Origin of the sequence: Actinacidiphila sp. bgisy160, from assembly GCF_965342435.1 — a bacterium.
Taxonomy (GTDB): domain Bacteria; phylum Actinomycetota; class Actinomycetes; order Streptomycetales; family Streptomycetaceae; genus Actinacidiphila.
Genome location: NZ_CBDRCM010000041.1, coordinates 1 through 57,671, shown reverse-complemented (window position 1 = coordinate 57,671; position 57,671 = coordinate 1). Strand labels below are relative to the sequence as shown.

52 protein-coding genes, 1 tRNA gene and 2 pseudogenes (1 of these 55 running past the window's edge) are annotated in these 57,671 nt (G+C 69.1%); 49 read left to right on the top strand and 6 right to left on the bottom strand.

What is annotated here, in order from left to right; translation table 11 throughout:
- From ACRWNP_RS26920 to ACRWNP_RS26900, 5 genes are all read left to right on the top strand, one after another.
- Positions 1-1,715, top strand: the 3' portion of a protein-coding gene (locus ACRWNP_RS26920) for a DUF4132 domain-containing protein (protein WP_431965706.1). The gene continues 790 nt to the left of window position 1, outside the view; the window shows 1,715 of its 2,505 coding nt (coding positions 791-2,505); its start codon lies off the left edge, out of view; the stop codon is at positions 1,713-1,715.
- Positions 1,712-2,032 carry a hypothetical protein gene (locus tag ACRWNP_RS26915; protein ID WP_431965704.1) on the top strand — a complete coding sequence of 107 codons (321 nt, stop codon included), beginning with the start codon at positions 1,712-1,714 and terminating at the stop codon, positions 2,030-2,032. Before ACRWNP_RS26920 ends, ACRWNP_RS26915 begins: the two co-directional genes overlap by 4 nt.
- Positions 2,033-2,714: 682 nt before the next feature.
- On the top strand, positions 2,715-4,811 hold the full coding sequence (locus ACRWNP_RS26910) for a site-specific DNA-methyltransferase (RefSeq protein ID WP_431965702.1): 2,097 nt from the start codon (positions 2,715-2,717) through the stop codon (positions 4,809-4,811).
- Complete coding sequence (locus ACRWNP_RS26905) at positions 4,811-7,351, top strand: DEAD/DEAH box helicase family protein (protein ID WP_431965700.1); 2,541 nt, start codon at positions 4,811-4,813, stop codon at positions 7,349-7,351. Before ACRWNP_RS26910 ends, ACRWNP_RS26905 begins: the two co-directional genes overlap by 1 nt.
- Before the next feature lie 313 nt (positions 7,352-7,664).
- Positions 7,665-9,929, top strand: coding sequence for a hypothetical protein (locus tag ACRWNP_RS26900; protein ID WP_431965698.1), 2,265 nt, complete (start codon positions 7,665-7,667; stop codon positions 9,927-9,929).
- 307 nt (positions 9,930-10,236) lie between these two features.
- Here ACRWNP_RS26900 and ACRWNP_RS26895 read toward each other — a convergent pair whose 3' ends face one another.
- A complete protein-coding gene (locus ACRWNP_RS26895; protein WP_431965696.1) occupies positions 10,237-11,259 on the bottom strand; it encodes an IS110 family transposase in 1,023 nt (340 codons plus the stop codon).
- A gap of 509 nt (positions 11,260-11,768) precedes the next feature.
- Complete coding sequence (locus tag ACRWNP_RS26890) at positions 11,769-12,854, bottom strand: DUF1152 domain-containing protein (RefSeq protein ID WP_431965730.1); 1,086 nt, start codon at positions 12,852-12,854, stop codon at positions 11,769-11,771.
- A 94-nt stretch (positions 12,855-12,948) separates the two neighbouring features.
- On the opposite strand from ACRWNP_RS26890, the gene ACRWNP_RS26885 reads away from it, so the two are divergent.
- From ACRWNP_RS26885 to ACRWNP_RS26815, 15 genes and pseudogenes are all read left to right on the top strand, one after another.
- On the top strand, positions 12,949-13,689 hold the full coding sequence (locus tag ACRWNP_RS26885; RefSeq protein WP_431965694.1) for a GntR family transcriptional regulator: 741 nt from the start codon (positions 12,949-12,951) through the stop codon (positions 13,687-13,689).
- 279 nt (positions 13,690-13,968) lie between these two features.
- Entirely contained in the window at positions 13,969-14,415 is a 447-nt protein-coding gene (locus tag ACRWNP_RS26880) for an ATP-binding protein (RefSeq protein ID WP_431965692.1), read from the top strand.
- A 101-nt stretch (positions 14,416-14,516) separates the two neighbouring features.
- Positions 14,517-15,245, top strand: coding sequence for a GntR family transcriptional regulator (locus ACRWNP_RS26875; protein WP_431965691.1), 729 nt, complete (start codon positions 14,517-14,519; stop codon positions 15,243-15,245).
- 137 nt (positions 15,246-15,382) lie between these two features.
- Complete coding sequence (locus tag ACRWNP_RS26870) at positions 15,383-15,736, top strand: hypothetical protein (protein WP_431965689.1); 354 nt, start codon at positions 15,383-15,385, stop codon at positions 15,734-15,736.
- Positions 15,737-15,741: 5 nt separating this feature from the next.
- Positions 15,742-17,115 (top strand): FtsK/SpoIIIE domain-containing protein, encoded by a 1,374-nt coding sequence (locus ACRWNP_RS26865; protein ID WP_431965687.1) that lies wholly within the window; start codon positions 15,742-15,744, stop codon positions 17,113-17,115.
- An 82-nt stretch (positions 17,116-17,197) separates the two neighbouring features.
- Entirely contained in the window at positions 17,198-17,821 is a 624-nt protein-coding gene (locus ACRWNP_RS26860) for a DUF2637 domain-containing protein (RefSeq protein ID WP_431965685.1), read from the top strand.
- A gap of 16 nt (positions 17,822-17,837) precedes the next feature.
- Positions 17,838-18,023 carry a hypothetical protein gene (locus ACRWNP_RS26855; RefSeq protein ID WP_319138528.1) on the top strand — a complete coding sequence of 62 codons (186 nt, stop codon included), beginning with the start codon at positions 17,838-17,840 and terminating at the stop codon, positions 18,021-18,023.
- The gene (locus ACRWNP_RS26850; protein WP_431965683.1) at positions 18,023-18,214 is read left to right on the top strand and encodes a mobile element transfer protein; all 192 of its coding nucleotides are present in this window, start codon (positions 18,023-18,025) and stop codon (positions 18,212-18,214) included. Before ACRWNP_RS26855 ends, ACRWNP_RS26850 begins: the two co-directional genes overlap by 1 nt.
- Before the next feature lie 9 nt (positions 18,215-18,223).
- Positions 18,224-18,418 carry a hypothetical protein gene (locus ACRWNP_RS26845; protein ID WP_431965681.1) on the top strand — a complete coding sequence of 65 codons (195 nt, stop codon included), beginning with the start codon at positions 18,224-18,226 and terminating at the stop codon, positions 18,416-18,418.
- Between the two features lie 14 nt (positions 18,419-18,432).
- A complete protein-coding gene (locus tag ACRWNP_RS26840; RefSeq protein WP_431965679.1) occupies positions 18,433-18,714 on the top strand; it encodes a SpdD protein in 282 nt (93 codons plus the stop codon).
- Positions 18,711-20,165 carry a replication initiator gene (locus ACRWNP_RS26835; protein ID WP_431965677.1) on the top strand — a complete coding sequence of 485 codons (1,455 nt, stop codon included), beginning with the start codon at positions 18,711-18,713 and terminating at the stop codon, positions 20,163-20,165. Before ACRWNP_RS26840 ends, ACRWNP_RS26835 begins: the two co-directional genes overlap by 4 nt.
- A gap of 20 nt (positions 20,166-20,185) precedes the next feature.
- Entirely contained in the window at positions 20,186-20,359 is a 174-nt protein-coding gene (locus ACRWNP_RS26830) for a helix-turn-helix transcriptional regulator (RefSeq protein WP_026251821.1), read from the top strand.
- Positions 20,356-21,728 (top strand): annotated as a pseudogene (locus ACRWNP_RS26825) (site-specific integrase). The gene ACRWNP_RS26830 and the pseudogene ACRWNP_RS26825 overlap by 4 nt, the downstream one beginning before the upstream one ends.
- 404 nt (positions 21,729-22,132) lie before the next feature.
- Positions 22,133-24,499, top strand: coding sequence for an N-6 DNA methylase (locus tag ACRWNP_RS26820; protein WP_431965675.1), 2,367 nt, complete (start codon positions 22,133-22,135; stop codon positions 24,497-24,499).
- A 96-nt stretch (positions 24,500-24,595) separates the two neighbouring features.
- Positions 24,596-24,754 carry a hypothetical protein gene (locus tag ACRWNP_RS26815; RefSeq protein WP_431965673.1) on the top strand — a complete coding sequence of 53 codons (159 nt, stop codon included), beginning with the start codon at positions 24,596-24,598 and terminating at the stop codon, positions 24,752-24,754.
- Between the two features lie 562 nt (positions 24,755-25,316).
- On the opposite strand, the gene ACRWNP_RS26810 is transcribed toward ACRWNP_RS26815, so the two are convergent.
- Positions 25,317-25,388, bottom strand: a tRNA-Arg gene (locus ACRWNP_RS26810).
- Between the two features lie 206 nt (positions 25,389-25,594).
- On the opposite strand from ACRWNP_RS26810, the gene ACRWNP_RS26805 reads away from it, so the two are divergent.
- The 25 genes from ACRWNP_RS26805 (at position 25,595) to ACRWNP_RS26685 (ending at position 51,019) form a co-directional block, all read left to right on the top strand.
- Complete coding sequence (locus ACRWNP_RS26805; protein WP_431965671.1) at positions 25,595-26,071, top strand: response regulator; 477 nt, start codon at positions 25,595-25,597, stop codon at positions 26,069-26,071.
- Between the two features lie 66 nt (positions 26,072-26,137).
- Positions 26,138-27,121: an ArgS-related anticodon-binding protein NrtL gene (gene nrtL / locus ACRWNP_RS26800; protein WP_431965669.1), complete on the top strand. Its 984-nt coding sequence runs from the start codon at positions 26,138-26,140 to the stop codon at positions 27,119-27,121.
- A gap of 19 nt (positions 27,122-27,140) precedes the next feature.
- Positions 27,141-28,532, top strand: a complete 1,392-nt coding sequence (gene lysA, locus ACRWNP_RS26795) for a diaminopimelate decarboxylase (RefSeq protein WP_431965667.1) — start codon at positions 27,141-27,143, stop codon at positions 28,530-28,532.
- Between the two features lie 126 nt (positions 28,533-28,658).
- The gene (locus tag ACRWNP_RS26790) at positions 28,659-29,951 is read left to right on the top strand and encodes a homoserine dehydrogenase (protein ID WP_431965665.1); all 1,293 of its coding nucleotides are present in this window, start codon (positions 28,659-28,661) and stop codon (positions 29,949-29,951) included.
- Between the two features lie 7 nt (positions 29,952-29,958).
- On the top strand, positions 29,959-31,047 hold the full coding sequence (thrC, locus tag ACRWNP_RS26785) for a threonine synthase (RefSeq protein WP_431965663.1): 1,089 nt from the start codon (positions 29,959-29,961) through the stop codon (positions 31,045-31,047).
- Between the two features lie 261 nt (positions 31,048-31,308).
- Positions 31,309-32,232 (top strand): homoserine kinase, encoded by a 924-nt coding sequence (gene thrB, locus ACRWNP_RS26780; RefSeq protein WP_431965661.1) that lies wholly within the window; start codon positions 31,309-31,311, stop codon positions 32,230-32,232.
- A 397-nt stretch (positions 32,233-32,629) separates the two neighbouring features.
- Entirely contained in the window at positions 32,630-34,558 is a 1,929-nt protein-coding gene (gene rho, locus ACRWNP_RS26775) for a transcription termination factor Rho (RefSeq protein WP_431965659.1), read from the top strand.
- Between the two features lie 256 nt (positions 34,559-34,814).
- Positions 34,815-35,939 (top strand): LCP family protein, encoded by a 1,125-nt coding sequence (locus ACRWNP_RS26770; protein ID WP_431965657.1) that lies wholly within the window; start codon positions 34,815-34,817, stop codon positions 35,937-35,939.
- A 123-nt stretch (positions 35,940-36,062) separates the two neighbouring features.
- On the top strand, positions 36,063-36,287 hold the full coding sequence (gene rpmE / locus ACRWNP_RS26765) for a 50S ribosomal protein L31 (RefSeq protein WP_431965655.1): 225 nt from the start codon (positions 36,063-36,065) through the stop codon (positions 36,285-36,287).
- Between the two features lie 115 nt (positions 36,288-36,402).
- Positions 36,403-37,482, top strand: coding sequence for a peptide chain release factor 1 (gene prfA / locus ACRWNP_RS26760; protein WP_431965653.1), 1,080 nt, complete (start codon positions 36,403-36,405; stop codon positions 37,480-37,482).
- Between the two features lie 16 nt (positions 37,483-37,498).
- Positions 37,499-38,344, top strand: a complete 846-nt coding sequence (prmC, locus tag ACRWNP_RS26755) for a peptide chain release factor N(5)-glutamine methyltransferase (RefSeq protein WP_431965651.1) — start codon at positions 37,499-37,501, stop codon at positions 38,342-38,344.
- A gap of 31 nt (positions 38,345-38,375) precedes the next feature.
- Positions 38,376-39,023, top strand: a complete 648-nt coding sequence (locus tag ACRWNP_RS26750; RefSeq protein WP_431965649.1) for an L-threonylcarbamoyladenylate synthase — start codon at positions 38,376-38,378, stop codon at positions 39,021-39,023.
- Entirely contained in the window at positions 39,020-39,652 is a 633-nt protein-coding gene (locus ACRWNP_RS26745; RefSeq protein WP_319136372.1) for a protein-tyrosine-phosphatase, read from the top strand. Before ACRWNP_RS26750 ends, ACRWNP_RS26745 begins: the two co-directional genes overlap by 4 nt.
- Before the next feature lie 131 nt (positions 39,653-39,783).
- Positions 39,784-41,085: a serine hydroxymethyltransferase gene (gene glyA / locus ACRWNP_RS26740; RefSeq protein ID WP_431965647.1), complete on the top strand. Its 1,302-nt coding sequence runs from the start codon at positions 39,784-39,786 to the stop codon at positions 41,083-41,085.
- Between the two features lie 118 nt (positions 41,086-41,203).
- Positions 41,204-42,511: an MraY family glycosyltransferase gene (locus ACRWNP_RS26735; protein ID WP_431965645.1), complete on the top strand. Its 1,308-nt coding sequence runs from the start codon at positions 41,204-41,206 to the stop codon at positions 42,509-42,511.
- Between the two features lie 255 nt (positions 42,512-42,766).
- Entirely contained in the window at positions 42,767-43,180 is a 414-nt protein-coding gene (locus ACRWNP_RS26730) for a hypothetical protein (protein WP_431965643.1), read from the top strand.
- 210 nt (positions 43,181-43,390) lie between these two features.
- Entirely contained in the window at positions 43,391-44,221 is an 831-nt protein-coding gene (gene atpB, locus ACRWNP_RS26725) for a F0F1 ATP synthase subunit A (RefSeq protein WP_431965728.1), read from the top strand.
- Between the two features lie 78 nt (positions 44,222-44,299).
- A complete protein-coding gene (gene atpE / locus ACRWNP_RS26720; RefSeq protein ID WP_018563527.1) occupies positions 44,300-44,542 on the top strand; it encodes an ATP synthase F0 subunit C in 243 nt (80 codons plus the stop codon).
- A gap of 43 nt (positions 44,543-44,585) precedes the next feature.
- Positions 44,586-45,131, top strand: coding sequence for a F0F1 ATP synthase subunit B (locus tag ACRWNP_RS26715; RefSeq protein WP_431965641.1), 546 nt, complete (start codon positions 44,586-44,588; stop codon positions 45,129-45,131).
- Complete coding sequence (locus ACRWNP_RS26710; RefSeq protein WP_431965639.1) at positions 45,128-45,943, top strand: F0F1 ATP synthase subunit delta; 816 nt, start codon at positions 45,128-45,130, stop codon at positions 45,941-45,943. The genes ACRWNP_RS26715 and ACRWNP_RS26710 overlap by 4 nt, the downstream gene beginning before the upstream one ends.
- An 89-nt stretch (positions 45,944-46,032) precedes the next feature.
- Positions 46,033-47,604: a F0F1 ATP synthase subunit alpha gene (gene atpA, locus ACRWNP_RS26705; protein ID WP_431965637.1), complete on the top strand. Its 1,572-nt coding sequence runs from the start codon at positions 46,033-46,035 to the stop codon at positions 47,602-47,604.
- 2 nt (positions 47,605-47,606) lie between these two features.
- A complete protein-coding gene (locus ACRWNP_RS26700; protein WP_431965635.1) occupies positions 47,607-48,524 on the top strand; it encodes a F0F1 ATP synthase subunit gamma in 918 nt (305 codons plus the stop codon).
- A 2-nt stretch (positions 48,525-48,526) separates the two neighbouring features.
- On the top strand, positions 48,527-49,969 hold the full coding sequence (gene atpD, locus ACRWNP_RS26695) for a F0F1 ATP synthase subunit beta (RefSeq protein WP_431965633.1): 1,443 nt from the start codon (positions 48,527-48,529) through the stop codon (positions 49,967-49,969).
- A 123-nt stretch (positions 49,970-50,092) separates the two neighbouring features.
- Entirely contained in the window at positions 50,093-50,473 is a 381-nt protein-coding gene (locus ACRWNP_RS26690) for a F0F1 ATP synthase subunit epsilon (RefSeq protein ID WP_431965726.1), read from the top strand.
- 99 nt (positions 50,474-50,572) lie between these two features.
- Positions 50,573-51,019: a DUF2550 domain-containing protein gene (locus ACRWNP_RS26685; protein ID WP_431965631.1), complete on the top strand. Its 447-nt coding sequence runs from the start codon at positions 50,573-50,575 to the stop codon at positions 51,017-51,019.
- An 11-nt stretch (positions 51,020-51,030) separates the two neighbouring features.
- Here the strand turns inward: ACRWNP_RS26685 and ACRWNP_RS26680 are convergent, their stop codons facing one another.
- Both ACRWNP_RS26680 and ACRWNP_RS26675 read right to left on the bottom strand, forming a co-directional pair.
- Positions 51,031-51,681: a response regulator gene (locus tag ACRWNP_RS26680; RefSeq protein WP_431965629.1), complete on the bottom strand. Its 651-nt coding sequence runs from the start codon at positions 51,679-51,681 to the stop codon at positions 51,031-51,033.
- Positions 51,678-52,880, bottom strand: coding sequence for a sensor histidine kinase (locus ACRWNP_RS26675; protein ID WP_431965627.1), 1,203 nt, complete (start codon positions 52,878-52,880; stop codon positions 51,678-51,680). Before ACRWNP_RS26675 ends, ACRWNP_RS26680 begins: the two co-directional genes overlap by 4 nt.
- A gap of 135 nt (positions 52,881-53,015) precedes the next feature.
- Between ACRWNP_RS26675 and ACRWNP_RS26670 the strand changes: the two genes are divergently transcribed.
- Entirely contained in the window at positions 53,016-53,567 is a 552-nt protein-coding gene (locus tag ACRWNP_RS26670; protein ID WP_431965625.1) for a hypothetical protein, read from the top strand.
- A 10-nt stretch (positions 53,568-53,577) separates the two neighbouring features.
- Here ACRWNP_RS26670 and ACRWNP_RS26665 read toward each other — a convergent pair whose 3' ends face one another.
- Positions 53,578-54,150, bottom strand: coding sequence for a cob(I)yrinic acid a,c-diamide adenosyltransferase (locus ACRWNP_RS26665; RefSeq protein ID WP_431965623.1), 573 nt, complete (start codon positions 54,148-54,150; stop codon positions 53,578-53,580).
- Between the two features lie 242 nt (positions 54,151-54,392).
- On the opposite strand from ACRWNP_RS26665, the gene ACRWNP_RS26660 reads away from it, so the two are divergent.
- The 3 genes and pseudogenes from ACRWNP_RS26660 to ACRWNP_RS26650 form a co-directional block, all read left to right on the top strand.
- Positions 54,393-55,241, top strand: coding sequence for a 3-hydroxyacyl-CoA dehydrogenase family protein (locus tag ACRWNP_RS26660; protein ID WP_431965621.1), 849 nt, complete (start codon positions 54,393-54,395; stop codon positions 55,239-55,241).
- 189 nt (positions 55,242-55,430) lie between these two features.
- The gene (locus tag ACRWNP_RS26655; protein WP_431965619.1) at positions 55,431-55,754 is read left to right on the top strand and encodes an STAS domain-containing protein; all 324 of its coding nucleotides are present in this window, start codon (positions 55,431-55,433) and stop codon (positions 55,752-55,754) included.
- Between the two features lie 221 nt (positions 55,755-55,975).
- A pseudogene (locus tag ACRWNP_RS26650) lies at positions 55,976-57,671 on the top strand (ATP-binding protein); the annotation flags it as partial.

The window sequence follows — 57,671 nt, the reverse complement described above, 5'->3', positions numbered from 1 at the left end:
GGGCACTCGCCGAGGACGCCCCGATGTGCAGCCGGTCGAACGGGTCGCCCACCTCCTGGCACGACGGCGACTTCCACCTCCACTACGTCGTCGGCCAGAAGGACGGCGACCTCGCGCGGGGCGCCGTCTGGGCCGCCGCGCTCACCGCCGGCCCGGACACGGTCGGCCACCTGACCGCCCTCGCCCTGCGCGCCGGCGGGCCCGGGTCCGACGTGATCGAGGACCTCAAGCTCGCGGGCGCGGCGATCAACGCGCTCGCCGAGATCGACGACCCCGCCGCCCTGGAAGCGCTGTGGCGGCTGCGGGCGAAGCTCAAGCACCGGGCCCTCCTCAAGCAGCTCGGCACCGCCCTGGCAACGGCCGCAGCCCGGCAGGGCATCACCCCGGGACAGCTGATCGAGCGCAGCGTGCCCGGGCACGGCCTGGGCCCGGACGGCTCCCTCGTACGCGAACTGGCCGGCTGCCGCGTCCGGCTGGCGATCGAGGACGCCGCGACCGTACGGCTCACCTTCACCGGGCCCGACGGGCGCACGTCCCGTACCGCTCCCGCCGCGGTCAAGGCGCAGTGCGCGGACGAACTCGCCGAGCTCAAACTCCTGGCCAGACAGGTACGGGCCACGCTGTCGGCGGAGCGGGCCCGCCTCGAAGCGCTGATGTCGGCCGGGCGCATCTGGCCGTACGACGAATGGCGCCGCCACTACCGCGACCACCCGGTCACCGGGATCCTCACCCGCGGCCTGATCTGGGAGGCGCAGGACGCCGCCGGCGACTGGCACGCCGTGGCACCCATGAGCCGGCCACCGGGCACGCCCTCGCACATCCGCCTGTGGCACCCGGTCCACGCGCCGGCGGAAGCCATCGCGACATGGCGCGCCCGGGTGGTCGCCGACGGGCTGCGGCAGCCGTTCAAGCAGGCGTTCCGGGAGATCTACCTGCCGACCCCGGCGGAGGAGGAGACCGGCGTCTACTCCAACCGCTTCGCCGCGCACATCGTGGACTACCCGCGGCTGTACGCGCTGTTCAAGGAACGCGGCTGGCAGGCCAACTTCCTCGGCAACCACGACGGCGGTTACGACGGGCTGGCCCGCGGGGAGTTCGGGGACGGCGGATGGCGCGCCTGCTTCCACCACGAACCGGCCGACGACAACACCGGCCACGCCCCCGACCACGCCGCGACCGACCAGGTCCGGTTCGAGCGCCGCGACGGCCGGCGCTGGCGCGAGGCGCCGCTGGCCGAGGTACCGCCCCTGGTCTTCAGCGAGGCGATGCGCGACGTCGACCTCTTCGTCGGCGTCACCTCGATCGCGGCCGACCCCACGTGGACCGACCGGGGCGAGGACCGCTACGCCGAGTACTGGCGGACCGCGTCGTTCGGCGAGCTGACGGCGAATGCGGAGATCCGCCGGGAGGCTCTGCAGCGCATCCTGCCGCGCCTGAAGATCGCCGACCGCTGCTCCCTCGGCGGCCGCTACCTGACCGTCCGAGGCGACCTCACGACGTACCGGATCCACCTGGGCTCGGCCAACGTCCTGATGGCACCGGACGACGCCTACCTCTGCATCGTCCCCGCCCGCCGCAAGGCCGACCGCAAGCTCTTCCTGCCCTTCGAGGACGAGCGGCTGGCGCTGATCCTGTCCAAGGCCGCCCTGCTGGCCGCGGACTCCGCGATCAGCGACCCGACGATCCTGCGCCAGATCAAGCGAGCCACGCGATGAGCGGCGTGACCTTCCGGGACGAGACGGCCGGCGACAAACCCCGCACAGTCCTACGGCTCACGGGCCTCCCGGACCGGATGACGGCCCGCGCCCTCCTCCACCTCCGCGCCCGCGAAGAGGCATCCCTCGCCCATCCGGCGAACGCCGAGCCGGCCGACTGGCGCACCCAAGCGAGCCTCGCCGAACGCGCCTTCCTCTCCAACGCGTTCTTCATCCTGACCCCCACCCACCAGATCGACGACTTGGACGAAGTCATCGACCTCACCACCACCCCGACGCTGACCTTCCTCCGCCTCATCCCCCTGGCCGGCGGCTGACCCCCACGCCCCGAACCCGCCACCCCGCCCGCCCCTGGACCGCGCACACGGCTCCGGAGGGCCCTGCGTTGTTCAGGATCCCCGCAGGTCACCTGTGTCCCCTGGCCTTGTGAACAATTCCTAGTCCACAGATGGTCCGCGCCGACCCCAGACGGTTGAGGGCGACTGCCTACGCGAGGTAGTTCGGCAGTTGTGGTTCCAGCGGCTACGGCAGTCCCACGGCCAGGTGAAGTGTTCAGTGGTATCTGCGTTGTCGTGCGGGCGCCGCTGTACAGCGCGTAGGCGTCGCGGATCAAGCCCATCCGAGCTCCGGTCGTAGGCGGACCTCTTCGTCGCCTCCCGGTAGGCGGTCCGAGTCTTGCAGCACCGTGCACCGCGCACCGCGTTCAGCGGGGAACGAGCGGTCTTACCGACGGCCGATTCGAGCCTGCCCGTCTCGACCAGCTCGCCACCGGCCGCAGGCCACTCGCCGACGTCCGGTTCGAACGGCGCCGATGAGCCTCAGGAACGTCCCGGCGGTGTTCCCATGCGGTACGTGCCTGAGCGCGGAGTCACGTTTGACGCGAGCAGGCAGGTCACTCGGATCCGACAGGAGACCTTCCAGAGGACACGATGATTCCTATATACCCATCGCGATCTTTGCGTCAGGATGAGCTCACGACTCGATCCTCAAGGACGCTGCATGGCAACAAAATTGACGGCCCGTCGCCACGGGCGACTGGAACTGACCTGGACGAACAAGGACAAGACTCTCCTGTCCACGGGCGACGGCAGGTATGACTACTCATTCGTCGACTCGTCGGACTACCGCGTCTCCGAGGTCCGGTTGCTCCACGAGGTCAGTCGGTTCGCGGCCCCCACGCCCCTGGAGCGGCCGGCAGCACTGCCGGAGCCGACCCAAGACAATCTCCTCGTCACCGGCGACGCCATGCATGTTCTCGACGCCCTGGCGAAGATCCCGGCCTACGCCGACCGGTATCTCGGCAAGGTGAAGCTGGTCTACATCGACCCGCCGTTCAACACCGGTCAGGCATTCTCGCAGTACGAGGACAGCATCGCGCACTCGATCTGGCTCACCCTTCTCAGAGACCGCATCCGTCAGATCAGGCCGCTGCTGGCCGAGGACGGCTCCGTGTGGGTCCATCTGGACCATACGGAGTCCCACCGGTGCCGCGTGGTCTTGGATGAGGAGCTGGGTGAGCACAATTTCGTCGCCGAAGTCGCCTGGCAGAAGGCTGACTCGCCCCGGAACGACACCAAGGGACTCTCGACGTCACAGGACACCATCCTTGTGTACCGCAAGAGCGAATCCTGGATGCCGAATCGCATGCCGAGGCTTGCCATCTCGAACACGTCCCGCTTCCAGTCCCGAGATGGAGACCCGATCCCCTGGAGCGACGGTGACGCAACGGCAGGTGGCGCCGCTACGCACCAGCCGATGGTCTACGCGATCGAGCACCCGATCACCGGGAAGCGGATGTATCCGCCGCCGGGCCGCTGTTGGGGCAAGGCACAGTCATGGATGCTCGAGCAAATGTCCGAGTATGCCCCGTATGAGCTTCGCGACATTGGCGACGAGGCGGAACGGGCCCGAATATGCGGAACCACCCCGGACAAGGTGAAACCGGGTGTTCCCGCGATCGCGCTGTCCGTGCCGCTCGACGAGGCCGCGGCGAAGGCCCGGGCACGGTTTGACGCCGGTCATTGGCCGGATCTGGTCATGCTCGGCCTTCGGGAGCGACTCCGACGCAAGAAGCACCTCGAGGACAACGGTCGGGTACCGGAAACCTTGTGGCTCGGCAGCGAGGTCGGCGGCAATCTCCGCGGGAAGAACGAAATTAGAAATCTCTTCCCGGAGGAGCACCCGTTCGCCACCCCCAAGCCGGAGCAGTTGATCGCCCGCATTGTTCATATCGGGTCGCTCCCTGGGGACATCGTGCTGGACTGCTTCGGTGGATCCGGCACGACAGCGGCGGTTGCCCACAAGATGGGACGCCGATGGGTGACCTGCGAGCTGCTCGCCTCTAACGTGAGCCGATTCCTGCTTCCTCGCCTGACGAAGGTAGTCAACGGAGAGGATCCCGGAGGCGTCACCAGCATCACCGAGCGAATGGCCGCGGTCGCTGGTGACGACGAAGACGACATGGAGCTACCCGAAGGGGTCTCTCCGGAGAATGCGCAGGAGTTCAACCGGGTGCTCAACAAAGTGGTCAAGGCGAGCTCGGTCAACCTCGACGAGAAGACCATCCAGGCATTGAAGGCCGCTACCAAGACCAAGAACGTCACGACCCTGAACTGGCATGGAGGCGGCAGCTTCACGCACCTGCGTGTCGGGGAGTCCATGTTCGAGGAGGTCGCTGGGATCGTCGTGCTCGCCGACTGGGCAACCCAGGGGGCGCTGGCCGAGGTGATGTGCGCTCAACTGTCCGTGCCCTACGAACCCGAAGACATCTTCGCCGGCCGCCAGGGCCGTACCCGCTATCTCGTGATCGACGGGATGGTCGGGACAGGGACCATCGCGTCTGTCCTTGACCGGCTGCCCGAGGGCGAGGTTGTCGAGATCTGGGCTACCCAGATTGACAACGACGCAACCGAGACACTGAAGGTTGACCGACCCGGCTCCAAAATCGAACTTATCCCGGACAAGGTCTTGGACAACTACCGGCGCACGACCGCCTTGAAGGCCCCGTTTGGGGCTGGCCGAGCCGTACCGCGACCCCGTACGACCACGGAGACGAGCGACTCTGCTGCGGCAGGGGCCAAGAGGGAGAGAGTCTGATGGGGGAGCTGCGATTCCAGGCTGATCTCCTCGACGAGGTAGCACACCGTCTCGACCTGCGTGAACCCAACCGCAAGGCCATCGAGTCCGTGATCCTCCGGGCCTCTGATCATTACGATGTCCAGGAGAGCTCCGGCCCCTTTGAATGCATCGTCGATTCGGCGACCGGTGTCGGAAAGACCTATGTGATGGCCGGGCTAATGGAATACCTGGCGGGCGCCGAGAGTCCGGCACGAAACTTCCTTCTGCTGGCACCCGGCCGCACTATCCGCGATAAGTCGGTACAGAACTTCACGCCCGGCAATCGCAAGTCACTGCGACCCGTGATGCGCTCGGCCCCGTACGTCGTGACCGCCGACAATTTCAACTCGCCGGCCACCAGGGTCGCCATGGATGACGCGAGTGTCACCAAGCTGTACATCTTCACCGTTCAGGCGCTGACTACGTCCACGGGCGAGGGACGCGCCACCCATGTCCACTCCGAGAACCTAGGCGCCTCGTTCTTCGAACGCCTCGCCCTTCTCGAGGACCTGGTAATCCTCGCGGATGAGCACCACTGCTACCGTGGACCGGCGTTCTCCCGGACAATCACCGACCTCAAGCCGGAACTCGTGGTCGGCCTGACCGCGACACCAGTCAAGGCCGACGAAAACCTGGTCGCATTCAGATATCCGCTCGCTGCTGCCATCGCGGACCAACTGGTCAAAACCCCGGTGATGGTCGCGCGCCGAGACGACCGCACCGACACGGAGACCAAGCTCCTAGATGGAGTTAACCTTCTGCGGTACAAGAGCGCAGCGGCCGACGCGTACTGCACCGAGCATGAACTACCGCGCGTTAACCCAGTGATGCTAGTCATCGCCGGTTCCATCGAAGAAGCCAAGGAGTATCAGGACGTCCTCGACTCTAGCTCCTTCGATGCCGGCGCCTGGGCCGGTACGACCTTGCTTGTGCACTCGAAGCTGAAAGGCGAAGAAAAGGAGAAAGCCCTCGCTGACCTGCAGGCGGTGGAGGAACCCGAATCGCCCGTGCGAATCATCATCAGCATAGGAATGCTGAAGGAGGGCTGGGATGTCAAGAACGTTTACGTCATCGCATCCATGCGTGCCTCCGTCTCCACAGTGCTCACCGAGCAGACCCTTGGCCGCGGCATGCGGCTCCCCTTCGGACGCTATACACAGGTGGAGTTCCTCGACACTCTCGAGGTCCTGGCCCACGAGAAGTACGGCGACCTACTGAAGAAGCGCAGTGTTCTCAACGAAGCGTTCATCGACTACGGCACCTACGCGCAGCTACGGCGAGCGGCCGACGGCAGCTTGGAGGTTCGCCAGAAGGCCATTCCGGCGCCGGGCCCGGTCATTCCGGCTCCACGGCCTTCTGTAACGGCCCAGACTGGAGATCCTGCGACAAGCGAAGAGTTCTTGTTGTCGTCAGAGCCGGGCGATCTCGCGTCGGCAGCCGCAGCTTCCGTTGTCGGGATCGTGGACCAGGAGAGCCGGGCACGCCAGGCGAAGAAGGACGCGCAGTCCGGCGCTGTCATTGAGTATTCGCCGTTGCCGGACCGGGAGCCGATCGTGATTCCGCGACTCGTGTCCGTAGCCCAGCCGACAACAGTGAGCCTGAACGATATTGATCCGGAGGACTATGGACCGTTTGAACGCCTTGGACGGGCTCTGGTTACCGAGCACTCCGAGGAGCTGCGCCGCACCAAGCTGTCTGCGAGCCACAACTGGCAAAAGGCCCAGGTCCGCGCGGAGACTGCCCGAGACTCGATAAGGGCTGCCCTGCCTCTGGACATTCCGCTTTCGGAGACCCGCAAGGCACTCATCCGCCGCGTCATGTCGGCCAAGGACGTGCCGAATCGTAAGAACGAACTCGGGGCCGCAGAGAGGATCGTCGACTGCGTCATCGAGGCCATGGGTGACGAGGCTCAAGAATGCTTGTCGGCCTTCGTCGAGGTATGTGGACAGCGACTTACCCGGCAGATCAGCAAGACCCTCCGGGACTTCAACCCGACCCAGATTATGTATACCGACGATGTCGAATGGCTGCCGATCGACAAGACGCGTAAGGCGCAGCGGAAACAGGAAGCCGGACATGCAGACGGGACGTTCGACAAGAATCTGGCGTTCAACGGATGGCAGAAGAACCTGTATAGCCACGCCTGGTTCGACAGCTCTCCTGAGTTCCAGGCGGCCGGTCTGATTGATAGCAGCAGCTCCGTCGTGGTCTGGGCACGCCTCCACATCAATGATGTGGAGATCCATTGGACCACGGACGGCCGGAACTATAACCCGGACTTCGTCGTCATCGAGGAGATCGAAGGAAAACGCCTTGGCTGGCTCGTAGAGACCAAGAGCGACAAGGACATGTCCTCTGCAGAAGTCCAGGCCAAACGGCGCGCAGCGAAGAAATGGGCTAATACTGCCAACTCATCCCCGCAGGTTCGCGGGGTCACGTGGAATTACCTTCTCGCCGGTGAGCAAGACGTCGAGGACGCGGCTGGGCTTTGGGGGCGACTGAAGAAATTCTGCGTCTAAGGCCCGTGATGTCAGAAGTGCGGTTTGAGTCCACGGCAGCCGTGGCGGACTGGACGCCGGCACTTGTGTGTTACTCGGCACGAGTGCCGGACTGGCAGGGTACGCACTAGGCTCAGCTGGGGCATTGAGAGGCGCATGGGCTTGCTTGATGCGCAGCGACCCTGCGTACTCCCGGTTGGGATTGGGCTGCCGGCGGCTGGTCTGACCCTGAGCCGGCGAATCGTCAGGCGACTCCTGTAGATCGGGACTCAGATGGAGGCAGCGCGCAGGGTACCTTGGTCACCAACAGCAGTGGGAGGAAGGGCTCGTAGCGATGGAACGCATCCCCGAGGACGTAGTGCGCATCGCACTGGACAAGGCCGAGGGATTCCCCTTTGAGCGATTTGCTATGTCCTTCTATTCATCGCTAATCGGGGCAGACTTCGTACCGCTGGGGGGAATCAAAGACGGCGGTGCGGATGCCCGCGACGGAGCAATTTTCGAAGAGAAGGGGAGGCCTGAAACCTACTATCAGGCAAGCGTTGAGATTGATGCAGAGAGTAAAATCAGGCGGACGATGGCGCGCCTGCGAGAGTTTGGTAGAGACCCCAAGGTTCTGTTCTATCTAACCTCAAAGACAATCAAATATAGTGATCGAGTTGAACGGGAGTTGACGGCGGAGCTTGATGTTACGGTATACATTCGTGATGGTGGCTACATTGTTGCGCACGTCAATGACGATGTAGCGGGTCGAGCTGCATTTGATGAGCATCTCCGGAGCTATACAGATTTTCTCAAGCGCATTGGCTCGTCTAGGCTCATTGAGGCATCGAAGCACGTTAAGAACCCTGCAGCATTCGTGTTCCTTTCGCAGGAGCTTGAACGCCGTTCTGGAAATGAGAAGCTCGTAGACTCAGTTGTCGATGCGCTTGCGCTGTGGGCTCTGGAGGGCACCGATCCCGATGCCGGAATCCTCTACCATAGCGAAAAAGTAGAACAAGTGATTGCGCAGTCTCTGCCAAGTGTTACGGCCTTGGTGAAGCCCCGGTTGCGCCGTCGTCTTGAGGTGATGTCAGATAAGAAATTTCACGGGGGCAGGGCAGTGAACTGGCATCGGAAGGACGATGTCTTTTGCCTTCCATTTGAAACTCGTCAGCGAATCGAGGAGGAAAATACAGCCGACGAGACATTGCGATTGGAGGTTATTTCCAGCTTCGAGGACAGGCTGCGAAAGGAAGGAATCAAGGGCCTAGGTAAGGTTCGTGGGCGGCAAGCCGTAGAAGTAGCGCTCCGCACGTTGCAGCTTTCCTTTGAACGGAATGGGTTGGAGTTCGCGGCGTTTTTGCATGCGAATGATAATTCCGACTATGGAACCATCACGGATTGTCTCGCCGTAGCACTGAAGGAATACGGTCTGACGGGGCGTGACTCTGTGAATGTTGGTGACGGCGCTTTCGCTCTCCTGCGGGGCGTCCTCTATAACTCTAGTGAAGTTGAGCGGAGGTACCTTCAGCGGCTATCGCGAACCTACGCTCTCCTATTCACCCTGAACACAGAGCCTAAACTGGTCGACTTCTTTCAGGAGATGACAGGGGAGTTTCATCTCTATGTGGGGTCGGATCAGATTGTACGAGCCCTAAGTGAACACTACCTCGACGAGCCCGATCGGATGACTGCCAATACCCTATTGATGGCCGGCAAGCTAGGAGCGAAGCTAATTTTGACCGACCCGGTGCTCGAAGAGGTGGTTCATCACCTCCGTGTCTGCGACTTCGAGTATCGGAACCACATTGCTGACATCGACGAGTATATGAACTATGAGGTCGCCAGAAACGCGCCGCACATAATGCTCAGATGCTACCTGTATGCGCGGATAAATCAAGACCTCGGGTGGCGGAGGCCTCAGAGCTGGCCAGCCTTTGTTAAACAATTCTGCACTTACGCCGATTTGCATAAGCCCGCCGCCTTCGACGACATTAGGCGGTATTTGCAGGCGAAGTTTTCGCTCGCGTTTGAGTCGGTCGAGGACCTTGAAAGTCTCGTCGATTTGGGCGAGGTTGAAGCTTTGGCGGTGCAACTTGAGGAGGCCAAGCGGGATCCCCGCCTAGCCCGCAACGATGCACTATTGGCGTTGGCTGTCTATGGTCATCGCGCTGCGAAGAAAGAGACATCCAGCGTTTCCGAGTTCGGCTATGCGACGTGGTGGTTGACTTCTGAGACGGCGATTCTGAAATATACCAGGGGAATCGTCAGGGAACATCGTGCGCGCTACGTGATGCGGCCAGACTTTCTCCTCAACTTTCTCACCTTGGCACCCAGTGCTGCGGATGCTCGTCAAACCTTCAAATCGGTGTTCCCTAGCTTGCTCGGAATCAAGCTCGCTCGCCGCATGAAACTTGAGACTTTCAACCAGATCATGGACTCCGTCGCCGAGGCGGTAAATCTTGACGAAGCCCGTCGTTCTGCAGAGATCGCTAAATCTTTGGATAAACTTAAGAGTGACTTTGCGAGGCAATACACAGCTCTTGGGGAGAGTGGCAAGATTCAGGGAGTGGATTTTGCTGCAGAAAACCAGGCAATGCTGAACGGGCAGGCGTAAGGCCCCCGCGCCGGCTTTGTATTGGCGGAGCGGGTTTGGCCGGTGGCCTGCCTGGGCTGGGGCCGAGCATGATCGGGGGGCCGTACGCTGGTTGGCAACTCGGGCAGGCTTGACCATGCCCGCAATGTGTCCGAGTGGCCCCCTGGTCTTGCTCGGCGCGGGTCCCGGACCGGGGAGGTGGCTAAAGCCGCGGAGCCGACCGGCCCAGGCACAGCGGGTTTTCCCTCGGTAATCCCTCGCCGTTTGGCGGGCGGCCGGCGGCCGGGCCGTAGCGGGGCGCAGACAGACATCCGATGCGGTTGATCTGTCAAGCCACGGTGGGGAAGGCGATCTCTTCGTTGTAGGGGATTCGCGTGGTCAGGCAGTGGTGGAGGCAGCCGAGCATGCGGTTGAAGAGGTTGCGTTGGGCGGCGGTGTGGCGTTCTTCGGTGGCTCGGCGGCGGTCGTAGTGGGCTCGGGCGCCGGTGAGGGCGCCGAGGCCGGGGAAGCTGGTGATGATCTCGGCGTCCGGGTGCGTCTCGAACGCTGTGACGGTGGCGGTTTCGAGTTCGTCGGCGCTGGTGCAGGCCGCGTTGAACTGCCGCAGCAGTGCTTGGGTCTTGGCGCCCATGGCCTGTTCGACCAGCGGCGGTTGCTGCATCTGGGGTTCGCGCAGCAGCTGGTGGAGACGTTCGACTTCGGGGGCGATCTCGCGTTGACGGCCGGCCTTGATGAGCAGGGCCCGCAGCTGGGTGCGGGACAGGCGGGCGGCCTCGGTGGGGGTGGGGGCGGCGGCCAGCAGAGTGCGGGTGACCGGTGAGGTGATGCCCTCGCGGAAGTGAACGAACACCGTGAGGAAGCCGGGGAAGTATTCCCGCAGGTGGGAGCGGAGTTTGTTGCCTGCTTGGGTGCGGTCCCAGACGGCGTCTTGCTGGGCGCGGGCCAGGATGGCGATGGCCTGGGCGAGCTCGCTGTCTGCGGGCAGGGGCCGGTGCTCGGCGGGGTCGGTGCGCAGGATGTTGGCCAGGACCTTGGCGTCCAGGTGGTCGGACTTCTTGCGGGTCAGGGCGTATCGGTCGCGGTAGCGGGCGGCGGTGAGCGGGTTGATGGCGTAGATGGGTCGGCCGGTGGCTCGCAGGCAGGACACCAGCAGGCCGTGGGATGTCTCGATGGCCACCGGGATCGGGGACTGTGGGGTGTCGCCGTGGTCAGCCAGCAGATCCAGCAAGTGCGCCAGGCCGGCGGCGTTGTCGTCGATGCGGAGCTTGGCTAACAGCGCTCCGTCCTGGTCGATCAAGGCCACGTCGTGGTGGTCGCTGGCCCAGTCGATCCCGCAGAACACGCCGGGCATGGGTTTCCCTCCTCCGTGTTGGCGGCGTATGGGTGCTGGTCACAGCCGTGCAGGGGTGCGCGGCTCCCTAATGGAAGGGCTCATGCGGCCCGTCATCCGATCAGCCGTTCGCGATCCCCGGCGACCCGCGGGGCCCTCGGTCTGCGGGGGAACTCGGTGGTTCCCGAAGCGGTGAGAGGTGATCCCTGCGGGCGGCCTGGTCCACGACGCTAACGAATCCGATGCCCCTGGTCGCGTGGCTGGCGGGGTCGGGCCGAGCGGGACGGAGGCAGGAGCGTGGCCCGGGCCCCGCCGGGCCACGCGTCCCCGGCGGATGCTGGGGACGAACAGCACACGGGACCGGCTCTGTCTTTAGAGGTCAGCGCCTCAGGAGCGGATACGGCTCACCACGTGCTGGTCATCCCCAACGCCTTACGTCCCCATTAGGAGCGTCGGCCCGAGACGCCGGGCCGCGCGCCGCCGCGCTCTGCGCGGCGGGAGCGCCTTGAACCCGTGAAGAAGGTTGTAACTCAGGAGGAGGCTGCGATGCTCCACAGGGGGGCTGTGTACTGTCCGGGGCGCTTGGCGATCAGGAGCGCGCGCAATTCTTCGCGCTGAGCCCCGGGTAGATCGAGGGCTTCCGTCAGGCGCCGGAACGTCGTGTGGGTGATCCCGTGGCTGCGAGCCCCAGCTTCGAAGCGGGTCAGCTCTGTTAGGACCGTGGTGGGATTGAGCTCGGCCTGGTCACGCCCCGATAGCCACAGGGCCTTGTTCCGCTCGTAGTCGATCTCGGAGTATCCGCAGATCTCACGGCTGTGCTGCTCGGCTTCTTCGAGAGTGCTCGTTGATACGAGGGCGCGGGCCAGTCTGTTGCGATGGAGTGCGTCATCGATGTCCACCTCGTGGACCGTCGGGCTCTCGTCGGTCAGTGGGACGGGGAGGCCGGCGTCTCGGATTTCGCAGAGGCCGCGGACACCTCGTGCTGCGGCGGCGAGCATCGCGGTCGCCTCGGAGGGGTGCCACTCCAGAACCGTGCCTACCGGCGTCACTTGGTTGGCCGTGAATGTATGGACTGTGCGTCCAAGGCTGTCTTGGAGGTCCCCGGCAGGGATCTCTCCGTCTAGACCCGGACCAGCAATGAGGAGTCGCACGGGAGCCTTGAGCTGTGCGCAGGCAGCCAGGGTGAGGGCGTCGGCGAGAGGGCTCTTGAGCGTGGGCTCATCGCCGCGAGCGAGGATGTCGCCGCCCACGTCCAGGAGGTCAACGGACTCTGGGGAGAGTTCGGCGATGAGTTCTTCGAGTTGCTGGGCCAGGCCAACGGCGCCGCCGCGAGGGTCGATTAGCGCCAGGGTGTGAGGCAGTTCGGCGGCCAAGCGGGGGAGTGTGGAGCCGGCGGGAGCAACGGGCTCGGCATCTGCGGGGACGGCGTACACGCTTGGCGTCAGCTGGCGCAGGCCGTTGAAGTCGGCCGGACTGCGGGGCCCCGGCAACGGGTCGACGATCAGGCGGTCCCAGGCGTAGCTGAGGATCACCGCCGGGTCCTCAGCGCCATACAAGGCCGCGTCCAACATTGCGGCGGCGACAGCGTCGCCCCCTCCTCCGGCTGCCAGGATCAACCGCGTCACGTGGCCAGCGTACGGGTTCAGGTATTGGCCACTCACCCTATAGTGGCCAGAGGTAATAGCCACTTGATGGGGATGGGAGGCTGTGATGCCGCAGATCGAGGAGGCTCAGCCGAAGTACCTCCAGATCGCGCACCACATCCGCGATCAGATCTTGCGCGGTGACCTCAGGCCGGGGGACGAGGTGCCGTCGGAGCGGCAGTTGGCGACGGACTGGAACGTCTCGCGGCCGACAGCTGCCCGCTCGCTGGAGGCGCTGAGCAATCAGGGCCTTGTGGAGAAGCGGCAGGGGTCCGGGACGTACGTGCGCGGCGTGGAGGTCAACCGGCGGGCCCGGGAGCTCTACGGTCGGGCACGGCAGACTGGGAAGATCTACACGGCTGGCGAGTACGCGGTGATCACGTCTGCGGGATGGCTTGATGCGCCGGACTACGTTGCCGATGCCTTGGGCTTGGCGAAGGAGCGTCGGGCTGTGCATCGCCGGCGGGTGACCAGTAACCAGACTGGGCCTATCACCCTGTCGACGTCCTGGTTCGCGCCGGACATGGCTCAACGGGCCCCCAGGCTCATGGACCCCGAGCGTATCCAGGAGGGCACGCTGCTGTACGTGGAGCAGATGACGGGGCGCCAGGGGAGCTATGCGGAGGACCGCATGAGCGCCCGCACCGCGACGGAGGAGGAGGCGGCGGACCTCGGCCTGGAGGCTGGATCGGCTGTCCTGATCGTGCACCACGTGGTCTATGACCTGCAGGACCGGCCGTTGGAGTTCGCCGAGGCCACCTACCCGCCCAACCGGTGGGCGTTCGAACAGGGTTACCCGCTGACCTGATCGATTCGGGCCAAGTGTCCCGAACCCCTTGCCTGACCTAAGTGGCTAATGCCACTATCCACGAAGTGGCTAAGGCCACTTCGAAGGAAGGGGCGCGGTGTGAGCGGTGAAAGGCCGTTACAGGACCGGAGGTCCGCCTGCCGGGGGTGCCGCGGTCGGGGCTGGAAGTTCGTCCGCTCGCGGACGTCATTGGCGTTATCCGTCGCCAATGGGCGCCCCCGCGCCGTCTCCAAGCGGCGCTGCCTTGACTGCGACGGGACCGGCAAGGAGTAACCACGGATGGATGGCATCAGCAAGGGGCGCCCTGACCACGGCGCTGACGACGGCGAAGTGCTCGGCTCGATGACCCTGTACCCGCTGCCTGAGTCGGTGTGCCGGGCTCGTCGCTGGTTCAGGCACTTCATCGGCAAGCACGAAGTGGCCTGTTCGATCGACGACTGTGTGTTGATGATCTCGGAGCTCGTGACGAACGCGATCCTCTACGGGCGAGCCGAGGAGGAATGGCTCGTGCGGGTGGAGTGGCGACGGGACGGGAAGTCCCTGCGGATTGACGTGCACAACCCGGGCTTCCCCGCGAGCGTCCGGTTGCGGTACCCGGCGGCCAATGAGGCCCATGGGCGTGGGCTGGGCCTGGTCGATGCCTTGTCGGACTCCTGGCGTGCCGGCCCGAGCCGCTTCGGCGGGACGGTCGTGTCGTTCGAGATGGCCGACGCCTGGCCGTCGTGAGCGGGCTGCGGTCTGGCTCGTCAGCCAGCTAGCGTGCGTGTCAGCCAGCTGGGTACGCTGGTTGACCAGTTGACTTGACCGATCCCGACTAGGCGGCGCCCGTGGCGTACGAAGTGGCTGCACCAAAGTACGTGCGGCTCGCGCAGACGATCCAAGGTCGGATCGAGGACGGCACCTACCCGCCGGGATCGCTGGTGCCGAGCGAGAACCAACTCGTGCAGGCATTCGGGATGTCGCGGCCGACTGTTGTCCGGGCCCTCGAACTGCTCAAGCGGGACGGCTGGCTGGAGTCCCGGCAGGGCTTCGGGACGATCGTGCGTGGCCGTCCGGAGGCCGTCGAGCAGCGTGACCGCCGAGGACACGAAGCCTTGGAGCGGGACGAGTCGCGGATTCCGGGGCGCCTCGTCGAGGTGGGGGAAGTCCAGGTCCCGCGCCAAGTCGCGTCCTTGCTCGGCCTGCCGCCGGGAGCCAAAGCGCTCGTGCGCCGCCTTCTGGTCGAGGAGGACGGTGAGCCCGTGGAGCTCGCCTCTTCCTACTTCCCGGCCGGCCTGGTCGAGGGGACTGAGCTCGGCAGCTCCGAACCTCTGGCTGAGAGCCCGCGAGCGCATCTCGAAGCGCGCAAAAAGGTGCGCTTCGATCACGTCACCGAGCGCGTCTCGGCGCGTCTTGCGGGCGACGAGGATGCGGGCCTGCTGGGGCTGACCGCGGGGGACCCCGTACTTGGCGTTCTGGTGGTGGCGCGTGATGCCTCCGGGAGGGCGTTGCAGATCGTCGATGTTCTGCTCCCCGCCGACCGGCAGGAACTTGAAGATACCTATCGGCTCAACTGACCTGCTGCTAGGCATCAGTTGCGATCTTCCGGCCCTCCAACTCCACTTGACCAGTCAATCTGGCGTCCCTAGTTTCGAACTTGCTAAGTCAACCTGTCAGGTGACGGGTTGATGTGACCCGACAAAGGAGATCTGTTGTGCGTGTGATCCGTGTCGAGACCTCGGCGGCGACGATCCTGCTGACCGAGTCACCTTCGCCCAAGATCCGGGACCGGCAGACCGGCGAGATCGCCAAGGACGCCGTAAGCGGCGAGGTCCTGATGACCGTGGGCGTCGTCTACATCGATGAGGGGGAGTCCTCGCTGATCCAGGTAACCGTGCCGGAGAGCGGGGTGACCGAGGGGCTGCCTGTGGGCTCGCCGGTCGCGCTGCCCGGTCTGGTGGCTCGGCCGTGGGAGAGCGTCTTCAACGGGCAGAGCCGCCACGGCATCGCCTACCGAGCCCTTGCCGTGGCGCCCGGCGTGTTCGCGACGGCCGGACAGGAGGCCTGACACCGGTGTCCGACCTGCTGACGCTCGTGGAGGTGGGTGGGCCGCTCGCTGCGATAGGTGGCGCGGCCTACGCCCGGCACGCGCATCCGGCGGCGTACTGGTCCACGGTCGGGCTGCCGTTATCGGTGGCCCGGCTGCTGGCCTCGTACTCCTCCACCATGGAGGCATGCGGCCTGACGGTCGAGCCGTCCCGCTGGCGGGCTTTGGCCATCAGGGCGACCACTCGTCGTGAGGTGCGTCCTGTGCCGCCGAGCCGCGGGCTGGTTCGCCCGACATCGACGGGCCTTCGTATGCGGCTTCGCCTGGCCCCGGGGCAGGAGCCGGCAGACGTGGCCGCCTCTACCGAGCGACTGCGCCACGCCTGGGGCGTCCATGCGGTCCACGTCCGGGACATCAAGCCTGGCGTCATTGAACTGCGGCTGGTCGGCTATGACGTGCTGCGGAAGGTGCGGATGCCCCGGAAGACGGACGCCGACTTCCTTAAGATCCCGGTGGCGCTGAGGGAAGACGCGACAGCATGCGTCCGTGACTACCGCGTCGTGCCGCACCAACTCGTCCTCGGCGCGACGTTGTCGGGTAAGTCCATGTTCCTCCGGAACCTCTTCACCGGACTGGCCAGGCAGGCCGTCGTCCTTGTGGGGATCGACTGCAAGCGCGGAGTGGAGTTGGCGCCCTTTGCCGCTCGGCTCTCGGCTCTGGCGACCGATCCGGCGCAGGCGGCGGAACTCCTGCCGGCGCTCGTCCAGGAGATGGAGGACCGCTACGACCTGATCAAAGCCCGGCAGGGAATTGCCCCCGGCGTGTCCGGCGAGGAGATCACGTCGGACATCTGGGGTCTCCCCGAGGAGAGGCGCCCGCCCCCGATCGTGCTGTTCATTGACGAGGTGGCCGAACTGTTCCTTGTCGCGACCCGCAAGGACGAGGAACGGCGCGACGAGATGGTCACGCATCTCATCCGGCTCGCCCAACTCGGCCGCGCCGCAGGCATCTATCTGGAAGTCTGCGGCCAGCGCTTAGGCGCCGAACTGGGCAAGGGCGCCACCATGCTCCGGGCCCAGCTCACCGGCCGCGTGTGCCACCGGGTCAACGATGAGGCCTCCGCGAAGATGGCGCTAGGCGACATCGCCCCTGAGGCTGTCGAAGCCGCGTGCGCCATCGCACCGGAACGCCCCGGTCTCGCCGTCGTCGGTGACACCTCCGGCGGCTGGTCCCGCATCCGCACCCCGTACCTGTCCCTCGCCGAAGCGGCTGCCATCTGCCGTGAGACGGCTGATCTCGCACCGGACGTGCCCGCTCTTGTGCCGTTCCGTCCGGACGTACCGTCCCTGCCGGCGAAGCACCTGGACCCGGCGCCGAGACTCCGCCCGGTTATCGACTGACCCGTTCCACCCCTCGGCCGGCGTGACCGCCTCGCGCCACGTCCCTACCCCCGCCTTGCCCGAAAGCGGAAGGAGCCGTGCCGTGCGCGCTCACCTGGCCCGAGTCGATGCGGTGCTGATTCAGGCGGTCATCGCTGCCGCGCTGTCCTTCGCCCACCTGCACGACATCGCCGCGGCGGCCGGGCAGGACGGCTGGAAGGCCTGGGCCTACCCCATCTCCGTCGACCTCCTGTTGGTTGCGGCCTGGCGGCGGTTGCGATCCGGGAGCTCCCGGGCGGTCGGCTGGTGCTGGTTCCTGATCTCCCTGGTCGCCTCACTGGGCGCCAACGTCGCCACCGCGGGACTGCTCGACCTGGCCGAGGTGCCAGCCTGGCTGCGCATCCTCGTCGCGGGCTGGCCGGCGGTCGCCTTCCTCGGCGGCACGCTGCTCGCCCACACGGCGCCGATGCCCTTCACCGCCGACGAACCGCACGACGACGCGGACGCCGAGCTCCTGCCGGAACCACGGGCGGAACTGCCCGCGCCCCCTGCAAACCCTCCCGCCCGGCCGCAGGCGGAGATTCCGCCCGCCCTCGTCCAACACGCCCGCAAGATCGCCGACGACCATCGGGCCCGGACCGGAACCGCCATCGACGCGACCACACTCCGCGCCCGGCTTGGCGTCGCCGCCCCGCTCGCCGAAGCCATCGCCGCCCAACTCACCTGACCTGGAGCAAACGCCCTTGCGCCCGACCACCCTGCGCGCCCTCAAGCGCGCCGCAGAACTCGTCCGACAGAACCAGTTCACCGAAGCCGTGCTCGTTGCCGAGCCGGTCATCCTCGCCGCCGACTACGCCGAGGGAGCCGAGATCCGCCGCTGGCTGACCGAGCACGTCCACGACTTCACCAGCCACCAGGAGGCCTCTTGATGCCCGCCAATCGCCGGTTCCGCAACGTCCGCCGCATCGGTCCCGTGCAGGTCGCCACCTACTTCGACGGACGCGGCCGCACCAAGCACACCGCCGCGTGCACCGTCCCGCGCTGCGGCTTCTCCACCGACTACGACAGCCGCCCCGCCGCAGAACTCGCCGCCCGCACCCACCGCTGCTCGGCCCGCTGAGGAGGCACCGTGACCGTCACCCTGCCGCTCGTCGCCGTCCTGGGCGTCGTCGCCTGGGCCGCGATCAAGTTCCTCGGCGTCCGGATGTGGGTCGCCGTAGTGATCGCCCTCTTCGGCTTCTACCTCGCCGACACCTTCCTCGCCCCCGCCATCGACTCCGGCACCCGCTCCGGGGTCGAGATCGTCAACGGCACCCACGACTGAGAGGAGAACCACCCATGCTCCGCCCCAAGCTCCCCGTCATGCCCGACACCCCGGCGGTCCGGGACGACCACGCGCAGGCCTGCTCCTGCCGTCACTCGACAGCCCACGCGGTGACACAGGCGCCTGCCCGCACCGTCACGCCCTACGTGAGTGCCGGGGCCGGCCTCGTCGTGGCCCTGGTCGTCGTCGGCATCGTCCTGACCGCGCTGCTGGCCACCGTCGCCCTCACCGCCGTGGCCGTGGCCATCGCTGCCCTGGTCCTGCGCTCCCTGTTCAACACAACCACCGAACGATGACGACCCGCCGGGGCGGCAACACGCCGCCAAGCATCCGACCGCCCCGGCAGGCCCAGCCCCTCACGACCGAAGCCGAAAGGACAGAGGACATCATCACCCGCCCCGCAACACCCCCAGTAGCCGAGCTCGGGCAACTCGCCTCCCTCGGCACCCTCCCCGCCCTCGCCCGACAGCTGTCCGGGCTCGGCGGCTGCGCACGACCGGTACGACTCGACGGCTACCGAACGGAACACCGAGTCGACCCGGCAACCGGCGAGATCGGACCCGTCCTGCACCACATCGACTCGACGACGCTCCCCGCCGGCCGACTCCTCGTGCCGTGCAAGAACCGTCGGGCCACCCGATGCACCGCCTGCGCGGAGACCTACCGCCGCGACACCTACCACCTGATCACCGCGGGCCTGCGCGGCGGCAAGGGAACCCCCGAGCACGTGGCCACGCACCCCCGGGTGTTTGCCACCTTCACCGCGCCTGGCTTCGGGCCCGTCCACAACCGGCCCACCGACAGCCGCGGAGAAGTACGCCCCTGCCGATGCGGCCTGCTCCACCACCAGAAGGACGACGTCCTCGGCACACCGCTCGACCCGGACACCTACGACTACGAAGCGGCCGTGCTGTGGAACGCGCACGCCGGAGTCTTATGGCGGCGCTTCTCCATCTACCTGCGCCGCGAGGTCGCCAAGCGCGCCGGACTGACCCAACGCGCCTTCCGCGACCACGCGCGGCTGTCCTTTGCCAAGGTGGCCGAGTACCAGAAGCGCGGCGCCGTCCACTTCCACGCGGTCATGCGCCTCGACGGCCCAGAGGGCGGCTCCACGCCACCGCCCGCTTGGGCCACCCCCGAGCTACTCGCCGACGCGATCCAGGCTGCGGCCGCTGTAGTCTCTGTCGACGGCCCGGTGATCGGCGGCCGTGCGTACTCCTTCGCATTCGGCCGCCAACTCGACGTCCGCACCATCCGCGGCGCGGACTTCGACGGTGGCACCGAGCTGACCGAGCGCGCTGTCGCGGCCTACATCGCCAAGTACGCCACCAAAGGCGCCGAGGCGGCCACCGGCACCCTCGACCGCCCGCTGAGGCTGCTGGCCGAACTGGGGCATCTGCGGATCTCCGACCATGCACGCCGCATGATCCGCACTGCCTGGACCCTCGGCGCACGCCCCGAACTCGAAGAGCTCAGGCTTCGCGCCTGGGCCCACATGCTCGGCTTCCGCGGTCACTTCTCCACCAAGTCCCGCCGCTACTCCACCACCCTCGGCGCCCTGCGCAACGCCCGCGCCGAATGGCGACGCAGTGAGGCCCTGACCGCGCTCGGCGTCGACCGTCACGACGAGACGACGCTCGTCCTTTCCCACTGGGTCTTCGCCGGCACCGGGCTGACCCCGGGCGAGGCCTGGCTCGTGGCCTCACTCGCACCCGCTCTCGGAACGGAAGGAGAACCCACACCGTGACTGGCAGCCGCGACGAGCTGATGACCGTCCCGCAGATCCTCGCCGAGCTCGGCGGGGTGTCCCGACGCACCTTCTATCGCTGGCGCGAACTGGGCCACGGCCCGGACGCCTTCAAGCTGCCGAACGGCGAGCTACGAGTGTGGCGCAGCGACTTCGTTGCCTGGCTTCGGCAATTGGAAGGGACCGCAGCATGAAGTCTCTGCAGGTCAAAATCTGGGGCGTCCGTAAGCGGCCCTACAAGACGCCGTCATACGACGTGCGCTGGTCGGTGGCTGGCCAGGTTTTCTCCGAGACGTTCAGGACGAAGGGACTCGCCGACCACTACCGCTCCAAACTGCTGCGGGCCTCGCACGACGGTGAGGAGTTCGACGTCGAGAGCGGCCTCCCCGAGTCGATGTCGGAGAAGAAGACCTCACTGACCTGGTACGAATTCGCGCTCAAGTACCTGGCCATGAAGTGGCCGCACGCAGCGCCGAACACTCGCGTCAGCATTAATGAATCCCTGGCGTCGGTGACCGTGGCACTCCTCGACGAGCGTCCGGGCCGTCCGGCCGCCGAGGAGCTGAGGAAGGCCCTTCGTAATTGGGCATTTGTCCTCCCGGGGCCGAATGATCGTGAAATCCCACTGGACATAGAAAATGTCCTTCACTGGGTCGCCAAGGCCTCGCGCCCCCTCGCTGATCTCGGTGACCCCGTGATCGCTCGCGCCGTACTCGACTCCCTCAAGCTCAAGCTTGACGGCACTGCCGCAGCTGCCGAGACCGTGCGTCGCAAGCGACGGACCCTCGTCAACGCCATGCATTACGCGGTCGACCTTGGCGAGTTCTCCGAGAATCCGCTCGCCGGCGTGAGGTGGCAGAAGCCCAAAGTCTCCAGCGAAGTGGACCCTCGGGTCGTCGCCAACCCTCACCAGGCTCGCTCCCTACTGTGCGCCGTGTCCTACATCGGCAGCTACCGGCGTGCCCGTGGTCGACGTCTTGTCGGCCTGTTCGCGGCGATGTACTTCGGGGGCCTGCGCCCCGCCGAAGCGGTCGGGCTTGCCGAGACTGATCTCACCCTGCCCGCCACCGGATGGGGCTCCGCCTGCTGCACCGAACGCGCCCGAGTGTCGGGAAGCAGTGGACCGACTCGGGGGAGAGCCATGACGACCGCGGGCTGAAGAACCGGCCGGCCGAGGACGTACGGCGGGTTCCGATCCCTCCGCAGCTCGTGGCGATCTTCCGGGAACACCTCGACACCTTCGGGGTCGCCGACGATGGGCGGCTGTTCTTCAGCGAGGGCGGAGGAGTGGTCTCATCGTCCTCGTATCACCGAGCCTGGCAGGAGGCCCGTCTGCTGGCGCTGCCGCCTGTGGTGGCCGCATCGCCCCTGGCCCGGCGTCCGTACGACCTGCGGCACTCGGCGCTGTCGACGTGGCTGAACGCGGGCGTGGACCCCACCGAGGTCGCGGAACGGGCGGGCAACAGCGTGGAGGTACTGCTGAGTCGGTACGCCAAGTGCATCGATGGCCGACAGGAGGTCGCGAACCGCCGGATCGAGGATCTGTTGCGCGAGTACGAGTGATCACGGGACGTTGTCCCACGCGCTTGGCCAGGCGGGATCCGCATCGCAAGCCCGGTGTCCACCGGGCTTGCGATGCGCTCGGAAATGAGGGGCACCGCAACTCGACAGGCCCGCCACGAGTTGGGCTTGCGGTGAGTTTGATCCGCAGACAGGCGTAACTTCTTCTCGGGTATCCCCTTAACAAGCAGTGCTTCTCACTCCTTGTCGATTCGACGATCGAAGGTGGCAGCGGAAGGAAGAAGGCCTGTTGAGAGCCGTACTGGCCGCTGAAGGTCGGATCCATGGCCGGTGCGCCCCGTCTGTCTGGCAAGCTGCGCACCGTCGGTGCGCTGGTTGACGCTCCTGATGTCGCCTCTCTACCGTTCCCTCATCGAGAGCAACCAGGACGGTGTAAGGGGGTTTTCATGGACAGCGTGGGGCTCAGCGACGAACGCTTGCTGTCGAGAGCTGAACTGGCCGAACTGGCTGGAGTGATGCGGCCAGCGGTCACCAACTGGCAACGCCGGTACGAGGATTATCCGGAGCCGGTTAGGACGGGCGAAACGGAACTGTTCAGTCTACGGGCGGTCCTCGACTGGCTTGACTCTCGTCAGATCCCGCCGCGTGCTCGTGCACGTGACGAGCCGCCCGGTTTCACCTATGCCGACCGTATGCGACGGAATCTCGCTGCATCGGACGAGGCTCGCCAGAGAGCGGCCGCGCGGAGTGGTGAGTCAGACGGCAGCAGTCTGTCGGGCGACGAAGGACAGCGTGCCCGGCAACTTACCCAACTGCTGGGGCCGATTGCAGACGCCGTGCGCGGCGGCGGATCGATGACAGATTACCTTGCCTTGGTCCTCTCCCTCATCTTTCTTCAGGTGAGCGGAAGCCCTCGCTCGGCGTCGCTCCCGCGAACGGTGCGGGTTCGATCCAGGGATGCCGCAGCGGTGTTGTTGCAGGAGATCGGGGACGCAGCCGACGAGGAACTGCGCCGGCGCGGCGTTCCGCCGGGCATGCGGACGGCCATCGTCAAGTTGGAGCCCCGGGAGTACGGGGATGTCGTCGAGGTGATTTGCCTGACCGACGGCTTGGGGATCGACGAGTTCCGACAGCTGGCGGATCAATTCGGGTCCCGATCCGGGCTTCCCAGCGGAGAGTTCTTCACTCCACGTGCCGTCGTGCGGCTGCTGCGGGACGCCGCCATAGGGGACGAGGACTCAGCACAACGCGTCTACGACCCGTACATGCGCGCAGGCGAGATGCTTGACGGAGCCGCTGAACGTCTCGGTGGTGTCGTGCCTCTGACTTTGCGTGGTGAGAGCCCGCAGCGCGGCACACTTTGGCTGGCCGGAATGAACCTCGCGCTGCACGGAGTCCCGGTTGAGCTGGAGACCGGCTCTATGGCTCCGTGGAACGAACGTCTCTGGCCCAAGAGCCACCAGGCCGACTTGATTCTGACCAATCCGCCTTTCAACGCTCGCGGGGCGGTGCCGAGGCCGCGTGAGGGCATCGACTGGCCGTACGGACCGCCTCCCCCCGGTAGCCCTGCCTTCGCCTGGCTCCAGCACGCCATGGTGTCGCTCAGGGACGAGGGCCGTGCAGGCCTGGTGATGCCGGTCAGCGCGGGCGCCTCCACAGACGTCCGGGAGCAGGAGATTCGGCGCAGGCTGGTGGAGGACGGGGCCGTCGAATGCATTGTGGCGCTGCCGCCCCAGCTCTTTTCGGGGGCTCAGGTGTCCGTTTGCATGTGGTTCATGCGGCGGTCCGCAGCGGTGTGCGACGAGATCCTGTTCGTGGACGCCCGCGACTTGGGCGACAAGGCGACTCGCGGACCTCGAGTCCTGTCCGACGAACACGTTCGAGCCGTCGCGAAAACCGTTCAGACGTGGCGGCGAGGGACCGGATTCCGCCGCGGTCGGCAGAGCGCTGGGCATCTCGCGATCGCTGTTCCGCTGTATGCGGTGCGGGCTGCCGGTTACTCGCTCAGCCCCGCCGACTATGTGGATAGATGGATGTCGACAGCGTCACCGGTTGATGCGGCGACTGAGGCAGCAGCCACGAAGGCGACGCTCGATGCGGCAAGGCGTCGAACGAATGCCGTGGACTGCGCGGTCGATGCACTCTCGTACGGCCCATTGTCGTCAGCGGTCGTGCTCTCGTATGACGGGCTACCTCATGACTGGCGTCGGGTTCGGCTGGGAGATCTAGTCAGCATCATGGCTGGTCCGTCCTACTCACGCGTGCCGGCCGAGGTTCGCTCCGCGGCCGGTGAACTACCTGTCGTGATGCCCAAGCATCTGCGCGAAGGACGTATCGACGATCGCGACGTGGAGAAGGTAACCGCAGATGTCGCCCGCGCACTGGCGAGGTTCCGTCTCAGCCCTGGAGACATCCTGTGCGTGCGTTCCGGCGCCCAGATGCCCCCAGCCATGGTCGAGAAGGCGCAGGACGGCTGGCTGTTCAGCACCAACCTGCTGCGGCTGCGTGCCCTCGAACCGGATGGGGGGCCACTTGTCCTCCCCGGCTACCTGCTCGCCTACCTGTCTCTGCCGGAGACAGTGCACTGGCTCAAGGAGTACGCCCGCGGTACCGCCGTGCCTTCCCTCAGTGCCGCCACGCTGGCACTTCTGCCCGTACCGCTGCCGCCCCTTGCTCACCAGCGGCGAATCAGCGCCGCGCTGGCTGCCGTAGATGCACAGATCACCGTGCATCGTGAACTTATTCAGGCCGCCACGCATCACCGCGGCACACTCGCCGCACATCTGCTGACCGGCGTCCTGGTCCCGGAATGACGTGCTCCTCTCCTTTCAGTCCCTTCGTGAAGGAAGACTCCTGTGAATGCACCTTCGTCCGAGCCGCGATCCGGAATGCGGTACTTGTGGCTACTCATGGCAGCGCTGTTCTCGCTCGTTGTGGCCCTTATCGCTGGGATCCTGAAGGCCAGCACCGGAGCCGGATTTGCCGAGGCAATCCTTTACGGCGGCACTGCTTTTGCCACATCGATGGGCCTCTGTTTGCTTGTCCTGACTGCAATCGGTCAACTGTGAACGAGCTGGCGTGCCTCGCAGTACACCCTGGAGTGAGCCGCGCGCATTCCCCTCAGCTTTCCTAACCGTCCGCCCGCTGCCCCCGGGGGCAGCGGGCCGTATAGGGCGGCTGACGCCCTGGGCGGGATCGGATGCTGCTGGAGTCGGACATTGCGGCACTCGCCCACACGGTGCCGGCGGAGCACTGGTAGGGCGTGCTGGCTGACCGCCGGACGACTGTATATGGCGTGTATTCGCCGAATCCGTTCCAGCGATGCCGTATCGAGCACCGGTCGACGTGCTCCGCACAACCGCTGCCGGATTTTGGACGTGGTCAACGGCACTGCGCGACGAGAACACGTGGCGAGCGGAGCGGCCGGCAGTCTCGGAGTAGTGGCCGGATGCGGGGTGGTTGTTCGTCGAATGTGTACCTGACCTCGGCGAACGCTCCAAGATCCCGTCCACGGATAGTCCACAGACCCCGTCCTGGACCCGCTTCCGGCGGCATACGCCTGCGCATACGCAAAGACCCCGCACTCAGCGTCTTGGCTGGTGGCGGGGCCTTTTGGCACCTCGTGCGAGGTGCCCCCGGCAGGATTCGAACCTGCGCACACGGCTCCGGAGGCCGTTGCTCTATCCCCTGAGCTACGGGGGCGTGTCGTCCGCCGTGGCGGCGACGGGTGAAACCTTACCAGCCTGGGAGGGGTGTCCGTGTACAGGGTTTCCGGGGAGGCGGGTTGTGGGTGGGGAGAGCGTGGGGACGGGGTGGCGGACGTGCCCCGCGCCACGTGCCCGTGGCATAGCCCATGGCGGCGGCACGTGTCCGGCGCACCGCCGCCGGGTCCCCCGGTCGGGGAAGGAATGGGGAAAACGCGGACGCATCCGATCCGGCGCGCCTACGCTCTGAGTGTGCCGGGCGTGTCCGGCCGGGTGCTTGTCGTCGACGACAACAAGGTCATCCGGCAGCTGATCAGGGTCAACCTCGAGCTGGAGGGCTACGAGGTGGTGACCGCGGCTGATGGTGCCGAGTGCCTGGACGTGGTGCAGCGGGTGCGCCCGGATGTGGTGACCCTGGACGTCGTCATGCCGCGCCTGGACGGGATAAGGACGGCGGCCCGCCTCCGCTCGGACCCCCGCACCCGTGACGTGCGGATCGTCGTGATCAGCGCCTGCACCCACGCCGAGGTGGAGAGCGCCGTCGCCGCCGGGGTCGACGCCTTCCTCGGCAAGCCCTTCGAGCCCGGCGAGCTCATCCGTGTCGTACGGCGCCTGGGCGGCGTCGACGCCGACACCCCACACGAAGGCGCGCCCGCCGCGACCCCCCGGCACCGCGGGTGACCAGGGGTGACCAAAGGGTGAAACCGGTTCGCGTCGGCACCCCCCTCCTCGCCTACGCTTGCGCTTGTGACCCCCGCTGAGCTCTCCCGCACCGTGCTCGCCACGGTGCGTCGCGCCGTGGAGGCCCACGAGCTCAGCCTCGCGGGCCCGGTGCCGGAGCGGGTCGTCGTACGCAGGCCGCCGCGTCCCGGGTGCGGGGACTACGCCACCAACGTGGCCCTGCAACTGGCCCCCCTGACCGGCGTCGCGCCGCTCGCCGTCGCCGACGTCATCGGCCGCCGGCTCGCCGCCGCCCCCGGCATCGCCCGGGTGGACATCGCCGCACCCGGCTTCCTCAACATCACCCTTCAGGGGGAGTCCCACGAGGCCCTCGTCGACCTCGTGCGCGAGCAGGGCCACCGCTACGGCGTCGGGGAGCACCAGGCCGGCGACCTCCCCGCACCCGCGCCCACCGGCGAGCCCCGCGCCGACGCCTACGCCGCCGTCCTCCGCCGGCTCCACGCGGCGACCGGCATCGCGCCGCCCGCCCGCCGGCCGCACCCCGTACGCCAGTCGCCGGACGAGCTGCTGCGCACCCTCGGCGCCGACGCCACCGCCTGGGCCCTGCTGCGCCCGCCCGCCGAGGACGCCCCCCGCACCGACCCCGCCGCGCACCTGGCGCAGCGCGAGGCCAACCCCCTGTTCCGGGTCCGGTACGCTCACGCGCGGAGCCGGGCCCTGCTGCGAGGCGCCCACGACCTGGGCCTGGAACCCGGCACCGAGACCGGCCGCCGGGACCCCGCGGAGACCGAACTGCTCGGCCTGATCGCCGACTTCCCCCGCACCGTGGAGGCCGCGGCCCGGCACGGCGCGCCCGACCGGCTGGCGCGGCTGCTGGAGCGCACCGCCGACGCCTTCCTGCGCTTCCACGACGAGTGCCCGGCGCTGCCGAAGGGCGAGGAGAAACCCTCGGCCGTTCACGGGGCCCGCCTGGCGCTTGCCGACGCCGCCGGGACCGTGCTCGCCAACGGCCTGACCCTGCTCGGCATCAGCGCCCCCCGACACCTGTGAGAGCAGAGAGCACGAGACGATGAGCCGTTCCGCACACCCCGCCGGGCCCCGCTACGCCGATGTCCTCCCCGAGGGCCACTACGCGGCGCCGCCCGCCGACCTGAACGCCCTGGACTCCCGGGTCTGGGCCCGCACCGTCACCCGGGACGCCCAGGGCGTCACCACCGTCGGCGGTCTGGACGTCCGCGAGCTCGCGGAGGAGTTCGGCACCCCCGCCTACGTCCTGGACGAGGCCGACTTCCGGGCACGCTGCCGTGCCTGGCGCGAGGCCTTCGGCGCGGACGCCGACGTCTTCTACGCGGGCAAGGCGTTCCTGTCCCGCGCGGTGGTGCGCTGGCTGCACGAGGAGGGCCTCAACCTCGACGTGTGCTCCGGCGGAGAGCTGGCCGTGGCGCTGTCCGCGGGGATGCCGGCCGACCGGATCGCGCTGCACGGCAACAACAAGACCACCGGGGAGATCCGGCAGGCCGTCGAGGCCGGGGTGGGCCGGATCGTGCTCGACTCCTTCCAGGAGATCGTCCGGGTGGCGGACACCGCGCAGAAGCTGGGCCGGCGGCAGCGGGTGCAGATCCGTGTCACGGTCGGCGTCGAGGCGCACACCCACGAGTTCATCGCCACCGCGCACGAGGACCAGAAGTTCGGTTTCTCACTCAACGGCGGGGACGCGGCCGAGGCGGTGCGCCGGGTGCTGCGGCTGGACTCGCTCGAACTGGTGGGCATCCACTCGCACATCGGCTCGCAGATCTTCGACACCTCCGGCTTCGAGGTGGCGGCGCACCGGGTGATCGGCCTGCTGCGGCAGATCCGCGACGAGCACGGGGTGGAGCTGCCCGAGATCGATCTCGGCGGGGGCCTGGGCATCGCGTACACCCCGGACGACGACCCGCGCGAGCCGCACGAGATCGCCAAGTCGCTGGGGGAGATCGTCTCCCGCGAGTGCCGGGGGGCGGAGCTCGCCGTCCCGCGGCTGTCGGTCGAGCCGGGCCGGGCGATCGTGGGCCCGACGGCGTTCACCCTCTACGAGGTGGGCACGGTCAAGCCGCTGGAGGGCCTGCGGACGTACGTGAGCGTGGACGGCGGGATGTCGGACAACATCCGCACCGCGTTGTACGACGCCGAGTACAGCGTGGCGCTGGTGTCGCGGTCGAGCGACGCCGAGCCGATGCTGAGCCGGGTCGTCGGCAAGCACTGCGAGTCGGGCGACATCGTGGTGCGCGACGCCTTCCTCCCCGCCGACCTGGCGCCCGGTGACCTGCTGGCGGTGCCGGCGACGGGCGCGTACTGCCGGTCGATGGCGAGCAACTACAACCACGCCCTGCGCCCCCCGGTGGTCGCCGTCAAGGACGGCGAGGCCCGGGTGATCGTCCGGCGCGAGACGGAAGAGGATCTCCTGCGTCTCGACGTCGGCTGACGGGGAATCTCACATAGAAGGAGACCGGTCTCGCGATCCGGACAGCACGTGGAAACTTCCATCCGGTGCGTGAGACTGGGACCGTCCAAGAAGCTCGCAAGAGCTGGAACCACGAAGCGAGGTCGGATGATGCGTACGCGTCCGCTGAAGGTGGCGCTGCTGGGCTGTGGTGTGGTCGGCTCAGAGGTGGCGCGCATCATGACGACGCACGCGGACGACCTCGCCGCGCGGATCGGCGCACCGGTGGAGCTCGCCGGGATCGCCGTACGGCGCCCCAACCGGGTGCGCGCGGGCGTGCCCGTGGAGCTGCTGACCACGGACGCGACCGCCCTGGTCAAACGCGGGGACATCGACGTGGTCGTCGAGGTGATCGGCGGCATCGAGCCCGCCCGCTCCCTGATCACCACCGCCTTCGAGCACGGCGCCAGCGTGGTGTCCGCCAACAAGGCGCTGCTGGCCGCCGACGGCGCCGCGCTGCACGCCGCGGCCGTCGAGCAGGGGGTGGACCTCTATTACGAGGCCGCCGTCGCCGGTGCCATCCCGCTGATCCGCCCGCTGCGCGAGTCGCTGGCCGGCGACAGGGTCGACCGGGTGCTGGGCATCGTCAACGGAACGACCAACTTCATCCTCGACAAGATGGACACCACCGGCGCCGGCTACTCCGAGGCGCTGGACGAGGCCACCGCCCTGGGCTACGCCGAGGCCGACCCCACCGCAGACGTCGAGGGATTCGACGCCGCCGCCAAGGCCGCGATCCTGGCCGGCATCGCCTTCCACAGCCGGGTGACCATCGACGACGTGCACCGCGAGGGGATCACCGAGGTCACCGCGGCCGACATCGCCTCGGCCAAACGGATGGGCTGCACGGTGAAGCTGCTCGCGATCTGCGAGCGCGGCGCCGACGGCCGTTCGGTGACCGCCCGCGTCCACCCGGCGATGATCCCCCTGACGCACCCGCTGGCCAGCGTGCGCGAGGCGTACAACGCGGTCTTCGTGGAGGCCGCGGCCGCCGGCCGGCTGATGTTCTACGGCCCCGGGGCGGGCGGCTCGCCGACGGCCTCCGCGGTGCTCGGCGACCTGGTGGCGACCTGCCGCAACAAGCTGGCGAGCACGACCGGACCGGGGGAGTCCGCGTACGCGCAGCTCACCGTGCGCCCGATGGGCGACGTGGTGACGCGCTACCACATCAGCCTGGACGTGGCGGACAAACCGGGTGTCCTGGCCCAGGTGGCCACGGTCTTCGCGGAGCATCAGGTGTCGATCGACACGGTGCGGCAGCAAGGGAAGGACGGGGAGGCGTCGCTGGTCGTCGTCACCCACCGGGCGCCGGACGCGGCGCTCGCGGCGACCGTCGAGGCGCTGCGGAAACTCGACACCGTCCGGGGCGTCGCCAGCATCATGCGTGTGGAAGGGGAGTAACCCAGCGATGAACGCAGTCTCAGCCGGCCGCGTGCCGGCCACCCACCAGTGGCGCGGCCTCATCGAGGAGTACCGGGACCGGCTCCCGGTCGGCGCGGCGACCCCCGTGGTCACGCTGCTGGAGGGGGGCACGCCGCTGGTCCCCGCCCAGGTGCTGTCCGAGCGCACGGGCTGCGACGTCTTCCTGAAGGTGGAGGGCGCCAACCCCACCGGCTCCTTCAAGGACCGCGGCATGACCATGGCGATCTCCAAGGCCAAGGAGGAGGGCGCGCAGGCGGTCATCTGCGCCTCCACCGGCAACACCTCCGCCTCGGCCGCCGCCTACGCGGTGCGGGCCGGGATGGTGTGCGCCGTCCTGGTGCCGCAGGGCAAGATCGCGCTGGGCAAGATGGGTCAGGCGCTGGTGCACGGGGCGCGGATCCTGCAGGTGGACGGCAACTTCGACGACTGCCTGGACCTCGCCCGCGGCCTGTCCGGCAAGTACCCGGTGGCGCTGGTCAATTCGGTGAACCCGGCCCGTATCGAGGGTCAGAAGACCGCCGCCTTCGAGATCGTGGACGCGCTCGGCGACGCTCCGGACATCCATGTGCTGCCGGTCGGCAACGCCGGAAACATCACCGCGTACTGGAAGGGTTACCGCGAATACTCCAGGGACGGCGTGTCGACGCGCGATCCGCGCATGTGGGGCTTCCAGGCCTCCGGCGCCGCGCCGATCGTGCTGGGCCACCCGGTGCGCCGGCCGCAGACGATCGCCACCGCGATCCGGATCGGCAACCCGGCGTCCTGGCAGTTCGCCGAGGAGGCGCGGGACGAATCCGGCGGGCTGATCGACTCGGTGACCGACCGTCAGATCCTTGCGGCCTACCGGCTGCTCGCCGCGCAGGAGGGGGTCTTCGTCGAGCCGGCCTCCGCCGCGAGTGTCGCGGGGCTGCTGAAGGCCGCCGAGCAGGGGGCGGTCGACCCGGGCCAGCGGATCGTCTGCACCGTCACCGGCAACGGCCTGAAGGACCCTGACTGGGCGGTCGCCGGCGCGCCCCAGCCCATCACGGTTCCGGTGGACGCCGACGCGGCCGCCGACCGGCTCGGGCTGCTCTGACCGCCGCGCGAGGACAGGGGCGCACGGCACCGCACGCGACACGCATCACGCGCTGTCCGTGCGCCCTATGTCGCAGGAGAACCTTCCTTCGATAGGCTTGCCTCACACCGGCGCCGCCGCACGCCGTCTTGGCCCATGCCATTGGCATCCTCCTCGCGGGATCCCCTTGGTACGGTCCCTCAAGTCCTCGCCGCCGTACGGCAACGATGCCGCGGCATCGCGAGGCAGAAACGCCCTTGAAGCAAGGAGAGTCATCGAACGATGGCCGGACCAGCCTTCCGCGCCGCCGCCGTCCGAGTGCGCGTCCCCGCGACCAGCGCCAACCTCGGACCGGGCTTCGACGCCTTCGGCCTGGCGCTCGGACTCTACGACGACGTCGTGGTCCGGGTGGCCGACTCCGGTCTGCACGTCGACATCGCCGGCGAAGGCGCCGACTCGCTCACCCGCGACGAGAACCACCTGGTCGTACGCGCCCTGCGGACCGCCTTCGACCTCCTCGGCGGGCAGCCGCGCGGGCTGGAGGTGGTGTGCGCCAACCGCATCCCGCACGGCCGCGGCCTGGGCTCCTCCTCCGCCGCCATCTGCGCCGGCATCATGGCCGCCCGCGCGGTGACGATAGGCGGGCAGGACAAGCTCGACGACGCCGCGCTGCTGGAGCTGGCCAACGAGATCGAGGGCCACCCGGACAACGTCGCCGCCTGTCTCCTGGGCGGCTTCACGCTGGCCTGGACCGAGGGCGGGGCCGCCCACGCGGTCCGGATGGACCCCTGCGACTCGGTCGTTCCGGTGGTCTTCGTGCCGGGCAGGCCGGTGCTGACCGAGACCGCCCGGGGGTTGCTGCCGCGCACCGTCCCGCACGTGGACGCCGCGGTCAACGCGGGACGCGCCGCGCTCCTCGTCGAGGCCCTCACCCGGCGCCCCGACCTGCTGCTTCCCGCCACCGAGGACCGGTTGCACCAGGAGTACCGGGCGCCGGCGATGCCGGAGAGCACGGCACTGGTGAACCGGCTGCGCGCCGAGGGCGTCCCTGCTGTCATCTCGGGTGCGGGGCCCACGGTGCTGGCGCTGGCGGACGAGGGCACCGCCGACAAGGTCTCCCGGCTGGCGGGCGAGGGATGGGCGGCGAACCGTCTGGCCCTCGACGCGGCGGGGGCGAGTGTGCTGCCCCTCGCAGTGGGGCAGTGACACGATTGCCGGTCGTAGAGAGGGGGAATGTTTGTTGGATCCGGTAGTGTTAATCTCATTGCTGCACCCGTGGACTCAGGCACCCGCCTGCTGTACCTGTTGTCCCGGTGCCTTGTGTCCCGCATCGGGACCGCCCACTCTTCCGGGAGCCTCCCACACCGCATAGGCAGCCTGCCTGAGCAGTGCCGAGCACGCTCCGGAGACGGCGCGGGTGACATTTCACCCGAGAGTGAACTCTCACCTCGCCGGTAACTGTGTTTTGTGTTCCACATCATTTCCTCCGCCGTCAGGCGGACCACCGCCCCGGGTCCGGCGCAAGCGATAAGGACCGGATCCGGACAGCACGACCGGTCGCCGAGCCAGACAGGCCGACGTCCGCTCCAGGGAAGGACCCTTCGTGAGCGACACCACCGATCTGATGGGCGTACGCGCAGACAGCCCTGTCGCCGCGTCCGATGCTGCCGCGCCTGCCACCGGTGCTGCCACTGCCCCCGCCGCGCGGCGCCGTCGCGCGGGTACCGGTCTTGAGGGCATGGTCCTGGCCGAGCTGCAGCAGCTCGCCTCCGGTCTCGGTATCAAGGGCACCGCGCGGATGCGCAAGAGCCAGCTCATCGAGACCATCAAGGCCGCGCAGTCCGGCGCCGGCGCCAAGGCCTCCGCCGCGGAGGGCGCGCCCGCCGCCGAGAAGCCCAAGCGCCGGGCCACCTCCCGCGCCCGTACGGGTGAATCCGCCGAAGCCGGGGACCAGGGCGCCGAGCAGCAGCCGAAGCAGATCGAGATCCCCGGCCAGCCGGCCGGCGAGAAGACCGCGTCCGCGGCCAAGGCCAAGGCCGAGTCCGCCAAGGCCGAGCAGCCCGCCGAGGGCCGCGCCGAGGCCGCCGTGGACAGCGCCGAGGGCAAGTCCGGCGACGCCAGGGGCGGCGACGAGCGCCGCGAGAGCCGCCGCGACCGTCAGCGGGACCGGCAGCGCGACCGCCGCAAGGGCGGCGAGGACGGCGGCCAGCAGCGTCAGCAGCAGGGCGGCGGCCAGGGCCAGCAGCAGGGCGGCGGCCCCCAGGGCGGCGGCCAGCAGGACGACGACGAGTTCGACGGCGGCGGCCGCCGTCGCCGGGGCCGCTACCGCGACCGCCGCGGCCGCGGTGGCAACCGCCGCGACGACTTCGCGGGCGAGCCGCAGGTCGCCGAGGACGACGTCCTGATCCCGGTCGCCGGCATCCTGGACATCCTCGACAACTACGCGTTCATCCGGACCTCCGGCTACCTGCCCGGCCCGAACGACGTGTACGTCTCGCTCGCCCAGGTCCGCAAGAACGGCCTGCGCAAGGGCGACCACGTCACCGGTGCCGTCCGCCAGCCCAAGGACGGCGAGCGCCGCGAGAAGTTCAACGCGCTGGTGCGCCTGGACTCCGTCAACGGCATGGCGCCGGAGAGCGGCCGCGGCCGCCCGGAGTTCGGCAAGCTCACCCCGCTGTACCCGCAGGAGCGGCTGCGGCTGGAGAACGAGCCCGGCCAGCTGATCACCCGGATCATCGACCTGGTCGCCCCGATCGGAAAGGGCCAGCGCGGCCTGATCGTGGCCCCGCCGAAGACCGGTAAGACGATCATCATGCAGGCCATCGCCAACGCGATCACCCGCAACAACCCCGAGTGCCACCTGATGGTCGTCCTCGTCGACGAGCGTCCGGAAGAGGTCACCGACATGCAGCGGTCGGTCAAGGGCGAGGTCATCTCCTCGACCTTCGACCGTCCCGCCGAGGACCACACCACCGTCGCCGAGCTCGCCATCGAGCGCGCCAAGCGACTGGTGGAGCTGGGCCACGACGTCGTCGTCCTGCTGGACTCCATCACCCGTCTGGGCCGCGCGTACAACCTCGCGGCGCCCGCCTCCGGCCGCATCCTGTCCGGTGGTGTCGACTCGACCGCGCTGTACCCGCCGAAGCGCTTCTTCGGTGCCGCGCGCAACATCGAGGACGGCGGTTCGCTGACCATCCTGGCCACCGCGCTGGTCGAGACCGGCTCGCGCATGGACGAGGTGATCTTCGAGGAGTTCAAGGGCACCGGCAACATGGAGCTCAAGCTCGACCGGAAGCTCGCCGACAAGCGGATCTTCCCGGCGGTCGACGTCGACCCGTCCGGTACCCGCAAGGAGGAGATCCTGCTGGCCCCGGACGAGCTGAACATCGTCTGGAAGCTGCGCCGGGTGCTGCACGCGCTCGACTCGCAGCAGGCGATCGAGCTGCTGCTGGACAAGATGAAGCAGACCAAGTCCAACGCCGAGTTCCTGATGCAGATCGCCAAGACCACCCCGGGTGGCAACAACGACTGACGCCCCGGCGTCGGCACGGCTCAGGAGGCCGGTCCGGTCACTTCGGTGACGGGACCGGCCTTCCGTCGTCCGCGGCCTTCCGTGCCCACCGCGACACCGACCGGATGGCTCTCACCTGCGACGGGTCCGGCGCGTCCCGATGGCGGGGCGGCCCCGGACCCGCTGTCATTGCCCTGTGCGGGCACCCCTGCCGTGCCTGATCAGGTGCGGGACGGGGTACCCCAGTGATGAGGAGCCGATCAGGACAGAGGAGCCGATGGCCGACCACGCGGACGACGGAAGGGCCGCCCGGCGACGCCGGCGCAGTCCCCGCCGACGGGCCCTGCGGATCACCGCCTGGGTCGTGGCGACGTTCCTGCTGCTCACCACCACCGCCATCGGATGCCTCTACCTCAAGCTCAACGGCAACATCAGGGGCATCGACATCAACGCCCTGCTCGGGGGCGACCGGCCGGCCGACGTCGACAACGGCTCGATGGACATCCTGGTCCTCGGCTCCGACTCCCGGTCGGGCAGCAACCAGAAGGCCGGCGGCGGCCAGGACGACGGCACCGCCCGCTCCGACACCGCGATGATCGTCCACGTCTACCAGGGGCACGACCGGGCGAGCGTGGTCAGCATCCCCCGCGACACCCTCGTCGACCGCCCGGCCTGTGCCGAGCCCGGCGGCGGCACCGCCCCGCCCCGCCAGGGCGAGATGTTCAACGAGGCGTACGCGATCGGCGGCCCGGCCTGCGCGGTCAAGACGGCCGAGACGATGACCGGCATCCGCATGGACCACTACATCGAGATCGACTTCTCCGGCTTCCAGCACCTCATCGACGCCCTCGGCGGGGTCACCGTCACCACCAGCCAGGCCATCAGCGACAACCGCAGCCATCTGCACCTGCCGGCCGGCACGCACCACCTCGACGGCAAGCAGGCCCTCGGCCTGGTCCGTACCCGGCACGGGGTGGGGGACGGCAGCGACCTGGGCCGGATAAGGCTGCAGCAGGCCTTCCTGAAGGCCCTGGTGGACCGGGTGAACAGCATCGGGCTGCTGAGTTCGCCGACCCGGCTCTACACGATCGCCGACACCGCGACCGGAGCCGTCACCACCGACTCGGAGCTGGCCTCCGTCAAGAAACTGGTCGGCCTGGGGGAGAGCCTGAAGGGCCTGGGCTCCAAGGACATCGGCATGGTCACCATGCCGGTGCGCTACGACCCCGCCGACCCCAACCGCGTCCTGCCCCTCGCCGGCCAGGCGGAGCAGGTCTGGTCCGCGCTACGGGCCGACGAACCGATCCCCAGGTCCGCCACCAAGGGCTCGGCGGGTGACGACGTCGACACGGACGGTGTGGTCAGGAGCTCCTCGCAGCCGCCCGCCGCCGGGCCGGAATAGATCACCCGGGCCCCCGGTTTTGGGAGATGCGGCCAGTGCTGGCAGACTGGTACGTCGGCCCCGGTTCACGTGACGCAAGCCCGCTGCACGACCCGGGACCCTCCCGAACACTAGGAGCATCCCTTGAAGCGCGACATCCACCCGGAGTACGTGGAGACGCAGGTCAGCTGCACCTGCGGCAACTCGTTCACCACCCGTAGCACCGTCACCGAGGGCGTCATCCGCGCCGACGTGTGCTCCGCGTGCCACCCGTTCTACACGGGCAAGCAGAAGATCCTCGACACCGGTGGCCGCGTGGCCCGCTTCGAGGCCCGCTTCGGCAAGGCGGCCGGGTCCGCCAAGAAGTAGCGACCCGAAAGCGCCGGTCCACGGCTGCCCGGATACCCTCCGGCGGCCGGACCGGCGCTTTGTCGTCCCATGCTGGTACACCGGCGTTCACCCCTTTTCACGAGCAGGGATCCTGATGTTCGAGGCGGTCGAGGAACTGATCGGCGAGTACGCCGACCTCGAGAAGAAGCTTGCCGACCCGGCGGTCTTCGCCGACCAGGCCAACGCGCGCAAGCTCAACAAGCGCTATGCCGAACTGACCCCCATCATCGGCACCTACCGCGGCTGGAAGCAGACCGGCGAGGACGTCGAGACCGCTCGTGAATTCGCGGCCGACGACCCGGACTTCGCCGCCGAGGTGAAGGAGCTGGAGCGGCACCGCGAGGAGCTCACCGAGAAGCTGCGGCTGCTGCTCGTCCCGCGCGACCCCAGTGACGACAAGGACGTGATCCTCGAGGTCAAGGCCGGCGAGGGCGGCGAGGAGTCCGCGCTCTTCGCGGGTGACCTGCTGCGCATGTACCTGCGCTACGCCGAGCGCCTGGGCTGGAAGACCGAGATCATCGACGCCAACGCCTCCGACCTCGGCGGCTACAAGGACGTCCAGGTCGCGGTGAAGATGAAGGGCACCGCCGAGCCCGGCCAGGGCGTGTGGGCCCGGCTGAAGTACGAGGGCGGCGTGCACCGCGTGCAGCGCGTGCCGGCCACCGAGTCGCAGGGCCGCATCCACACCTCCGCCGCCGGCGTGCTGGTCACCCCGGAGGCCGAGGAGGTCGAGGTCGAGGTCAACGCGAACGACCTGCGGATCGACGTGTACCGCTCCTCCGGCCCCGGCGGCCAGTCGGTCAACACCACCGACTCCGCGGTGCGCATCACCCACCTGCCCACCGGCATCGTCGTCTCCTGCCAGAACGAGAAGAGCCAGCTGCAGAACAAGGAGCAGGCGATGCGCATCCTGCGCTCCCGGCTGCTGGCCGCAGCCCAGGAGGAGGCGGAGCGCGAGGCGTCCGACGCCCGCCGCAGCCAGGTGCGCACCGTGGACCGCAGCGAGCGCATCCGTACGTACAACTTCCCGGAGAACCGCATCTCCGACCACCGCGTCGGCTTCAAGGCGTACAACTTGGACCAGGTCCTCGACGGGGACCTGGACGCGGTGATCCAGGCCTGCGTCGACGCCGACTCGGCCGCCAAGCTGGCGGCCGCTGGCGACGGAAGCTGAACCGGAGGCGGAGAACGTGAACCTGCTGCTCGCCGAGGTCGCCCAGGCGACCCAGCGGCTGGCCGACGCCGGCGTTCCCTCGCCGCGGTTCGACGCGGAGGAGCTCGCGGCGTACGTGCACGGGGTCAAGCGCGGCGCGCTGCACACCGTCGCCGACGCCGACTTCGACGCGCGCTACTGGGAGGCCGTGGCCCGCCGCGAGGCCCGCGAGCCGCTGCAGCACATCACGGGCCGCGCGTTCTTCCGCTACCTGGAGCTCCAGGTGGGCCCCGGGGTCTTCGTGCCGCGCCCGGAGACCGAGTCGGTCGTCGGGTGGGCCATAGACGCCGTGCGTGCCATGGACGTCGCCGAGCCGCGCATCGTCGACCTGTGCACCGGATCGGGCGCCATCGCGCTCGCTCTGGCGCAGGAGGTGCCGCGCAGCCGGGTGCACGCGGTGGAGCTGTCCGAGCAGGCGCTGGTGTGGTCCCGCAAGAACGTCGAGGGCAGCAAGGTCGACCTGCGCCAGGGAGACGCCCTGGAGGCCTTCCAGGACCTCAACGGCCAGGTGGACCTGGTGATCTCCAACCCGCCGTACATCCCGCTCACCGAATGGGAGCACGTGGCGCCCGAGGCCCGCGACCACGACCCCGAGATGGCGTTGTTCTCCGGTGAGGACGGCCTGGACACCATCCGCGGCATCGAGCGCACCGCGCACCGGCTGCTGCGGCCCGGCGGGGTCGTCGTCATCGAGCACGCCGACACCCAGGGCGGCCAGGTGCCCTGGATCTTCACCGAGGAGGCCGGCTGGGCGGACGCCGCCGACCACCCCGACCTCAACAACCGTCCCCGGTTCACCACTGCCCGCAAGGCGACGCCGTGACCACGGCGTCACACGTCATGGAGGTCTGCTGATGGCACGGCGTTACGACTGCTCGGACGCGACGGACCGGGTTGCCGGACTGCGCGAGGCCGCGTCCGCCGTACGCCGCGGCGAGCTCGTGGTGCTGCCCACCGACACCGTCTACGGGATCGGCGCGGACGCGTTCAACGCCGAGGCCGTCGGCGACCTGCTGGAGGCCAAGGGCCGGGGCCGCACCATGCCCTCGCCGGTGCTGGTCGGCTCCCCGAACACCCTGCACGGCCTGGTCACCGACTTCAGCGAGCAGGCGTGGGAGCTGGTCGACGCCTTCTGGCCGGGCGCGCTCACCCTCGTCGCCCGTCACCAGCCGTCGCTCCAGTGGGACCTGGGGGACACGCGTGGCACCGTCGCCGTCCGCATGCCGCTGCACCCGGTCGCCATCGAACTGCTGACCGAGACCGGCCCGATGGCCGTCTCCAGCGCCAACCTGACCGGTCACCCCTCGCCGCAGGACTGCGACGCGGCGCAGGAGATGCTCGGCGACTCCGTCGCGGTCTACCTCGACGGCGGTCCGACGCCCGCGGCCGTGCCGTCCTCGATCGTGGACGTCACCGGCAAGGTGCCCGTGCTGCTGCGGGCGGGCGCGCTCAGCGCGGAGCAGCTCCGTGAGGTCGTACCCGACCTGGAGGTCGGCAATTGACACCGCCCATACCCGGGCAGTGGGATCACGGCGAGCGCCCGTTCCGCATCCTCCACGTCTGCACCGGCAACGTCTGCCGCTCGCCCATGGCCGAGCGGCTGACCCGGCACGAGCTGACGCTGCGGCTCGGTGACGGCGCCGCCGGGATCGTCGTGGAGAGCGCCGGCACCTGGGGGCACGAGGGCGCGCCGATGGAGGCGCACGCCGCCACGGTGCTCGCCGAGTACGCCGCCGACCCGACGGGTTTCCTCGGGCGCGAGCTCCTGGACGACCACGTGATCGACGCCGACCTGGTGCTGACCGCGACCCGCGACCACCGCGCCCAGGTGATCTCCATGGGGCACGCGGCGGGTCTGCGCACCTTCACGCTCAAGGAGTTCACCCGCCTGGTGAAGGCGATAGACCCGGCGACGCTGCCGGAGGGCAGCGTGACCGAGCGCGCGCGGTCCCTGGTGCGCGCTGCCGCCGCCCTGCGCGGGTGGCTGCTGGCGCCCACCGCCGACGCCGACGAGGTGTACGACCCGTACGGCGCCCCGCTGACGTTCTTCCGCAGCATCGGTGAGGAGATCCACGACGCGCTGGACCCCGTCCTGACCGCGCTCACCGGGGTTCCGGCGCCCACCGCCTGACCGCCCCCGGCGGAAGGTCTCACCACGAGGTACGCGGCCCCCGGTGGAGCACAAAGCGGCGCGAAATGTCCCGGAGGGTGCGACAGTGGCAGGTGAGAACCTTCCCAGCCGCCGCCCCCGGGAGCGCCGTCATGCCCACCGCGGAAGCGTCTTCACCCGACATAGTCACCCCCACGCTCCCGGCCGGGGCCGCCGGCCTCGACGAGCTGCGCGCCCATGACCCCGAGCTGGCCGACATCCTCCTCGGCGAGGCCCAGCGGCAGGCCTCGTGCCTGCAGTTGATCGCGGGCGAGAACTTCACCTCCCCGGCCGTGCTGACCGCCCTCGGCTCGCCGCTCGCCAACAAGTACGCCGAGGGGTACCCCGGTCACCGCCACCACGCCGGGTGCGAGCTGGTGGACCTGGCCGAGCGGCTGGCCGTGGAAAGGGCCACACGGCTGTTCGGGGCCCCGCACGCGAACGTGCAGCCCTACTCCGGCTCCTCCGCCGTGCTGGCCGCCTACGCGGCCCTCCTGGTCCCCGGGGACACCGTCCTGGCGATGTCGCTGGCCCACGGCGGCCACCTCACCCACGGATCCGAGTCGAACTTCTCCGGCCGCTGGTTCCACATCGTCGGCTACGGGGTGACGCGGGGCGAGACCTTCGAGGAGGGCGGCCTGATCGACTACGAGCAGGTGCGGGCGCTGGCCCACCGCAACCGGCCGAAGGCGATCGTCTGCGGAGGCATCGCCTACCCACGGCACATCGACTACGCCGCCTTCCGGGAGATCGCGGACGACGTCGGCGCGTACCTCATCGTGGACGCCGCGCACACGCTCGGCCTGGTCGCCGGGGGCGCCGCGCCCAACCCCGTGCCGTACGCCGACGTGGTGTGCGCCACCACGCACAAGACGCTGCGCGGGCCGCGCGGCGGGATGATCCTGTGCGGCGCGGACCTGGCCCAGCGCATCGACCGGGCGGTGTTCCCCTTCTCGCAGGGCGGCCCGCACATGCACGCCGTCGCGGCGAAGGCAGCGGCCCTGGCCGAGGCGGCGCGGCCGGAGTTCGCGCTCTACGCCCACCAGGTCGTCGCCAACGCCCGCACGCTGGCCGGCGCGCTCGCCGCGAACGGCCTGCGCGTCGCCACCGGCGGCACGGACACGCACCTGATCGCCGCCGACGTGTCGGCCCTGGGGGTCACCGGGATGCGCGCCCGGGGGCTGTGCGCGGCCGCCGGGATCGTGCTGGACAAGTACACGCTCCCCTACGACACGCAGCCCTGCGCGGCCGGATCCGGCATCCGGCTGGGCACCGCGTCGGTGACCACGCAGGGGATGCGCGAGAAGCAGATGCCGCAGGTCGCGGACCTGATCGTGCGGGCGCTGCGGGAGGAGCGGGGACTGGCGGCCGAGGTCGCGGAACTGGTGGAGGCATTCCCGCCGTACCCCGGCTGAGACGCGCTTCACAGGGGGCCCGGGCCGAAGCCGGCAGTGGCGTGTGCAACCCTGGGTACCCGCTGTGAGTCTACGTCTGTGTTTACAGTCGCCACCCGGACGCGAATAGGGTGTGGCCGTGCGCGAGTACCTCTTGACCCTCTGCGTGGCAGCTGCCGTGACCTACCTCCTCACGGGGCCGGTACGGAAGTTCGCCATCGCGGCGGGCGCCATGCCCGAGATCCGTGATCGTGACGTCCACCGAGAACCCACGCCACGCCTCGGGGGCATCGCCATGTTCGGCGGCCTGTGCGCGGGCCTGCTGGTGGCCGCCCACCTGACGAACCTCAAGAGCGTCTTCGAGCTCTCCAACGAGCCGCGGGCACTGCTCTCCGGTGCCGGACTGATCTGGCTGCTGGGCGTGCTGGACGACAAGTGGGGCGTGGACGCCCTGATCAAGCTGGGCGCGCAGATGATCGCGGCCGGCGTGATGGTGCTGCAGGGCCTGACCGTGCTGTGGCTGCCGGTCCCGGGCAAGGGCATCGTCTCGCTCACACCGGTGCAGTCGACCCTGCTGACCGTGGCCCTGGTCGTGATCACGATCAACGCGGTGAACTTCGTCGACGGACTCGACGGGCTCGCGTCCGGAATGGTGTGCATCGCCGCGGTCGCGTTCTTCATGTACGCCTACCGCATCTGGTACGGCTACGGCATCGAGGCCGCCGCCCCCGCGACGCTGTTCAGCGCGATCCTCATCGGGATGTGCCTGGGCTTCCTGCCGCACAACCTCCACCCCGCGCGGATCTTCATGGGCGACTCGGGCTCGATGCTGATCGGCCTGGTGCTGGCCTCCGGCGCGATCTCCATCACCGGTCAGACCGACCCGGACGCCATCACCAACCTCACCGGTTCGACCCGGGACACCACGCACACCATGGTGCCGGTCTTCATGCCGCTGCTGCTGCCGCTGACGCTCATCGCGATCCCGGCGGCCGACCTGGTGCTGGCCATCGTGCGCCGTACCTGGAACGGGCAGTCGCCGTTCGCGGCCGACCGCGGTCACCTGCACCACCGGCTGCTGGACATCGGGCACTCGCACAGCCGGGCCGTGTGGATCATGTACTTCTGGTCCGCGCTGATCTCCTTCGGCGCGGTCGCCTTCTCGGTGAACTCCTCCAGCCTGTGGATCGTCCTGGGCATCGTCACCCTGAGCGGGATGGGGCTGATCGCCCTGCTCCTGCCGCGCTTCCGGCCCCGCGCCCCGCGCTGGGCCGAGGCGTTCGTCCCACCGCGCTACCGGCGTACCCGGGTGGAGGCCGCGCGGGAGGCGCACGCCGCCGCGGCGGCCACGATCGCCGCGGGGGAGGCCCCCGGCGTCAACGGCGCGACCGCGCTCAGCGCACGGTCCCTGGTGGACGCCGGCCGGGGCGCGGGCAGCCGCCCGTAGGTCGGCCGCTCGATAGCACACCCGTGTTGCGGCGTCAGGAAGACGCCGCGAGGAACACTCCTTCCGTGTGACAGGTCACACACGAACCGGGTAAAGACCTCATCAAATAGTTTGTGATACCGTTCACGAGAACCCGGAGTCAAGCCGAAAGACCCTAGTGCGATGGTCTTCCGGCGTGAGGCATGTCCCCGCCGCCGGGCTACGCTCGTCCTCGACGACCCCTGTACTCCCAACCTCGCCGGAGGAGCTGCCGCCATGCAGTCCAACGACGTCCGAACGCTCCTGAACTGCGCCGTGCCCGCCGCTGCCGCGGGGGTGATCGCGGTCGCTGTCTCCAGCGTGCTCGCGGGCGGCAAGGGCGCGATCGGCGCGGGATTCGGCGCGGTGGTGGTGATCGCGTTCATGGGAATCGGTCTGACGGTGCTTCAGCGCACCGCCCGTTCCTACCCCTCGCTGTTCCAGGCGATGGGCCTGATGCTCTACACCGTGCAGCTGCTGCTGCTCGCCATCGTGCTGGCGGTGTTCAAGCACACGACGCTGTTCGACACCCAGGTGTTCGCCTTCACCCTGCTCGGTACGACCCTGGTGTGGATCGCCGCCCAGGCCCGTGCTCATATGAAGACCAAGATGCTGTACGTGGAGCCCGGATCCGCCGGAACCTCACCGTGAACAGCGGGGCCGGTGCGAGCGAGCTGTCGCTCGTTTGCTATCGTCCGGTCTCAACTGCGGCAGAGCTGGCGCGGGTGGCAGTCATGCCTTCGCAACAGCCCTTCGGCTCAGCGCCCACCCGCCGCCCCCACATCCGTAAGACCAGTCCAGTGCCGTTCCGTGGCCACGTGCCGCGCCGACACGTAGAGGTTGCCGTACCTATGCGCCACGCTGAAGGAGCTCTCGGTGAGTGATGTAACGACGCTCGCCTTCGAGACGAACTGCCACATCTTCGACGGGTGCGGCTTCCCGGCCCCCGGCCTGCACTCCTTCCTCTTCAAGCCGCTGATCGGCGACGCGGACAGCAGCGCCTACTTCAACAAGACGATGCTGCTGGCGCTGCTGGGCAGCATCGTGATCGTCGGCTTCTTCTGGGCTGCCTTCGCCAAGCCGAAGATCGTCCCCGGCAAGCTGCAGATGGTCGCCGAGGCCGGCTACGACTTCGTGCGCCGCGGGATCGTCTACGAGACGATCGGCAAGCGTGACGGCGAGAAGTACGTGCCCTTCATGGTCGCGCTGTTCTTCTTCGTCTGGATCATGAATCTGTGGTCGATCGTGCCGATCGCCCAGTTCCCCGTCACGGCGATCATCAGCTACCCGGCCGCGCTCGCCGCGATCGTCTACGTCACGTGGATGTCGCTGACCTTCAAGAAGCACGGCTTCGTCGGCGGCTGGAAGAACATCACGGGCTACGACAAGAACCTCGGCGCGGTGCTGCCGATGGTCGTCGGCCTGGAGTTCCTCTCCAACGTGATCGTCCGGCCGTTCACCCACGCGGTGCGACTGTTCGCCAACATGTTCGCGGGTCACGTCCTGCTGCTGCTGTTCACCATCGCCAGCTGGTACCTGCTCAACGGGATCGGCATCGCCTACGCCGGTGTCTCGTTCGTGATGGTCATCGTCATGACCGCCTTCGAGCTTTTCATCCAGGCCGTCCAGGCGTACGTCTTCGTGCTGCTGGCCTGCTCCTACGTCCAGGGCGCGCTCGCCGAGCACCACTGAGCACCCGCACGACGCACAGCCCCCCGATTGTCCGGTGGCCAACCCCCACCGGTCCGTGAAAGAGAAGGAAGAAACAGCATGTCCGCTGTGAACCTCGCCGCCACCCAGATCCTCGGCAACCTGGGCTCCATCGGCTACGGCCTCGCGGCCATCGGCCCCGGCGTCGGCATCGGCATCATCTTCGGCAACGGTACGCAGGCGCTGGCCCGCCAGCCCGAGGCCGCCGGCCTGATCCGCGCCAACCAGATCCTCGGCTTCGCCTTCTGTGAGGCGCTCGCGCTGATCGGTCTGGTCATGCCGTTCGTCTACCCGACCTCCTGAGTCCGGGCTGACGAGACAACCCCTTTCGACGGAAGGCACTGATGTGAACGCCCTGGCACAGCTGGCGGCCGAGGAGGCGGAGAACCCCCTCATCCCGCCGATCCCAGAGCTCGTCATCGGTCTCATCGCCTTCGCCATCGTCTTCTTCTTCCTCGCCAAGAAGCTGCTCCCGAACATCAATAAGGTTCTGGACGAGCGTCGCGAGGCCATCGAGGGCGGCATGGAGAAGGCCGAGGCCGCACAGGCCGAGGCTCAGCGGACCCTCGAGGAGTACAAGGACTCGCTCGCCGAGGCCCGTCACGAGGCCGCGCGTCTGCGCCAGGAGGCGCAGGAGCAGGGCGCCGCGCTCATCGCCGAGATGCGTGCGGAAGGCCAGCGGCAGCGCGAGGAGATCATCGCGGCCGGCCACGCCCAGATCGAGGCCGACCGCAGGTCCGCCGCGCACGCCCTGCGCCAGGACGTGGGCAAGCTCGCCACCGACCTGGCCGGCAAGATCGTCGGTGAGTCCCTCGAGGACACCGTCCGCCAGAGCCGCGTGATCGACCGCTTCCTCGACGAGCTCGAGGAGAAGGCCGAGGCCGCGCGATGAACGGAGCGAGCCGCGAGGCACTGGCCACCGCGCGCGAGCGCCTCGACGCGCTGGCGGACAACACGTCCGCCGACGCGGCGAAGCTCGCCGAGGAGCTGGCCGCCGTCACGGGGCTGCTCGACCGCGAGGGTTCGCTGCGCCGCGCCTTGACCGACCCGGCCCAGCCGGGTGAGGCCAAGGCGGGCCTGGCGCAGGCGGTCCTCGGCGGGCAGATCGGCGGCGAGACGTCCGACCTGGTCTCGGGCATGGTCCGCAGCCGCTGGTCGCAGTCGCGTGATCTGGCCGACGCGCTGGAGGAGCTGTCCTACAGCGCCGACCTGATCGCCGCGGAGCGTGCGGGCGTCCTCGACGACGTCGAGGACGAGCTGTTCCGCTTCGGCCGCATCGTCTCCGGCAGCAGCGAGCTGCGGGCGGCGCTGACCGACCGCGCCGCGGGGACCCAGGCCAAGGCGGCCCTGCTGCACTCGCTGCTGGGCGGCCGCGCCAACCAGGTCACCGAGCGGATCGTGATCCGTCTCGTGACCCACCCGCGAGGCCGTAGCCTGGAGGCAGGGATCGACGCCCTGTCCAAGCTGGCGGCGACGCGGCGTAACCGCACGGTTGCGGTCGTGGTCTCGGCGGTACCGCTGAGCGACCGGCAGAAGCAGCGCCTCGGCGCCGCGCTGGCCAAGATCTACGGCCGGCAGGTGCACCTGAACCTCGACGTGGACCCCGCGGTCCGCGGCGGCATCTCGGTTCGGGTCGGCGACGAGGTCATCGACGGGACCATCGCGGACCGCCTCGAAGAGGCGAGCCGGCGGATGGCCGGCTGAACCAGCCACCAACTCAAAGAGCAGTATCAGCGGCCCGAGTTGGGCCGTAGCGAATACTTCGGGCCCAACAAGGAGAGCAGGGAACCCAGATGGCGGAGCTCACGATCCGGCCGGAGGAGATCCGGGACGCGCTGGAGAACTTCGTCCAGTCGTACAAGCCGGACGCGGCCTCGCGCGAGGAGGTCGGAACGGTCAGCCTGGCCGGCGACGGTATCGCCAAGGTCGAGGGTCTGCCCTCGGTCATGGCGAACGAGCTGCTGAAGTTCGAGGACGGCACCCTCGGTCTCGCCCTCAACCTCGAGGAGCGCGAGATCGGTGCGATCGTCCTCGGCGAGTTCAGCGGCATCGAGGAGGGCCAGCCGGTGCAGCGCACCGGTGAGGTGCTCTCGGTCGCGGTCGGCGAGGGATACCTGGGTCGCGTCGTCGACCCGCTCGGCAACCCGATCGACGGCCTCGGCGAGATCGAGACCGACGGCCGCCGCGCCCTGGAGCTCCAGGCTCCCGGCGTCATGGCCCGTAAGTCCGTGCACGAGCCGATGCAGACCGGCCTCAAGGCCGTCGACGCGATGACCCCGATCGGTCGCGGTCAGCGTCAGCTGATCATCGGCGACCGCCAGACGGGCAAGACCGCCCTGGCGATCGACACGATCATCAACCAGCGCGACAACTGGCGTTCCGGCGACCCCAAGAAGCAGGTCCGCTGCATCTACGTCGCCATCGGCCAGAAGGGCTCCACCATCGCCGGCGTGCGCGCCGCGCTGGAGGAGGCCGGCGCCCTGGAGTACACCACGATCGTGGCGGCCCCGGCGTCCGACCCGGCCGGCTTCAAGTACCTCGCCCCGTACACCGGCTCGGCCATCGGCCAGCACTGGATGTACGACGGCAAGCACGTCCTGATCGTCTTCGACGACCTGTCCAAGCAGGCCGACGCCTACCGCGCCGTCTCCCTGCTGCTGCGCCGCCCGCCGGGCCGTGAGGCCTACCCGGGTGACGTCTTCTACCTGCACTCCCGCCTGCTGGAGCGCTGCGCCAAGCTCTCCGACGAGCTGGGTGCCGGCTCGATGACCGGTCTGCCGGTCGTCGAGACCAAGGCCAACGACGTCTCGGCGTTCATCCCGACCAACGTCATCTCCATCACCGACGGCCAGTGCTTCCTGGAGTCCGACCTGTTCAACGCGGGCCAGCGCCCGGCGCTGAACGTCGGTATCTCGGTCTCCCGAGTCGGTGGCTCGGCGCAGATCAAGGCCATGAAGTCGGTCGCCGGCCGCCTGCGCGTGGACCTCGCCCAGTACCGCGAGCTGGAGGCGTTCGCCGCCTTCGGTTCCGACCTGGACGCGGCCTCCAAGGCGCAGCTGGAGCGCGGCAAGCGCATGGTCGAGCTGCTGAAGCAGGGCCAGTACGCGCCGTTCCCGATCGAGGACCAGGTCGTCTCGATCTGGGCCGGCACCACCGGCAAGCTGGACGACGTGCCCGTCGAGGACATCCGCCGCTTCGAGCGCGAGCTGCTGGACTACCTCCGTCGCGAGAAGAAGGACCTCCTGCTGAGCATCGCCGAGACCGGCAAGCTCGGCGACGACACCGTCGAGGCCCTGACCGACGCGGTGGCGGAGTTCAAGAAGCAGTTCGAGACCTCGGACGGCAAGCTGCTGGGTGAGGGCTGAGCATGGGCGCCCAGCTTCGGGTATACAAGCGCCGCATCAAGTCCGTCACCGCGACCAAGAAGATCACGAAGGCGATGGAGATGATCTCCGCGTCCCGGATCGTCAAGGCCCAGCGCCAGGTCCACGCCTCGTCCCCGTACGCCGATGAGCTCACCCGCGCGGTGGCTGCGGTCGCGACCGGTTCCAACACGAACCACCCGCTGACCACGGAGACCGAGAACCCGACGCGTGCCGCGGTGCTGCTCGTCACGAGCGACCGCGGTCTGGCCGGCGGCTACTCGTCCAACGCCATCAAGGCGGCGGACCGGCTGACCGAGCAGCTGCGCGCGGAGGGGAAGGAGGTCGTCCACTACATCGTCGGCCGCAAGGGCGTGGCGTACTACGGCTTCCGTGAGCGCCCGGTCGCGGACTCGTGGACCGGGTTCACCGACAAGCCGACCTACGCGGACGCCAAGTCGGTCGCCGACCCGCTGATCGCGGCGGTCCTCAAGGACACCGCGGACGGCGGCGTGGACGAGCTGCACATCGTCTTCACGGAGTTCGTGTCGATGCTGACGCAGGCGCCGGTGGAGAAGCGGCTGCTGCCGCTCTCGCTCGCCGACGCGACCGGTGGCGAGGCCCGCAAGGAGGGGGAGATCCTCCCCCTGTACGACTTCGAGCCGTCGGCTGAGGGCGTCCTGGACGCGCTGCTGCCGCGGTACGTCGAGAGCCGGATCTACAACGCGCTGCTGCAGGGTGCCGCTTCCGAGCACGCCGCCCGCCGCCGCGCGATGAAGTCGGCGACCGACAACGCCGAGGAGCTCATCAGGACGCTCACGCGGCTTGCCAACCAGGCCCGCCAGGCCGAAATCACCCAGGAAATCAGCGAGATCGTCGGTGGCTCCAGCGCCCTGGCCGACGCGTCTGCGGGGAGTGACTAATCATGACCACCACTGTTGAGACGGCCGCTGCCACGGGCCGCGTCGCCCGGGTCATCGGCCCGGTCGTCGACGTGGAGTTCCCCGTCGACGCCATGCCGGAGATCTACAACGCCCTCACCGTCGAGGTCGCCGACCCGGCCGAGGCCGGCAAGAAGAAGACGCTGACCCTCGAGGTCGCCCAGCACCTGGGTGACGGCCTGGTCCGCGCCATCTCCATGCAGCCCACCGACGGCCTGGTCCGCCAGGCCCCGGTGACCGACACCGGCGACGGCATCACCGTCCCGGTCGGCGACTTCACCAAGGGCAAGGTGTTCAACACCCTCGGCGAGGTGCTGAACGTCCCCGAGGAGAACGCCAACGTCGGCGAGCGCTGGGCGATCCACCGCAAGGCCCCGAGGTTCGAGGACCTCGAGTCCAAGACCGAGATGTTCGAGACCGGCCTGAAGGTCGTCGACCTGCTGACCCCGTACGTCAAGGGCGGCAAGATCGGTCTGTTCGGTGGTGCCGGTGTCGGCAAGACCGTCCTCATCCAGGAAATGATCATGCGTGTGGCGAAGCTGCACGAGGGCGTTTCCGTGTTCGCCGGCGTCGGCGAGCGCACCCGTGAGGGCAACGACCTGATCCAGGAGATGGAGGAGTCCGGCGTCCTGGACAAGACCGCGCTGGTCTTCGGCCAGATGGACGAGCCCCCGGGCACCCGTCTGCGCGTGGCGCTTGCCGGTCTGACCATGGCGGAGTACTTCCGCGATGTGCAGAAGCAGGACGTGCTGTTCTTCATCGACAACATCTTCCGCTTCACCCAGGCCGGCTCCGAGGTCTCCACGCTGCTCGGCCGCATGCCCTCCGCGGTGGGCTACCAGCCGAACCTGGCGGACGAGATGGGCCTCCTCCAGGAGCGCATCACCTCGACCCGTGGTCACTCGATCACCTCGATGCAGGCGATCTACGTCCCCGCGGACGACCTGACCGACCCGGCGCCGGCGACCACCTTCGCCCACCTGGACGCGACGACCGTTCTGTCGCGTCCGATCTCGGAGAAGGGCATCTACCCGGCGGTGGACCCGCTGGACTCGACGTCCCGCATCCTGGACCCGCGCTACATCGCGGAGGACCACTACGCGTGCGCCATGCGCGTCAAGGGGATCCTGCAGAAGTACAAGGACCTCCAGGACATCATCGCGATCCTCGGTATCGACGAGCTGGGCGAGGAGGACAAGCTCACCGTCCACCGCGCCCGCCGTATCGAGCGCTTCCTGTCGCAGAACACCCACGCGGCGAAGCAGTTCACCGGTATCGACGGCTCCGACGTCCCGCTGGACGAGTCGATCGCCGCGTTCAACGCCATCGCCGACGGCAAGTACGACCACTTCCCTGAGCAGGCGTTCTTCATGTGCGGCGGCATCGAGGACCTCGAGCGCAACGCCCGCGAGCTCGGCGTCAGCTGACGCCCGTCGCCTGACGGCTCACCGTGGCAGGGGGCGGACCCTGTGTCCGCCCCCTTGCCGCACCCCCGTTATCCTTTGTTTCATGCACCCGCCGGACGGCGGTGGGTGCCGACCCGAGGAGCCATCTTGGCTGAGCTGCACGTCGAGCTGGTCGCAGCGGACCGCAGTGTCTGGTCCGGCGAGGCCACACTTGTCGTCGCACGCACCGAGTCCGGCGACATCGGCGTCATGCCGAACCACGAGCCGCTCCTGGGCGTGCTCCAGTCCGGTCCGGTGACGATCCGCACCAGCGAGGGCGGCACCGTCGTCGCCGCGGTGCACGGCGGCTTCGTCTCCTTCTCGGACAACAAGCTGTCGGTGCTCGCGGAGATCGCCGAGCTCGCGGACGAGATCGACGTCCAGCGTGCGGAGCGGGCTCTGGAGCGCGCGAAGGCCGAGGCCGACGCCGCCGGTGAGCGCCGGGCCGAGGTCCGGCTGATCGCCGCGACCAGCGGGTCGCGCTGAGCATCCGGCCCACTGGGCCATGAGCCGCGGGAGGCCCGTGAGGGTGTCCCGCGGCTGCAGTAACCCCATTCGTGATGTGGAGCGAGGAGGTCGGTGGGAGTGATCCTCGCTTTTCAGGTGTGCGGGGCCCTGGTGGCGGTGGCGCTGCTGGGGCTGTTCGTCTTCGGGCTGCGACGCCGGCTGATCCAGCGGCCCGGCGGCACGTTCGACTGCAGTCTGCGGATGCCGCCCACCGGCACCGACGAACCCTCCGGCAAGGGCTGGGCGTACGGCGTGGCCCGCTACAGCGGTGACCGGATCGAGTGGTTCCGGGTCTTCTCCTACGCTCCCCGGCCGCGCCGGGTGCTGGAGCGCTCCGCCATCGAGGTGCTGAACCGCCGCCTCCCCGAAGGCCAGGAGGAGCTGGCGCTCCTCTCCGACGCCGTCATCCTGGTCTGCGAGCACCGCGGCACCCGTCTGGAACTCGCCATGAGCGACGACGCGCTCACCGGCTTCCTCGCCTGGCTCGAGGCCGCTCCTCCCGGGCAGAGGGTCAACGTCGCCTGACGGCGACGGCGCTACGGCCCCGCGGTCAGCCCCAACTCCTGCGCCAGAACCGCGGCCTGCACGCGGCTGCGCAGCTCCAGTTTGGCCAGCATGCGGCTGACGTGGGTCTTCGCCGTGGCCTCCGCCATCTCCAGCCGGGCCGCGATCTCCGCGTTGGACAGGCCCTGGCCCACGCAGGCCAGCACCTCCCGCTCCCGCGGCGTCAGCGTTCCCAGCGCCGCGTGATCGGAGGCGGGACGAGGCCGGGGGCGGGCGAACTCGCCGATCAGCCTGCGGGTCACGGCGGGCGCGATCATCCCCTCGCCGCGGGCCACCAGCCGGACGCCCTCGATCAGCCGGTCCGCCTCGGTGTCCTTGAGCAGGAAACCGGCGGCGCCCGCGCGCAGCGCCCCGAAGACGTACTCGTCCAGGTCGAAGGTGGTGAGGACGAGGACGTCGGCCAGCCCCTGCGCGACGATCTCCCGGGTCGCGGACACCCCGTCCATCCGCGGCATCTGCAGGTCCATGAGGATCACGTCGGGTCGCAGCTCGCGGGCGGCGCGGACCGCGGCCTCCCCGTCGGCCGCCTCACCGACCACCTCGATGTCGGGCACCGACCTCAGGATGAGCACCAGCCCCGCCCGTACCGCGGACTGGTCCTCGGCGACCACCACCCGGATCATGCGCTCCCCTCCATGGGCAGTACCGCCCTCACCCGCCATGTCGTTCCCTCCCGGCCCGCCTCGAAGGTGCCCCCGAGCAGCTCCGTGCGTTCCCGCATCCCGATCAGCCCGCTGCCGGAGCCGGGAGCCCGGGGGCCGGGCCGGTCCCCCGCGGCGCCGCTGCGGCAGGGGCTCGCCACGGTCACCGTCAGCGCCCTGCCGTCCTGCGCCAGCATGACGGGCACCTCGCCGGGCGCCGCGTGCTTCAGGACGTTGGTCAGGGACTCCTGCACGATCCGGTAGGCCGCCAGCTCCACCGGCGCGGGGAGCGCGCCGGCGCCCCCGGGGCGCTCGTCGCGCAGCACGAAGTCAGAGTGCGGGGCCGCCGCGCGCATCTGCTCCAGGAGCGCGTCCAGGCCGGCCAGCCGCGGAACGGGCGCCGGCTCGCCGTCCTCGCCGGCCGAGTCGCGCAGCAGCCCGATCAGCCGGCGCATCTCCGACAGGCCCTCCACGCTGTTCTCCCGGATCACCGTGAGCGCGTCGCGGGCCGGGCCCTCGTGGCGGTCCAGGGACAGCGCGGCGGTGGAGTGGATGGCGATCGCGGACAGGTGGCCCGCCACCATGTCGTGCAGTTCGCGGGCCATCCGGGCCCGCTCGCGGCCCACCGCCTCCCGGCGGTCCAGCTCGGCGAGGAGCGCGGTCTGCTCCGCGCGCAGCCGTTCGGCGGCGGCCTCGTCGCGGTGCCGGCGCACGATCACGCCCGTCGAGGCGGGGGCCACCGAGACCAGGGCGCCGACCACACCGATCAGCAGGGACTCGGCGACCGGCTGCACCGCCACGGCGGTGGCGGTGAGCGCGGCCGTGGTGAGCACGCTGACGACCGGCACGACCCGGCTCAGCCGCTTCGGCCCGTACAGGACGGCGGCGTACACCAGGTCGGTGAACATCAGCACGGTCACCAGCAGCGAACCGATCACGAAGTCCGCGCAGACGGTGAGTGCGCCGACGACGATCGCGACGCGGGGCGCGGTCCGCCGCAGCAGTTCGCATCCGGCCATGACCACCAGGGGGAGCAGCGGCAGCCAGGGGCGGTCGCCCGCCGGGTGGTTCCCGGAGTGGGTGTAGAGCCCGAACGCCCACATCGCCAGGCCGCCCGCGAGCCCGGAAGCGGCGATCAGCACGTCGTCGCGGTGCGGGCGGCGGGCGGCGGTGGTCGTCATGGGGCCATCCCAGCACGCGGCGCGGGCGGTGCACGTCGGCCGGTGGTCGGAGCCGCCGGGTACACCGAAGGATGCAGCCGGGTCTCGTCAGCGCGGACGACGCACTCCGCCAAGGCGGTGGGGGAGCCTTGCCGCATGCTGGTGACCCTGATCATCGGGTGCGAGATCGCCTTCTGGGTGCTGCTCGGCGCCGGGCTCGCCGTGCGCTACCTGCTGCGCCGGCCCCGGGCCGGAGCGGCGCTGCTGGTGTGCGTGCCCCTGGTGGACGTGGTGCTGCTGGCCGTCGCCGCGGCCGACCTGCGCGAGGGTGGTACGGCCGGTGCCCGGCACGCTCTGGCCGCCGTGTACGTCGGCTTCTCGGCCGGCTACGGCCACTCGGTCGTCCGCCGGGCCGACGCCCGCTTCGCGCACCGCTTCTCGGGCGGGCCCAAGCCGCCGCCCGCGCCGCGGTACGGCAGGGCCCGGGCCGTGCACGAGTGGCGGCTGCTCGGCCGTACCGCGGTGTCCGCGGCCGTCGCCGCCGCCCTGCTGCGACTCGCCGTCCGGCTCGTCGCGGACGCCGGACGCACGGCGGCCCTGCGGGAGTGGCAGGTGCGGATGGTGGCGACGGCCGGGATCCACGCCGTCGTCGCGGCGAGCTACACGCTGTGGCCCAAGCGGGAGCCGGCCGCCCGGCCCCGCGAGTGAGCGGGCGGGGTCAGCGGTTCTCGCCGGGCACCCACAGCACGTCGCCGACCTCCTTGTTGGCCGTGCGGGCCAGGATGAACAGCAGGTCGGACAGCCGGTTGAGGTAGGTGGAGGTGAGCGGGTTCATCGTCTCGCCATGCTCCTCCAGCGCGGCCCACGTGGACCGCTCGGCGCGGCGGACCACCGTGCACGCCTGGTGGAGCAGCGCGGCGCCCGGGGCGCCGCCGGGCAGGATGAAGCTGCGCAGCTTCTCCAGCTCCTCCAGGAAGCGGTCGCAGTCCGCCTCCAGCCGGTCCACATAGGACTGCTCGACGCGCAGCGGCGGGTACTTGGGGTCGGGGACGACGGGCGTCGCGAGGTCGGCGCCGACGTCGAAGAGGTCGTTCTGGACCCGTACGAGGACGGTCGCGACCTCCTGCGGGAGCGCGCCGAGCGCGAGTGCCACGCCGATCGCCGCGTTCGCCTCGTTGGCGTCCGCGTAGGCCGAGATGCGGCTGTCGGTCTTGGCCGTGCGGCTCATGTCGCCGAGGGCGGTGGTGCCGTCGTCCCCGGTCCGCGTGTAGATGCGCGTCAGATTGACCATGTGCCGAGCGTAGTCTCGGCCGCGCCCGGGACGCGCCCCGTGGCGGTGCCGTGGCGGGGGAGCCGGAAGCCGACTCCGGGGGCGGTACCGGTCAAACTGGACGCGGCGGGGCAGCAACTGGGCGCCGGGGCTCCCAACTGTGCGACGAAGGACACAGGGTGACCCGCCTCTCTTCCTGCTGCGCTCCGCTGTGAAGCGACGTTAAGGTCCCGGCAACAGCATCGAGAAGATAGGTGTGTGCCGTGGCGAAGAAGCTCGCCGTCATCGGAGCCGGCCTGATGGGCTCCGGCATCGCGCAGGTGTCCGCACAGGCGGGTTACGAGGTCGTCCTGCGTGACATCACGGACGAGGCGCTGGCCCGCGGCAGGGGCGGTATCGAGGCGTCCTACGAGAAGTTCGTCGCCAAGGGCAAGCTCGCGGCCGAGGACGCGGCCGCCGCGCTCGCGCGCATCACCACCACCACCGACCTGGACGCGGCCGCCGACGCCGACATCGTCGTCGAGGCCGTCTTCGAGAAGATCGAGGTCAAGCAGGAGATCTTCCGCGCCCTCGACAAGATCACCAAGGCGGACGCGGTACTGGCCTCCAACACCTCCGCCATCCCGATCACCAAGATCGCGGCGGTGACCGAGCGCCCGGAGAGCGTGGTCGGCACCCACTTCTTCTCGCCGGTCCCGCTCATGCAGCTGTGCGAGCTGGTCCGCGGCTACAAGACCAGCGACGAGACCCTGGCGCGCGCCAGGGCCTTCGCCGAGGAGATCGGCAAGACGACCATCGTCGTCAACCGGGACGTGGCCGGCTTCGTCACCACCCGGCTGATCGCGGCGCTCGTCGTCGAGGCCACCAAGCTCTACGAGTCGGGCGTCGCCACGGCCGAGGACATCGACGTCGCCTGCAAGCTCGGTTTCGGTCACGCGATGGGCCCGCTGGCGACCGCCGACCTCACGGGTGTCGACATCCTGCTGCACGCCGCCGACAACATCTACACCGAGTCCCAGGACGAGAAGTTCGCCCCGCCGGAGCTCATGCGGCGCATGGTCGACGCGGGCGCGCTCGGCCGCAAGAGCGGCGAGGGCTTCTACCGGTACTGACGGTACGTCAACCCGGCGGGTCCGGCCCGGTGCTGATGACCGGCGGGCTGGGCCCCTCGGACGCCTTCTGTCACTCGCAAGGGTGAATTCGGTATCGGTTCGCTCACAGACGGCAACCTCTTCGTACGACGGACCGTCAGTTACGTAGAACCACGGCAGTTCCACCCATTCACTCCACGGGGAGGCGTAATGCACATCAGGGGCGATCACGCCGAGCTGGTCGTCGGGGGCCGCCTCGACGTCCGCACCGCGGCGGACGCCCGCAAGGTCCTGCACGGCGCGGTGGACGGCGGCCACGGAGATCTCGTGCTCGACCTGACCGAACTCGACTCCTGGGACGCGACCGGCCTGGGCGTCATCATGGGGGCGCACCGCCGCTGCGGCCGCGCGGACCGGCGTCTCGTCCTGCGGGGCGTGCCCGCGCAGATGCAGCGACTTCTGGTCGCCACGCGGCTGCACCGCATCCTGGTCATCGAGGGGGGTATCGCGGCAGAAGCACTGCCGCGGACCTAGCGCACCCACCGGGCGCGCCGATACGGAAGCGGCAACCCCGGACAGATTCGGACGCAAGGGCGGCATGGCCGCCCTGGGCTTCGCACATACTGTGGGAAGGTTTAGGGTTCGGTTCCGGCGTGCCTCAACCCCGTACGCCGAGGAGGGGAGCCGGACCGGTCCAACGGCGGAACCGCGGGCCCGGTGGGGCCCCGCTGCGACGCACATGGGGGCGGAGACTAATGGACCCACACGGACCCGACATGACCGGTGACGAGTACGGCGCACAACAGGACTCCACGAGCTTTGCCGACGCCACGCCGGCCGCGGGCGCGGAGGACGGCACCGCGCCGGCCCCGCGCGGCGGCCGTCCGCCGCGCGACCCGCTCGCCCTCGAGGTCGGGGCGGGCACGGCGGACGGCGACGCGCCACGCGTCGTCGAACTCGTCGTGGGTGACTGCAGGCTGACCCTCAACCCCGTCGACGGCAGCGAGGTCAGCTCCCTCGCCCCGGGCGACCTGCCCGCGCCCGTCCGGCGCGCGGCGGAGGAGCGCGCCACGCTGACCGCCGCCGCCCGGCCGACGGTGCCGCCGGGACCGCACATGCCCCATCTCCCGCTGCTGGAGCGCGAGGAGGAGCGCGAGCGCCTGGTGCGGCTGCTGTCCCGGGGCCGCTCGGTGCGCGTCACCGGGCCCTCCGGCGCCGGCCGCAGCGTGCTGCTCGACGCGGTCGCCGAGGCCTGCGAGGGCCTCGCCCCCGACGGCGTGATCCGGCTCTCCGGCTACCGGCGGACCCCCGGCGACCTGCTCCAGGAGCTCTTCGGCACCGTCTACGACACCGAGGACTACCGCCCCGGCCGCGGCCGTCTGCTGGAGCTGCTGCGCGACGTCGGCGCGGTCGTCGTCCTGGACGACCTGGAGTTCGGCGGCGCATCCCTGGAGGAGCTGCTCGCGGCGGCGCCGGAGTGCGCCTTCGTGCTGTCCGCCACGCCCGACGTGCCGGCCCCCGCCACCGACTCCCTGGTGGAGGAGGTCTTCCTCCCCGGACTGACCCGGGTCGCCTGCCTGGAACTGCTGGAGCTCTCCGCGGGCCGCCCCCTGGTGGAGGAGGAGACCGCCTGGGCGGCCGACCTGTGGTTCGAGTCCGAGGGCCTGCCGCTGCGCTTCGTCCAGGCCGGTGCCCTGCTGCGGCAGCGCGACGCGCTCGGGGCGGAGATCCTCGCGGCCGACGAGTCCGTGTGGGGCGACGTGGACCCGGCGGACGAACTCCCCGTCGACGCGCCCTTCGACGCCGAGCCGGGCGCGTCGGCCTCGCACGTGCCGCTGCCCTCGCTCGCCGAGAGCGCCGCGCCCGCCGCCCTGCTCGCCTCCCGCCTGGGCACCTCGGCACAGGAGGCGCTGCGCTTCGCGGTGGCCCTGGGCGGCGAGTGCCCGCACCAGTCGCACCTGCCGGCACTCGTCGGCGACACCCACGGCGACGCCGCGCTCGGCGAGATCGTGGCCGTCGGGCTCGCCGTCCCCGTAGCCGCACACCACCGCCTCGCGGCGGGCGTGGGCCGGCAACTGGCCCTCGCGGACGGACTGGCCGCCGAGGCCGCCACCGAGGGCTCCCCGCAGGCGCTGGCCGCCGCCCAGCACTACGCCTGGTGGGCCGGGCACCCCTCGGTCACCCCGCGGCGCGTCGCGGCCGAGGCGGAGGCCATCCTGGCCGCCCTGAGCGCCGCCCGCGACGGCGGGCACACGAGCGCCGCCGTGCTCCTGGCCCGTACGGTGGCGCCCGTCCTCGCCGCCGCCATGCACTGGAGCGCGTGGGAGCGCGCGCTGCGCGTCGGCCAGGAGGCCGCCCGGCTCGCCGGGGAGGTGGCCGAGGAGGCGTACTTCCTGCACGAACTCGGCGTCCTGGCGTTGTGCCTCGGCAACCTGGACCGGGCCCGCAGCG

Bases quoted from the DNA above. Each gene is read 5' to 3' on its own strand.
- ACRWNP_RS26915 (WP_431965704.1), top strand. From the start codon at position 1,712: ATGAGCGGCGTGACCTTCCGGGACGAGACGGCCGGCGACAAACCCCGC.
- ACRWNP_RS26910 (WP_431965702.1), top strand. From the start codon at position 2,715: ATGGCAACAAAATTGACGGCCCGTCGCCACGGGCGACTGGAACTGACC.
- ACRWNP_RS26905 (WP_431965700.1), top strand. From the start codon at position 4,811: ATGGGGGAGCTGCGATTCCAGGCTGATCTCCTCGACGAGGTAGCACAC.
- ACRWNP_RS26900 (WP_431965698.1), top strand. From the start codon at position 7,665: ATGGAACGCATCCCCGAGGACGTAGTGCGCATCGCACTGGACAAGGCC.
- ACRWNP_RS26895 (WP_431965696.1), bottom strand. From the start codon at position 11,259: ATGCCCGGCGTGTTCTGCGGGATCGACTGGGCCAGCGACCACCACGAC.
- ACRWNP_RS26885 (WP_431965694.1), top strand. From the start codon at position 12,949: ATGCCGCAGATCGAGGAGGCTCAGCCGAAGTACCTCCAGATCGCGCAC.
- ACRWNP_RS26880 (WP_431965692.1), top strand. From the start codon at position 13,969: ATGGATGGCATCAGCAAGGGGCGCCCTGACCACGGCGCTGACGACGGC.
- ACRWNP_RS26850 (WP_431965683.1), top strand. From the start codon at position 18,023: ATGCCCGCCAATCGCCGGTTCCGCAACGTCCGCCGCATCGGTCCCGTG.
- ACRWNP_RS26840 (WP_431965679.1), top strand. From the start codon at position 18,433: ATGCTCCGCCCCAAGCTCCCCGTCATGCCCGACACCCCGGCGGTCCGG.
- ACRWNP_RS26835 (WP_431965677.1), top strand. From the start codon at position 18,711: ATGACGACCCGCCGGGGCGGCAACACGCCGCCAAGCATCCGACCGCCC.
- ACRWNP_RS26830 (WP_026251821.1), top strand. From the start codon at position 20,186: ATGACCGTCCCGCAGATCCTCGCCGAGCTCGGCGGGGTGTCCCGACGC.
- ACRWNP_RS26820 (WP_431965675.1), top strand. From the start codon at position 22,133: ATGGACAGCGTGGGGCTCAGCGACGAACGCTTGCTGTCGAGAGCTGAA.
- ACRWNP_RS26815 (WP_431965673.1), top strand. From the start codon at position 24,596: ATGGCAGCGCTGTTCTCGCTCGTTGTGGCCCTTATCGCTGGGATCCTG.
- ACRWNP_RS26805 (WP_431965671.1), top strand. From the start codon at position 25,595: ATGGGGAAAACGCGGACGCATCCGATCCGGCGCGCCTACGCTCTGAGT.
- lysA (WP_431965667.1), top strand. From the start codon at position 27,141: ATGAGCCGTTCCGCACACCCCGCCGGGCCCCGCTACGCCGATGTCCTC.
- ACRWNP_RS26790 (WP_431965665.1), top strand. From the start codon at position 28,659: ATGATGCGTACGCGTCCGCTGAAGGTGGCGCTGCTGGGCTGTGGTGTG.
- thrC (WP_431965663.1), top strand. From the start codon at position 29,959: ATGAACGCAGTCTCAGCCGGCCGCGTGCCGGCCACCCACCAGTGGCGC.
- thrB (WP_431965661.1), top strand. From the start codon at position 31,309: ATGGCCGGACCAGCCTTCCGCGCCGCCGCCGTCCGAGTGCGCGTCCCC.
- ACRWNP_RS26770 (WP_431965657.1), top strand. From the start codon at position 34,815: ATGGCCGACCACGCGGACGACGGAAGGGCCGCCCGGCGACGCCGGCGC.
- prfA (WP_431965653.1), top strand. From the start codon at position 36,403: ATGTTCGAGGCGGTCGAGGAACTGATCGGCGAGTACGCCGACCTCGAG.
- ACRWNP_RS26750 (WP_431965649.1), top strand. From the start codon at position 38,376: ATGGCACGGCGTTACGACTGCTCGGACGCGACGGACCGGGTTGCCGGA.
- glyA (WP_431965647.1), top strand. From the start codon at position 39,784: ATGCCCACCGCGGAAGCGTCTTCACCCGACATAGTCACCCCCACGCTC.
- ACRWNP_RS26730 (WP_431965643.1), top strand. From the start codon at position 42,767: ATGCAGTCCAACGACGTCCGAACGCTCCTGAACTGCGCCGTGCCCGCC.
- atpE (WP_018563527.1), top strand. From the start codon at position 44,300: ATGTCCGCTGTGAACCTCGCCGCCACCCAGATCCTCGGCAACCTGGGC.
- ACRWNP_RS26710 (WP_431965639.1), top strand. From the start codon at position 45,128: ATGAACGGAGCGAGCCGCGAGGCACTGGCCACCGCGCGCGAGCGCCTC.
- atpA (WP_431965637.1), top strand. From the start codon at position 46,033: ATGGCGGAGCTCACGATCCGGCCGGAGGAGATCCGGGACGCGCTGGAG.
- ACRWNP_RS26700 (WP_431965635.1), top strand. From the start codon at position 47,607: ATGGGCGCCCAGCTTCGGGTATACAAGCGCCGCATCAAGTCCGTCACC.
- atpD (WP_431965633.1), top strand. From the start codon at position 48,527: ATGACCACCACTGTTGAGACGGCCGCTGCCACGGGCCGCGTCGCCCGG.
- ACRWNP_RS26680 (WP_431965629.1), bottom strand. From the start codon at position 51,681: ATGATCCGGGTGGTGGTCGCCGAGGACCAGTCCGCGGTACGGGCGGGG.
- ACRWNP_RS26675 (WP_431965627.1), bottom strand. From the start codon at position 52,880: ATGACGACCACCGCCGCCCGCCGCCCGCACCGCGACGACGTGCTGATC.
- ACRWNP_RS26670 (WP_431965625.1), top strand. From the start codon at position 53,016: ATGCTGGTGACCCTGATCATCGGGTGCGAGATCGCCTTCTGGGTGCTG.
- ACRWNP_RS26665 (WP_431965623.1), bottom strand. From the start codon at position 54,150: ATGGTCAATCTGACGCGCATCTACACGCGGACCGGGGACGACGGCACC.
- ACRWNP_RS26655 (WP_431965619.1), top strand. From the start codon at position 55,431: ATGCACATCAGGGGCGATCACGCCGAGCTGGTCGTCGGGGGCCGCCTC.